The 52,036-nt window shown below is 69.2% G+C and carries 54 protein-coding genes, 2 pseudogenes and 1 riboswitch; of the genes and pseudogenes, 31 read left to right on the plus strand and 25 right to left on the minus strand.

Annotated features, from left to right (window positions below):
• Nucleotides 1-385 precede the first annotated feature (385 nt).
• From AB0I03_RS09350 to AB0I03_RS09385, 8 genes and pseudogenes are all read right to left on the minus strand, one after another.
• Entirely contained in the window at nt 386-790 is a 405-nt protein-coding gene (locus AB0I03_RS09350; protein WP_360409095.1) for an Rv3654c family TadE-like protein, read from the minus strand.
• Entirely contained in the window at nt 787-1,107 is a 321-nt protein-coding gene (locus AB0I03_RS09355; protein ID WP_360409098.1) for a TadE family type IV pilus minor pilin, read from the minus strand. Before AB0I03_RS09355 ends, AB0I03_RS09350 begins: the two co-directional genes overlap by 4 nt.
• Before the next feature lie 191 nt (nt 1,108-1,298).
• The gene (locus AB0I03_RS09360) at nt 1,299-1,493 is read right to left on the minus strand and encodes a DUF4244 domain-containing protein (RefSeq protein WP_360409101.1); all 195 of its coding nucleotides are present in this window, start codon (nt 1,491-1,493) and stop codon (nt 1,299-1,301) included.
• Nucleotides 1,494-2,010: 517 nt separating this feature from the next.
• Complete coding sequence (locus AB0I03_RS09365; protein ID WP_360409104.1) at nt 2,011-2,610, minus strand: type II secretion system F family protein; 600 nt, start codon at nt 2,608-2,610, stop codon at nt 2,011-2,013.
• On the minus strand, nt 2,610-3,290 hold the full coding sequence (locus tag AB0I03_RS09370; RefSeq protein WP_360409107.1) for a type II secretion system F family protein: 681 nt from the start codon (nt 3,288-3,290) through the stop codon (nt 2,610-2,612). Before AB0I03_RS09370 ends, AB0I03_RS09365 begins: the two co-directional genes overlap by 1 nt.
• Before the next feature lie 216 nt (nt 3,291-3,506).
• Nucleotides 3,507-3,890: pseudogene (locus AB0I03_RS09375) on the minus strand (ATPase, T2SS/T4P/T4SS family); the annotation flags it as partial.
• Between the two features lie 176 nt (nt 3,891-4,066).
• A complete protein-coding gene (locus AB0I03_RS09380; RefSeq protein ID WP_360409110.1) occupies nt 4,067-4,249 on the minus strand; it encodes a DUF397 domain-containing protein in 183 nt (60 codons plus the stop codon).
• Complete coding sequence (locus AB0I03_RS09385; protein WP_360409113.1) at nt 4,242-5,042, minus strand: helix-turn-helix transcriptional regulator; 801 nt, start codon at nt 5,040-5,042, stop codon at nt 4,242-4,244. Before AB0I03_RS09385 ends, AB0I03_RS09380 begins: the two co-directional genes overlap by 8 nt.
• 340 nt (nt 5,043-5,382) lie before the next feature.
• Between AB0I03_RS09385 and AB0I03_RS09390 the strand changes: the two genes are divergently transcribed.
• The 8 genes from AB0I03_RS09390 to AB0I03_RS09425 all read left to right on the plus strand — a co-directional run bounded on the left by AB0I03_RS09390 (nt 5,383) and on the right by AB0I03_RS09425 (nt 11,418).
• Entirely contained in the window at nt 5,383-6,243 is an 861-nt protein-coding gene (locus AB0I03_RS09390) for a hypothetical protein (protein ID WP_360409116.1), read from the plus strand.
• 65 nt (nt 6,244-6,308) lie between these two features.
• Nucleotides 6,309-6,554, plus strand: a complete 246-nt coding sequence (locus tag AB0I03_RS09395) for a hypothetical protein (RefSeq protein WP_360409119.1) — start codon at nt 6,309-6,311, stop codon at nt 6,552-6,554.
• On the plus strand, nt 6,547-6,714 hold the full coding sequence (locus AB0I03_RS09400) for a hypothetical protein (RefSeq protein ID WP_360409122.1): 168 nt from the start codon (nt 6,547-6,549) through the stop codon (nt 6,712-6,714). The genes AB0I03_RS09395 and AB0I03_RS09400 overlap by 8 nt, the downstream gene beginning before the upstream one ends.
• Nucleotides 6,707-6,868: a hypothetical protein gene (locus AB0I03_RS09405; protein ID WP_360409125.1), complete on the plus strand. Its 162-nt coding sequence runs from the start codon at nt 6,707-6,709 to the stop codon at nt 6,866-6,868. The genes AB0I03_RS09400 and AB0I03_RS09405 overlap by 8 nt, the downstream gene beginning before the upstream one ends.
• Before the next feature lie 66 nt (nt 6,869-6,934).
• Nucleotides 6,935-7,282 (plus strand): hypothetical protein, encoded by a 348-nt coding sequence (locus AB0I03_RS09410; RefSeq protein ID WP_360409127.1) that lies wholly within the window; start codon nt 6,935-6,937, stop codon nt 7,280-7,282.
• A 488-nt stretch (nt 7,283-7,770) separates the two neighbouring features.
• Nucleotides 7,771-8,076, plus strand: a complete 306-nt coding sequence (locus tag AB0I03_RS09415) for a hypothetical protein (protein ID WP_360409130.1) — start codon at nt 7,771-7,773, stop codon at nt 8,074-8,076.
• A gap of 687 nt (nt 8,077-8,763) precedes the next feature.
• Nucleotides 8,764-8,967 (plus strand): hypothetical protein, encoded by a 204-nt coding sequence (locus AB0I03_RS09420; protein WP_360409133.1) that lies wholly within the window; start codon nt 8,764-8,766, stop codon nt 8,965-8,967.
• A 69-nt stretch (nt 8,968-9,036) separates the two neighbouring features.
• Nucleotides 9,037-11,418 carry a bifunctional DNA primase/polymerase gene (locus AB0I03_RS09425; RefSeq protein WP_360409136.1) on the plus strand — a complete coding sequence of 794 codons (2,382 nt, stop codon included), beginning with the start codon at nt 9,037-9,039 and terminating at the stop codon, nt 11,416-11,418.
• A gap of 1,135 nt (nt 11,419-12,553) precedes the next feature.
• Here AB0I03_RS09425 and AB0I03_RS09430 read toward each other — a convergent pair.
• Nucleotides 12,554-12,913 carry a hypothetical protein gene (locus AB0I03_RS09430; protein WP_360409139.1) on the minus strand — a complete coding sequence of 120 codons (360 nt, stop codon included), beginning with the start codon at nt 12,911-12,913 and terminating at the stop codon, nt 12,554-12,556.
• Nucleotides 12,910-13,320, minus strand: coding sequence for a hypothetical protein (locus AB0I03_RS09435; RefSeq protein WP_360409142.1), 411 nt, complete (start codon nt 13,318-13,320; stop codon nt 12,910-12,912). The genes AB0I03_RS09430 and AB0I03_RS09435 overlap by 4 nt, the downstream gene beginning before the upstream one ends.
• A gap of 530 nt (nt 13,321-13,850) precedes the next feature.
• On the opposite strand from AB0I03_RS09435, the gene AB0I03_RS09440 reads away from it, so the two are divergent.
• The 3 genes from AB0I03_RS09440 to AB0I03_RS09450 are packed head-to-tail and all read left to right on the plus strand — an operon-like array spanning nt 13,851 to nt 14,792.
• On the plus strand, nt 13,851-14,429 hold the full coding sequence (locus tag AB0I03_RS09440; RefSeq protein WP_360409145.1) for a hypothetical protein: 579 nt from the start codon (nt 13,851-13,853) through the stop codon (nt 14,427-14,429).
• A complete protein-coding gene (locus AB0I03_RS09445) occupies nt 14,429-14,632 on the plus strand; it encodes a hypothetical protein (protein WP_360409148.1) in 204 nt (67 codons plus the stop codon). The genes AB0I03_RS09440 and AB0I03_RS09445 overlap by 1 nt, the downstream gene beginning before the upstream one ends.
• Complete coding sequence (locus AB0I03_RS09450; RefSeq protein WP_360409151.1) at nt 14,619-14,792, plus strand: hypothetical protein; 174 nt, start codon at nt 14,619-14,621, stop codon at nt 14,790-14,792. Before AB0I03_RS09445 ends, AB0I03_RS09450 begins: the two co-directional genes overlap by 14 nt.
• A 241-nt stretch (nt 14,793-15,033) precedes the next feature.
• Here AB0I03_RS09450 and AB0I03_RS09455 read toward each other — a convergent pair whose 3' ends face one another.
• The 4 genes from AB0I03_RS09455 to AB0I03_RS09470 all read right to left on the minus strand — a co-directional run bounded on the left by AB0I03_RS09455 (nt 15,034) and on the right by AB0I03_RS09470 (nt 19,694).
• Nucleotides 15,034-16,557, minus strand: coding sequence for a recombinase family protein (locus tag AB0I03_RS09455; RefSeq protein WP_360409154.1), 1,524 nt, complete (start codon nt 16,555-16,557; stop codon nt 15,034-15,036).
• A 16-nt stretch (nt 16,558-16,573) separates the two neighbouring features.
• Nucleotides 16,574-17,392: an ATPase, T2SS/T4P/T4SS family gene (locus AB0I03_RS09460; RefSeq protein ID WP_360409157.1), complete on the minus strand. Its 819-nt coding sequence runs from the start codon at nt 17,390-17,392 to the stop codon at nt 16,574-16,576.
• On the minus strand, nt 17,389-18,543 hold the full coding sequence (gene ssd, locus AB0I03_RS09465; protein ID WP_360409160.1) for a septum site-determining protein Ssd: 1,155 nt from the start codon (nt 18,541-18,543) through the stop codon (nt 17,389-17,391). Before ssd ends, AB0I03_RS09460 begins: the two co-directional genes overlap by 4 nt.
• 254 nt (nt 18,544-18,797) lie before the next feature.
• Nucleotides 18,798-19,694 carry an aldose 1-epimerase family protein gene (locus tag AB0I03_RS09470; RefSeq protein WP_360409163.1) on the minus strand — a complete coding sequence of 299 codons (897 nt, stop codon included), beginning with the start codon at nt 19,692-19,694 and terminating at the stop codon, nt 18,798-18,800.
• A 356-nt stretch (nt 19,695-20,050) separates the two neighbouring features.
• Here AB0I03_RS09470 and AB0I03_RS09475 point away from each other — a divergent pair, with 356 nt between their 5' ends.
• Both AB0I03_RS09475 and AB0I03_RS09480 read left to right on the plus strand, forming a co-directional pair.
• Nucleotides 20,051-21,139, plus strand: a complete 1,089-nt coding sequence (locus tag AB0I03_RS09475; protein WP_270116372.1) for a citrate synthase 2 — start codon at nt 20,051-20,053, stop codon at nt 21,137-21,139.
• A 173-nt stretch (nt 21,140-21,312) separates the two neighbouring features.
• Nucleotides 21,313-23,343 carry a PIG-L family deacetylase gene (locus AB0I03_RS09480; RefSeq protein WP_360409166.1) on the plus strand — a complete coding sequence of 677 codons (2,031 nt, stop codon included), beginning with the start codon at nt 21,313-21,315 and terminating at the stop codon, nt 23,341-23,343.
• Between the two features lie 69 nt (nt 23,344-23,412).
• Here the strand turns inward: AB0I03_RS09480 and AB0I03_RS09485 are convergent, their stop codons facing one another.
• Entirely contained in the window at nt 23,413-23,964 is a 552-nt protein-coding gene (locus AB0I03_RS09485) for a hypothetical protein (protein ID WP_360409169.1), read from the minus strand.
• Nucleotides 23,961-24,119: a hypothetical protein gene (locus AB0I03_RS09490; protein ID WP_360409172.1), complete on the minus strand. Its 159-nt coding sequence runs from the start codon at nt 24,117-24,119 to the stop codon at nt 23,961-23,963. The genes AB0I03_RS09485 and AB0I03_RS09490 overlap by 4 nt, the downstream gene beginning before the upstream one ends.
• Nucleotides 24,120-24,370: 251 nt before the next feature.
• On the opposite strand from AB0I03_RS09490, the gene serC reads away from it, so the two are divergent.
• Nucleotides 24,371-25,498 (plus strand): phosphoserine transaminase, encoded by a 1,128-nt coding sequence (gene serC, locus AB0I03_RS09495; protein ID WP_360409175.1) that lies wholly within the window; start codon nt 24,371-24,373, stop codon nt 25,496-25,498.
• A gap of 193 nt (nt 25,499-25,691) precedes the next feature.
• Here serC and AB0I03_RS09500 read toward each other — a convergent pair whose 3' ends face one another.
• Nucleotides 25,692-26,885, minus strand: coding sequence for a sulfotransferase (locus AB0I03_RS09500; protein ID WP_360409178.1), 1,194 nt, complete (start codon nt 26,883-26,885; stop codon nt 25,692-25,694).
• A gap of 81 nt (nt 26,886-26,966) precedes the next feature.
• Between AB0I03_RS09500 and AB0I03_RS09505 the strand changes: the two genes are divergently transcribed.
• From AB0I03_RS09505 to AB0I03_RS09525, 5 genes and pseudogenes are all read left to right on the plus strand, one after another.
• Entirely contained in the window at nt 26,967-27,878 is a 912-nt protein-coding gene (locus AB0I03_RS09505) for a fructosamine kinase family protein (protein WP_360409181.1), read from the plus strand.
• 17 nt (nt 27,879-27,895) lie between these two features.
• Complete coding sequence (moaA, locus tag AB0I03_RS09510; protein ID WP_360409184.1) at nt 27,896-28,936, plus strand: GTP 3',8-cyclase MoaA; 1,041 nt, start codon at nt 27,896-27,898, stop codon at nt 28,934-28,936.
• Nucleotides 28,933-29,178, plus strand: a complete 246-nt coding sequence (locus tag AB0I03_RS09515) for a MoaD/ThiS family protein (RefSeq protein WP_360409187.1) — start codon at nt 28,933-28,935, stop codon at nt 29,176-29,178. The genes moaA and AB0I03_RS09515 overlap by 4 nt, the downstream gene beginning before the upstream one ends.
• A gap of 317 nt (nt 29,179-29,495) precedes the next feature.
• The gene (locus tag AB0I03_RS09520; RefSeq protein ID WP_360409190.1) at nt 29,496-30,695 is read left to right on the plus strand and encodes a UvrD-helicase domain-containing protein; all 1,200 of its coding nucleotides are present in this window, start codon (nt 29,496-29,498) and stop codon (nt 30,693-30,695) included.
• 549 nt (nt 30,696-31,244) lie between these two features.
• Nucleotides 31,245-32,168, plus strand: a pseudogene (locus tag AB0I03_RS09525) (chromosome partitioning protein); the annotation flags it as partial.
• Here the strand turns inward: AB0I03_RS09525 and AB0I03_RS09530 are convergent.
• A complete protein-coding gene (locus AB0I03_RS09530) occupies nt 32,096-32,731 on the minus strand; it encodes a TetR/AcrR family transcriptional regulator (RefSeq protein WP_360409193.1) in 636 nt (211 codons plus the stop codon). The pseudogene AB0I03_RS09525 and the gene AB0I03_RS09530 sit on opposite strands and share 73 nt — an antisense overlap.
• Nucleotides 32,732-32,885: 154 nt before the next feature.
• A riboswitch (cobalamin riboswitch) is annotated at nt 32,886-33,052 on the plus strand.
• An 81-nt stretch (nt 33,053-33,133) separates the two neighbouring features.
• Between AB0I03_RS09530 and AB0I03_RS09535 the strand changes: the two genes are divergently transcribed.
• From AB0I03_RS09535 to AB0I03_RS09555, 5 genes are all read left to right on the plus strand, one after another.
• Nucleotides 33,134-34,441 carry a hypothetical protein gene (locus tag AB0I03_RS09535; RefSeq protein WP_360409196.1) on the plus strand — a complete coding sequence of 436 codons (1,308 nt, stop codon included), beginning with the start codon at nt 33,134-33,136 and terminating at the stop codon, nt 34,439-34,441.
• A 364-nt stretch (nt 34,442-34,805) separates the two neighbouring features.
• Entirely contained in the window at nt 34,806-35,408 is a 603-nt protein-coding gene (locus tag AB0I03_RS09540) for a hypothetical protein (RefSeq protein WP_360409199.1), read from the plus strand.
• A gap of 118 nt (nt 35,409-35,526) precedes the next feature.
• Nucleotides 35,527-36,636: a CbiQ family ECF transporter T component gene (locus AB0I03_RS09545; RefSeq protein WP_360409202.1), complete on the plus strand. Its 1,110-nt coding sequence runs from the start codon at nt 35,527-35,529 to the stop codon at nt 36,634-36,636.
• Entirely contained in the window at nt 36,633-38,309 is a 1,677-nt protein-coding gene (locus AB0I03_RS09550) for an ATP-binding cassette domain-containing protein (protein WP_360409205.1), read from the plus strand. The genes AB0I03_RS09545 and AB0I03_RS09550 overlap by 4 nt, the downstream gene beginning before the upstream one ends.
• Nucleotides 38,293-39,165 (plus strand): ECF transporter S component, encoded by an 873-nt coding sequence (locus AB0I03_RS09555; protein WP_360409208.1) that lies wholly within the window; start codon nt 38,293-38,295, stop codon nt 39,163-39,165. Before AB0I03_RS09550 ends, AB0I03_RS09555 begins: the two co-directional genes overlap by 17 nt.
• Nucleotides 39,166-39,227: 62 nt before the next feature.
• Here the strand turns inward: AB0I03_RS09555 and AB0I03_RS09560 are convergent, their stop codons facing one another.
• A complete protein-coding gene (locus AB0I03_RS09560; protein WP_360409211.1) occupies nt 39,228-39,593 on the minus strand; it encodes a VOC family protein in 366 nt (121 codons plus the stop codon).
• Between the two features lie 82 nt (nt 39,594-39,675).
• Between AB0I03_RS09560 and AB0I03_RS09565 the strand changes: the two genes are divergently transcribed.
• The gene (locus AB0I03_RS09565) at nt 39,676-40,614 is read left to right on the plus strand and encodes a WYL domain-containing protein (RefSeq protein WP_360409214.1); all 939 of its coding nucleotides are present in this window, start codon (nt 39,676-39,678) and stop codon (nt 40,612-40,614) included.
• Between the two features lie 94 nt (nt 40,615-40,708).
• Here AB0I03_RS09565 and AB0I03_RS09570 read toward each other — a convergent pair whose 3' ends face one another.
• Complete coding sequence (locus AB0I03_RS09570; protein ID WP_360409217.1) at nt 40,709-41,962, minus strand: hypothetical protein; 1,254 nt, start codon at nt 41,960-41,962, stop codon at nt 40,709-40,711.
• A gap of 352 nt (nt 41,963-42,314) precedes the next feature.
• On the opposite strand from AB0I03_RS09570, the gene AB0I03_RS09575 reads away from it, so the two are divergent.
• Nucleotides 42,315-43,802 carry a hypothetical protein gene (locus tag AB0I03_RS09575; protein ID WP_360409221.1) on the plus strand — a complete coding sequence of 496 codons (1,488 nt, stop codon included), beginning with the start codon at nt 42,315-42,317 and terminating at the stop codon, nt 43,800-43,802.
• Nucleotides 43,799-44,182, plus strand: a complete 384-nt coding sequence (locus tag AB0I03_RS09580) for a hypothetical protein (protein WP_360409224.1) — start codon at nt 43,799-43,801, stop codon at nt 44,180-44,182. Before AB0I03_RS09575 ends, AB0I03_RS09580 begins: the two co-directional genes overlap by 4 nt.
• 105 nt (nt 44,183-44,287) lie before the next feature.
• Here the strand turns inward: AB0I03_RS09580 and AB0I03_RS09585 are convergent, their stop codons facing one another.
• Nucleotides 44,288-44,575, minus strand: coding sequence for a metalloregulator ArsR/SmtB family transcription factor (locus AB0I03_RS09585; protein ID WP_360409227.1), 288 nt, complete (start codon nt 44,573-44,575; stop codon nt 44,288-44,290).
• A gap of 56 nt (nt 44,576-44,631) precedes the next feature.
• Here AB0I03_RS09585 and AB0I03_RS09590 point away from each other — a divergent pair, with 56 nt between their 5' ends.
• Nucleotides 44,632-44,946, plus strand: a complete 315-nt coding sequence (locus tag AB0I03_RS09590; protein ID WP_360409230.1) for a cupin domain-containing protein — start codon at nt 44,632-44,634, stop codon at nt 44,944-44,946.
• Nucleotides 44,947-45,091: 145 nt separating this feature from the next.
• Nucleotides 45,092-45,901 (plus strand): hypothetical protein, encoded by an 810-nt coding sequence (locus AB0I03_RS09595; protein ID WP_360409233.1) that lies wholly within the window; start codon nt 45,092-45,094, stop codon nt 45,899-45,901.
• 94 nt (nt 45,902-45,995) lie between these two features.
• Here the strand turns inward: AB0I03_RS09595 and AB0I03_RS09600 are convergent, their stop codons facing one another.
• On the minus strand, nt 45,996-46,592 hold the full coding sequence (locus AB0I03_RS09600) for an XRE family transcriptional regulator (protein WP_360409236.1): 597 nt from the start codon (nt 46,590-46,592) through the stop codon (nt 45,996-45,998).
• Nucleotides 46,593-46,770: 178 nt separating this feature from the next.
• On the opposite strand from AB0I03_RS09600, the gene AB0I03_RS09605 reads away from it, so the two are divergent.
• Nucleotides 46,771-48,294, plus strand: coding sequence for an MFS transporter (locus AB0I03_RS09605; protein WP_360409239.1), 1,524 nt, complete (start codon nt 46,771-46,773; stop codon nt 48,292-48,294).
• 83 nt (nt 48,295-48,377) lie between these two features.
• Here the strand turns inward: AB0I03_RS09605 and AB0I03_RS09610 are convergent, their stop codons facing one another.
• Both AB0I03_RS09610 and AB0I03_RS09615 read right to left on the minus strand, forming a co-directional pair.
• Complete coding sequence (locus AB0I03_RS09610; protein ID WP_360409242.1) at nt 48,378-48,839, minus strand: hypothetical protein; 462 nt, start codon at nt 48,837-48,839, stop codon at nt 48,378-48,380.
• 1 nt (nt 48,840) lies between these two features.
• Nucleotides 48,841-49,413 carry a TetR/AcrR family transcriptional regulator gene (locus tag AB0I03_RS09615; protein ID WP_360409245.1) on the minus strand — a complete coding sequence of 191 codons (573 nt, stop codon included), beginning with the start codon at nt 49,411-49,413 and terminating at the stop codon, nt 48,841-48,843.
• A 156-nt stretch (nt 49,414-49,569) separates the two neighbouring features.
• Between AB0I03_RS09615 and AB0I03_RS09620 the strand changes: the two genes are divergently transcribed.
• Nucleotides 49,570-51,141 (plus strand): carboxylesterase family protein, encoded by a 1,572-nt coding sequence (locus AB0I03_RS09620; protein WP_360409248.1) that lies wholly within the window; start codon nt 49,570-49,572, stop codon nt 51,139-51,141.
• A 122-nt stretch (nt 51,142-51,263) separates the two neighbouring features.
• Here AB0I03_RS09620 and AB0I03_RS09625 read toward each other — a convergent pair whose 3' ends face one another.
• Nucleotides 51,264-51,947 carry a formylglycine-generating enzyme family protein gene (locus AB0I03_RS09625; RefSeq protein WP_360409251.1) on the minus strand — a complete coding sequence of 228 codons (684 nt, stop codon included), beginning with the start codon at nt 51,945-51,947 and terminating at the stop codon, nt 51,264-51,266.
• Nucleotides 51,948-52,036 lie beyond the last annotated feature (89 nt).

Here is a 52,036-nt window from a genome sequence, read left to right on the forward strand (position 1 = left end):
TTCGGGCTTCGGGCTTCGGGCTTCGGGCTTCGGGCTTCGGGCTTCGGGCTTCGGGCTTCGGGCTTCGGGCTTCGGGCTTCGGGCTTCGGGCTTCGGGCTTCGGCGGGTATCGAACCACTTCGCGCCGTTGGATCTCGAGGCCGGTCGATGGCGACTAAGGGAGGTGGCTTTTCGCGCCGCCCGCTTTGGGGGCCCCCTCCCCTCCCCCCACCCACCCCGCCCCCTTGCCCACCCGCCGCCTTCCTGCACGCCAGTCGTCGTTCGGTGCCTTTGGTGTTCTCGGTCCCGGCGGCCTGGCCTTGGCCGCCGGGACCGGTTGTGCGCTATTGCAATCGAGCCGGACAGGACCCGCCGCAGTGCCGAGCCGTCGCTCGCAGCGGTGCTGCTATTCGACGGCGACCGGTCCCGCCCGGGATACTGCTCTGGCCGGGCCGAAGGCCGCTGGGAGGCCCTTCGGGGTCTCGTTCACGTGGACCGTCACCTCCAATCCGCTTACCTCGCATCCTTGGAACTCCGTCTCGGAGCGCTCGACCATCGCCTGTGCCGCCGCGCATGCCTCGCCCTCGCCGTACAGCACCTTCGCGGCACCGGCCAGCGCGGCGGCGTCCGCCGCACCTTGGGCCCGGTGGCGGGCGGCGCTGGCTTGGCCGACTGCTGTGAATGCGACCGCCGAGACCAGGATCGCCGCTGTCACACCGGCCGCCAGGACCGTCGCCGATCCTCGTTCGTTGCCGCGCCCTTCCCCGGCGGCGGGTTGGGCAGTGGCTGGTTTGCTTTTGTCCTTTCTCATTGGGGGAGGCCCGGTTCCATCGGGGCGGCGGCTTCGGCGGTGATGTCCATCGGTGGCGTCAGCGGGCCCAGCGGGCGGACCGGTGCTGTCACTACGGCCCTCGCCACGGTGTCGTCGCTCGACACCGCCACCGATGCGCCCTCGGGGAGATAGGCCTCCGCGACTGCTTGGGCGTCTTCGCCTCGGGCTGCCGCGATCGCCGCGCTGTTGGCCGCGTCGATCGCTCGGACCTTCATCCCGACCGCCGACACCGCCCAGAGGCCGAGCGCCAGCACCGCGACCACTGCCGGCAGGGCCGCCGCGAGTTCGGCGGTCACGAACCCGCTTTCGGATCCGCCTCTGCGTTTGCCGCCTTCTTCGTTCGCCGCCGGTCTGGAGCGGGGCCCTTTGCCTCGCGGACGGCGCTTCGCCGTTCGTTCCGGGTCGGGTCTTCGGGATACGGGGCGATTCGCCGGGGGCGGCGGGTTCGGTCGGAGCCGGCGGCCGGGTGCGGTGCTGCGGCTCGTCTTCACGTCAGGGCCCGTTCGATCAGGTCCGACAGTGCGCTTTGGACCGGGCCCGAGGTGAGCACCTTCAGCAGTACTCCGGCGAAGGCCACGGCGGCGAGTGTGCCGACGGCGTACTCGGCGGTGCTCATGCCGCTCTCGCCTCGCATCCTGGAGGCGAACTGCCCGCCCCAGGTCGGTTTTGCCGTGCGCTGCATGCGGCCTGCGCTCCATTCGTCGTCGCGCCTCGGGTGCGGGCTCGGGCGACGCTTGACGGCAGGCGGCCGCTCCTCGGTGAGGTGCGACGGCCCGGCGGTGATCGGGGTCCGGCTTCGGTTCGAGCCGGGCGACCAGGGCGTGACTGCGTTCGTTGCACTGGCGGTGGTCGTTGAAGCGATGGTGTTCGTTGGCGTTGGTGCCGCTGGTCGGGCGATCGTGTTCGGTTGGCCGTCGGTGGTGTTCGTGTTCGGTCGCCGCGCTGGTTGTTCGGTGGTCACGGCGTCTTCGGGAGGGCTCACCTCGCAGCGTCGGCCGCATGCGGGGCGCGGATGGGTGCCTCCGGGTTCGCAGGCGGCCGGCCTGCGGCTTTCTGGGCGGCAGGAGGCCTGGCAGACGCCGGGTCGGGAGGGTGCGCGGCGGTTCCGGCGGGTCGGGAGGGCCATCGTGGTGTGGGTGTTCGCGTGCATTGCGGTTTCCTTTCTTCGGTGCGGGCGGTGTTGCCCGGGAGCTGTGCGGTCAGAGGCCGGTGGTCAGGGTGTCGGTGACGATGCCGAGCACCACCGGGCCGATTCCGGCGATCACGAATGCGGGCAGGAAGCACAGGCACAGGGGCCCGACGAGGGCCACTGCGGCGCGCCCGGCGCGTTCTTCGGTTCGGGTGCAGAGTTCTGAGCGGATTGACGCCGCGAGTTGTTCGAGCCCGGCGGCGATGGCGGCGCCGGAGTCGCCGGACCTGTCGAGTTGGCGTGCCAGGCGCGCGGCGCCGGGCAGTCGGCCGAGTTCCGGGAGTGCTTCGGCGGCCGTGGCGCCCAGGTGGATCGCTCCGGCGAAGCGGTTGAGGCGATCGCCGATCTCGGGGTCGTCCGCTTCGGCGACGGCGAATGCCGCCTGCGGGAACGGGGCCCCGGCGCGCATGCAGGCGGCGAGGAGGTCGAGGGTCCAGGGCCAGGACGGGGCGAGCCGTTCGGCGGCGGTCCGCTCGGCGCGGTCCGGGTCGGCGCGGAGGAGGCGGGCGGCGAGCCACCAGGCGCCGAATCCCGCGACGATGCCGGTCACGCCGCCGATGGCGATCGCGGTGGCGACGCCCGCTAGGGGGCCGATGAGTTTGCGCAGCATCAGGAGCTCCCGGGATTGACGGAGTTGATGAGTGCGCCGGTCCAGGCGAGTCCCGCTGCTTGGAGGCCCATCGCCGCCCCGGCCGCGCCGATGCCGGCAGGGCTGCCGAAGAGGAAGGCGACGGCTTCGACGCCGAGCGCCACTTCGCCGAGTGCGACTCCGGCGACGGGCAGGGCGATGAGGAGTGCGGCGGTGGCTCGGATCGATGCGGTCTGCGCGCCGGCGCGGGCGGCGGCGCGGTCGTCGTCGTTGAGGTGGTCGGCGAGTCGGCGGCAGAGTTCCGCGGCGGGCGCGCCGAGCTCGGCGGCGATGCGGAGGGAGGCTCGGAGGCGGCGCGCGGTGGCGGAGGCTTCCGCGGGCCAATCGGGTTCGGCGGCAGCGACGGCGCGGGTCGGGTCGGTTCCGGCGGCGAGGTCGGCCGCAAGGTAGGCGACGGTGTCGGCTGCGGCGCGGCGTGCTTCGCGGTGGCGCTTGCGGCGCAAGGCGAGATGCCATGCGATCACCGCGGCTGCGGTGTAGATCGCCGCGACCGCTCCGGCGGTGGTCGCCGCGATCGGGCCGAGGCCGCCGTCATGGCGCCATCCCGCGAGCCAAGCGGCGAGGGCCGCGACGAGCAGCGCGGTGACTCCCGCGGCGGCCTTCGGCCGGTGAGTGATGAGGGTGGTGGCGATGGCGGTCATGCGGTGTCTCCTTCCGGAGTTCGGGTGGTCGTGGTGTCGGACTGGGTGGGAGTGCGCTGGTTCGGGGGGCGGGCGGCGACCGTCGCGTCGGGAGTCGGCCTCGGGCCTGGCCGGGTGCGACGGCGGGGACGAGTGGCACGGCTGCAGTGGCGACGCGCGGGCGGTTCGGCGGACACGGTGGCGATCATGTGCGGGAGTCCCTTTCGAGCGGTCGGTTCATGCGTTTCGCTCCCTCAGGAGGCGTTCGAGGGCTCCTGCGCCCGGACCTGGGCCGTGACGGGTCCAGGCGGTCGCGACCGTCAGGGGCTCGGTCCGCGTGGGGCCGGTTTCGATGAGGGCTATTTCGGCGACTTGGCGGCCGGTGCCGTGGCGTCGCAAGTGGATGATGACCCTGAGGGCGGCCACCAGTTGGGCGTGGAGCCCTTCGCGCGGCAGGCCGTGCGGGAGCGCGAGGGCTTCGAGCCTCGCGGGGGCGTCTGCGGCGGCGTTGCAGTGCAGGGTTCCGGCGCCGCCCTCGTGGCCGGTGTTGAGGGCGCCGAGGAGTTCGATGACCTCGGCGCCGCGGCATTCGCCGACGACGATGCGGTCCGGGCGCATGCGTTGGAGCTATTCGGCCTTACCTATTCGCAAGGCTAACTACCAGCGGAAACAATAGGGTGAAATAGACAGGGCTCGATCGGGAACCTGTGTCACCCTTATGCGTTCCGACTCATGGCCGTACGTAGACAGCAAACCGCCCCAGCTCCTCGGAGCTAGGGCGGTGAAGTCTTGGGGGTCTAGTTCGCTTTGGCGCGGGAGAGAAGCGCGGTGAAGTCCTCGGCCCCAAGGCCGAACACGGGGGACTCGTCTGACAACTTCGAGTCCCGGACCTGGAACCCGCGCGTGGTCACCCGAGCCTCAACGCAGTTGTTCCCCTGGGTGCCGCTGCGGGTGCTCTTGCGCCATCCCTGGTCATTCACGCTGAAACTCCTTCACAGATTTTGCCCAACCTTCAAAGTGCGGGGTGTACGTGGTCAGGTGGGCCTCTACCGCCTCGCTGCGACTCTCGTAGCGCGCGCCGGAGATTGACTCCGAGTACACCACATCAGGGGTCCCGTTCTCAAACAGTATTACAGTGAATGGCCCCATCAGCGAGGGCGGTGAGCCCTCTCTCATCGGAAGGTACCGAACCGACACACCCGGTCGTTGGTCGTGCTCTAGCAGCCGGTCAAGCTGGGCCTGGTCACAGTCGCCCCAAAGCGCGGATTCGGGCATCATGAGCTGGACCTCTGGGAACGGAGCCTCCCAGAAACCGGCCTGTCGCTTCATTCGAAGTTCGACTTTCCGCTTGGCGTCTTCCGCCTTGTCGCGCTGGTGGAGCAGGTTCGCGTACTCCCTGGTTTGGAACAGCCCGTTCACCAACGGGTCAAAGATGAAGATCTTCGAGGCGTGGCGTTCCAGGGTGAAGAGCATCTTGATGTTCTGGAACATCACCTCCCCGTACGGCTCCCACCACTCCGCGTCCTCTTCAGCCTTGATGAACATCTGTTGCGTGACGTACTTGTCCTCAGGGCTGGTCCCGTACAGGTCGCACAGCCGACCGATCGCGTCATAGGTGAGCATCACCCGATGGCCGTTCTCCAACTTCGAAAGTTGGTTGATGTTCCGGATCATCCCAGCGGCCTTGACATCTCGAAGACTCAGGCCTTTGGCCTCGCGAAACTCTCGAAGGCGGATACCGAGCTGAATGCTCACGAATGTCGGTTCGCTCATCTCCTAAGTGTTCCATACCGTAAAGCGCGTCCCGCGAGGAGCGTCACTCCTAGGGCGTCTCTAAGAGTGACAGCCGTTTCCGGCGGTTTGATCTTGTGTCACTTAACACCCGCGCCTTAACGTCAAAGTCGTGGCCTCCTGATCTGGGGTGAAGTCCCATCCACCCCGGCCACAACCGGAGGGGCCTCGTGGGGCGGGGCTCCTCCGACCCTCCTGTTCTCGCAGGTCAAAGCCTATTCAAGATTTTGTGAAACTTTTCACATGAAAGGGTTTCCAACGGCGCATATCTGGAGGAGGATCGGGGATGTGGCAAACGCTTGCCACCACAAAGGAGGATGACATGAACGTCGAGACCACCCACGAGGCCCTGGCCGCCAAGACCATCGCCGAGCTGCGCGCTTACGCCGCTGACCAGGGGATCAGCCTCCCGACCAAGGGGCGCAAGGCCGACCTGATCGCGCTGACGCTGGACCTCCTCTCGATGAAGGCCCAGCCGGAGCCGGAGCCTGTCGAGGAGGAGAAGGCCCCGACGACCACGATCACCCTGGACTGCGGCCACCCGTTCGCGGTCTCTCACCTCGATGTCCTCCCCGGGAATGTCAAGGGCTACCTCGCGAAAGCCAAGAAGTCCGCAGACTGCCCCCGCTGCCCGGCTGCGGTCGCGGAGCCGGAGGGGGAGGTCTCGGAGGCCCCTGAGCCCATCGAGGAGGCTCCGGCCCCTGCCCCGACCAAGGCCCAAAAGTCGTCGGCACCTCGGAAGCCCAAGGCGGCCAAGGCTTCCAAGCCGACCCCGACAGCGCCCAAGGCCAAGAAGTCGGCCAAGCCCAAGAAGGCCCTCAAGAAGGAGCCCACGGGTTGGGGGTTCTCCTCCAAAGAAGGCGGACACGCCGACTCCTCGAAAGCGCTCATCCGCGCCAAGACGCCGGACGCGAAAGCGGCGGTGGCTGCCGAGCTGATCGAGGCCACCGGCTGGACGGCCAAGGTCGTGGAGACCTCGGAGGAGCACGCGGTGCTCCAGGCGACCTACGGTGACGCGCTCATCGTGATCCGCTGGCAGCCGCTCGACGCCAAGAAGCTCGACATCCGCCACTACAAGACCCCGGACCACAAGGGCTGCGGCCTCCTCAACGTCTCTGCGGCCCTCAAGGCCTGCAAGGCGACCACAGACCAGGCGGCACCCGAGCTGGCCCACGCCGCCTGAGGGGAGGAGCGCGATGGGGGTCGCGCTCCTCCCCTTCCCATACCCACCAACGAAAAGGATTTCACATGAAGAATCCGAACCGACTCGTCCGCCCGTTCACCCAAGAGGACCTGCCCTCGGTCAAGGTCCGGCCCGGTGTCGAGGACGCGCCTGCCTCCGAGCCCATCGTTGCTATCGCGGGCCGCGACCTCGTAGGGATGCCGCACACGATCGCGTTGACCCACGCGGAGGCCAAGGAGATGTCCAAGCGGCTCTGGGCCATCTGCGCGGCCTTCGATGTCGCCCGGAGCGGAGGGCCCGCAAGTGTCTGATCTCTGGGCGGGATTCGTCCACTTCCTCGTGACCGTCTGGCACGCCGCCCAGGACTGGTACCTCCTCGTGGTCCTCGGAGCCGCGCTCCTCGGCGTGGTCGTCGTGGTCATCGAGGTCCACCAGTTCACCAAGCGCGCTAAGGAGCGGCGGAATGGCTGACCTCCTGGGGGCCGGAGTCGGTGGGCTCGCGTTCGTCGCGGTCCTGGCCGTCTTCTCCCCGCTCCTCCGCGTGAAGCTCCGCCGGTCCGTTGCCCCGGTCGCGGTCGCGGTGATCGCGCTCGTGCTCCTCGCGGCCTACATCGACACGAAATAGCAGGTAGGCCGGGGGCGACCACCCCCGGCCTACAACGCATCAACCAAACCTAGCGAAGGAATTTCGATGCAGTACCCAACTCTAGATCAGCCCGATGTCCGCGTCACGATCGCGGAGCGCGACATGCACCTCCACTACCCGCTCCCGACCCTCCTCCGGCGGCTGACCGGTATCGGCTCGATGGTCTGCGCCGCGTGCGGTGAGCCCTGGAGGGGCCTCGGATGCCAGACCTTCCGCGACGCCCGGGTCACGCTGATCACCTACGCCGCGAGGAAGGCCCAAGCCCGACCCACCCTCTCCTCGGTCCGACCGGCTGAGGACCACTACAGGTGGCGGGTGCCGGTCTCCCGGGCGGAGTACCGCACCAGCCGTCGCCGAGCTGGTGGCCGGCACCGGGCGGAGGTCACCGTCTGATGGCGGACGCGAGGATCATCATCAAACCGACTTCAACCGGCAAGTTCGTTGCGCTCGTTGAGGTTGGCGGCGTGATCCTCGCGTCTATGGTCCGGCCGACCCGGGAGGAGTGCGAGGCCTGGGTCAGGGCGGACCACCCGGATACGTTCGCCCGGGTGGGCGTCGAGCACTGGGCCCACCCGCAGCGCCCAACCCGCTGGTAAGACTGCACAACAATTCGAGGGCCCTAGCCACAAGCTAGGGCCCTCTTCTTGTGCCCTCGGGTGTTCGGGCCTGGATATGGGGGTCTCGTGTGGCTACGGCCACGCGAGGAGGTCTAGCGCTGTTTCGGCTGGTCTGCTACTGTGCGGGTAGATCGCTAACCGCTCTGCATAGCATGACTAGCCGGGTGCGGTTAACGGGTTCAAGCCGGTTCCCGAGTGACTCACATTCAATGTGGGCTGCTCGGCTTTTTTGTGCGCGCGGCCCGCCAGATCGAAAGGGCCGCAATGGCAGTCAAGACCAAGAGGCCGACCCCGGCAAGGGTCCACTCGTTCATCCGCCTCGATGGCGAAGATGAACTCAACTTGATGATGGGCCGCGACTCTGCGCGCTTCTACCTCATGACCGAGGTGACCTCCGCTGACGGTCTCGCCGAGATCCACAGGCGGCGTGCGGAAGCCAACGACGCCAAGGCGCAGGCCGCCCTGGAAGCCCTCGCGTCCAAGCCGGAGCCCGATCCGGAGCGCGAGCTGACCGGGGCTGACGAGGCCATGGCCTCCTATCTCACCGGCGACGACGCCACCGAGGAGTAGGGCGCAGGGCACCTGATCTCTGCCATCGATCGGGTGCCCTCATGCGGCCTAGCATGACCATAGCCCAACAAACACCGTTCGTTGTTATATGGATGCCTAGAGCGTATCGGGTGCGGCCTATGCGGAGTACGCAAAAGGGGCAGGCGTTCGCTCGCCTGCCCCTGACCGTGTTTTCAAGCTCGACACCGAGGACTTGTCCTGAGTCCCCCTGCCACCCCTCCGTTGGAGAATGAGGCAATTTGTTAATAGTGTCCTCGTAAGCATACCGAGTGCGCAAAAGTGCCGATGTCTTCACTCCAGAGTACTATTCGAAGCGCGCCGAAACGGCCGATCAATTACTCGTTGCAACCATTCCGGGAGTCGCTATGCCTACCCCACTGCTGCCTGAAACCAATGTGCGGACTACTCCGACCACGGTCTCACTGCTGCCGGTTCACCGCGCAGCCCTAGCGGATACCGCCAAGTCGCTGGGTGTCTCGTGGAGTGAGGTCATGCGACGTGCTATCGAGGAATTCGCCCGTAACAACACCTAGGCAAATTGAAAGCGCCACCTGCCGCAAACAGGTGGCGCTGAAATACACGAGAGGTAAGCCATTGACCATGGGAAAAACCAGTACGCGTACGAACGAGTCTAGTCGGTGCTCGACCACTCCGCCACCGCGAAAGCTCCGCTCAGGGGCTGTCGCCGTGCTCAAGTCGGGTGCGACCGAAGAGGGCGAACACGCCTGGTACCGGGCGCAGGACATCGAGGAGCTGCCCGGCGGCGTGGTGAAGCTTCATTACGCGAAGCGCGAGGCTGAAGCCGACTTCACGCTGTACGAGTGGGATGTGCTGATCCTGCACCCGGCTCAGGGCGCTATCGCTATTCAGCGCGACGACTACGAGGACTAGGGCAACAAAAATGGGGCGCGGGAGAGATGACCCGCGCCCCACGAAAAGAAAGCGATAGGAGAATTGTATATGAATGCAGTCGACAATGACGGCAATGGCACCCTGAAGCGCGCGCTTCGGCTCGCTGAGCTTGGGTTCTATGTGTTCCCGGTCGAATGGGAGGGCAAACACCCGATGTGCAAGTGGTCGAAGTCGTCCACGACCGATCCCGATGAGCTGGTGCAGCTCTGGGACCGTGGCGGGCGTGACAACCCGAAGAACATCGGCATTGACTGCGGCAAATCCGGTCTGGTCGTGATCGATGAAGATGAACTCGATGCCTTCGGCGACTTCGCCGAGATGAACGGCCACAAGATCCCGCCGACGCTCACGGTGCGGACCGCGAAGGGGCGCCACTTCTACTTCGCGCAACCGGACGACGTGGAGCTGACCAACCGCGAGGGGCGGCTGCCGAAGTCAATCGACGTTCGCGGGGTCGGCGGCTACGTCCTCGCACCCGGCTCGCGCCACGCTTCGGGCGCGGCCTACGCGATCGAAGTCGAAGGGGAGCCCGCCGAGTGCCCTAGCTGGCTCGTAGACGTGTTGGCGGACCGCGAGGCAACCGGCGAGACCTCCGAGCCGGGCTGGTGGCGTACGGGCCAGATCCCGCCCGGTCGGCGCGATACCGCGCTGTTTAAGGCCGCGTGCTGGGCTCGCGGCGAGGGGATGGCCGCCGAGGACGCCGAGGAGGTCTTGGCCGAGGTCTTGGAACGGTGCGAGCCGGAGGTGACAGAGCACGGCGAGCACCCTCGGTACGGAATGGACCATGCCCGCGCCAAGATCGAATACGTCTGGCGCATCTACAAAGAGGGCCGCGAGGAGGTGACCAGCGAAGGGCTGGAGCCTGTCGACGTGACCAACCCCGCGACGGCTGCGAAGTGGCTCAAGCGAACGATCGGGCGCGGCAAGCTCTCGGGCATGTTCGTGCGCGGCGGTGAGATCGTGTACACGCCGCGCGTCGGGGAGGATGGCTATATCCCCCTGGTCGAGTCGGACGAGGAGGGCGGACCCGAGGAGGAGCGGCCCCACGATGGCCCGGCTCAAGTCCGGACTGCCACGCCTGACTCGCTGGCCGCGCGCATCGACTTCAACCACAAGGTGACCCGGGTCAAGAAAGAGGAGGTCATCCCTGCGCTGTTCCCGACTGAAGCGGCTAAGCGCGTCCTTGCGGTTCCCGATCTGATGGATGAAGTCCGGCCGCTGCGAGGCGTTGTTCACACGCCGATTGTCCGGCCGGATGGAACGATCCTCGCGGAGCCGGGATATGACGCTGCTACCGGGATGCTCTACTTGCCCGACCCCAACCTGATCGGGATGCTCAAGCCCAAGGCCAAGCCGGGGTCGAAAGCCGTTGAGAGCGCCAAACGCGGGATTGAACAGCTGATCCGGGAATTCGAGTTTGAGACGCCCAACTACCGGATCAACTACATTGGCGCGCTGCTGACGCCGATCCTCCGCGCCATCACGCCGCCACCGTACAAGCTGTTCGCCCTCGATGCGCCGGTGAAGGGGACCGGGAAGACCACCGCCGCGAACGTGATCCGCTACATTCATGGCGGCGTGTTCCGAACCGAGATGCCGGAGAACGCGGCGGAGCTGCGAAAGCAGATCACCTCGATTCTCGATGTGACTACCGCCCCGGTGGTCATCATCGACAACGTGACGGGGATGATCCGCTCCTCGGTACTGGCGGGCCTGCTGACGAGTGACCAGTGGGATGACCGGGAACTCGGCAAGAGCCGCTATATCCAGGCCAAGAATGACCGTATCTGGATCGCAACCGGGAACAACGTCCAGTTCGGTGGCGACCTGCCCCGCCGCGTGTTCTGGTGCCGATTGAACGCGAACCACCCGCAGCCGTGGAAGCGGACCTTTGACAGTGACATCCTCTCGATGGTCCAGCAGCGGCGTGCTGATTTCGTCTGGTGCCTGCTCACGCTCGTGAGTCACTGGGTGGCTGAGGGGATGCAGGTAGCGCCGATCAACACCGCCTATAGCGGGTGGACGAACACGGTGAACGCCATCCTCCAGACTGCCGGGTATGAGGGAGAGTTCGACGCTCCGGATTCGATCCGGCAGGAGCGCGACCCGCAGGAAGAGGAGTGGTATGCGTTCATCGCCGCTGTCCGCGAGCGCTTCGGGGGCAACGGGTGGACCGCGAAACACGTCCTTGAGATGGTCGATGACAACGACTTCCCGCGTGAGAGCCTGCCCGGGGATCTGCCGCAGCGTGCCGGGTACCGGGCGACGGATCTGGTTCGGACGCTGGGCAACTGGCTCAAGAACCGCGTGGACGTCTGGGCGGTCGGTGAGGAGTCGGACCCGCCGCTGATCCTGCGCAAGAGTGCCGGCAAGGAATCCGCGACCCGCTTGCAACTCTGGTCTATCGAGGTGGGGAAACTTCCCGAGTAGTCGATCAGTTACGTATGGTTCCGAAGTCTAGAAGTCTACGAAGTCGGTTTGTAGCCGCCTCTACGGAAAACTTTATTCTCCTGAACAATAATTATTGTTTTCGAGAAAAGAGACTTCAAACAGACTTCGCAGACTTCTAGACTTCGGGACTCTAAGAATTTGTTCACTCTACCGAGAGTAACGATCCCCAGCGTAACCATAATATAGGCGGGTTTCGATTTAAAAGAAATAATCGAGTGAAGCCGTTCAATCGATCACGCAATAAGGCTGACTATTTGAAGCTTCAATAACGTTGATCCGGTGAAGGCATTCAAAGCGAACTAGGCCCACGGGTCCGCAGTCGCTTAGCGGCCACGCTAGGGCCGTTAGATGGTGACCTTAATAGCATTAAGGTACCGGCGGATGACCACGATACCGTCGTGGTCATCCATGACCGGACTAGTAATCCGGTCATGGTTCCTATCGGGAGTAGCGATAGGAACCACGGCTGCAACACCGGTCGTTGAAACTTCCTTGGCGATAAGGAAGTTTCCAGGTGTGAGTAATTGAACCGGAGCGCTCAATTACCCCCTCAATCGAGGGGGTTAGCACTTTTCCGGCAGTCACTCGCGTAACACGAGTAACTGAAACGCCTGGTAGCGGGTTTGTTAGCGGAGCCGCTAAGAATTCAACGCCTGGTCAAAGGGGTTGTTACCCCTGCGCGGGTAGAAAACAAAACCCCAGCTCGTTGGCCTTACTCGTTTCGAGAGTAAGGCGCTGTGAGGATATTATTGACCAAGCGTTCCAGGGCAAAACACGGTCGGCCCAATAAGGAAGCTCCGGAAAAGAAGCGTAATACGCTTAATAATCAACCGAAGGATGGCACCCGCGCTCGTGCCCTTCGGAAGCTCCGGAAGGATGCCCCAGAGCTACACGCAGGAGCGCTATAGCGACTGGTACGCGGTCCACTCGGCGCAAGGGCACGGGTACCCCTTCGGGAGCGGTACCGGGCAAGGCCCGTCGCAGTCGGGGGTGTAGTCCTCCGCGCGCTTATCGATCCACTCGGAGCGGGTGCCTTGGGTGACGAGAGCGCGGATGTAGTTCGTGAGGTGCTGCTGCTCGCGGGCATCCCGGCCCCGACCCCTCCGGATAGGCATCAGGCAGCCCCGCCCTGCTTGCGGGCCTTATTCTCGGAGCGCCGCGAGGACCAGGGCTTAGCGCCATGCGCGAATGCGTCCACGATTTCAGTGGAGAGGTTCGCGGACTTGATCAGTCGCGCGAGGACGAGTCGCTGGTTGCGCTCCTCGGTCATCCAATCCTTCATCTTCTGCCCCTCTGAGTTGTACTCAATTGGGGAGATGGCAATCATCTTGGCGCACAAGTCGAGTCGATCAACCGTAAGACAGATCTCAGTCACAAGCGCGCGCTCATGCGGGGTCAATTCGAGGTCTTGGCTGTCGAAGTATTCGCCGAGCTGTTCGGCGAGTCGCTGACCAGCCTTGCCAAAACGCGTCATTGGGTAGCTCGCTTCCTAGCTCGGACTTTCTCAATCGCTCGCTGCGACTTCTTGGGGCGGTGGACCTTGCGCCCCTTCTCGGAGCCGCCAGGGCCGAGCTTGGCAGCGCCTTCTTGCTGCTTCATCAGGTTGATCATTGCTCGGGTGTACGAGTCCAGCCCATTCGGATGGGGCTCCGAGTCCGCCTCAAAGGCGTGGGCCTTGCCGACCATAAAGCAATCGTCACATGAGACCCGTCCGGATTCTGTGATGTAATTCTTCTTGTCTCGCGACAGCTTCATCTGTTCATTCGCAGCGAATCCCAAGGCGCATTCGCGCGTCTTGTGGGTGATCCCGTTGTGGGTCCGGGTCTCGGTACCCGAGGGCCGGGGAGCAGCAGCAGGGCCGCAGACTTCACACAGTTTCAAGGTTGTTCCTCGGGATCTACCAGGGATTGCACAGATTGGCGTGGGCGTTTTATCTGGGGCCGCGCGGATTTCAAGTTGACTTGGTTTTTGCCGTCGTGAACGAGTCAGCGAACACCATGCCGTTTGATCTGTCCTCTACTGGGGACCACCCCCCAGGGTCAAAACCAGCCTTTACCTGGTCAAACACTCAAGCTCTGTCAGCTCGCGTCGCTATGTTCGTCTCTGTCAGACGTTCTCTTTAGGATTCGAGGACTCGCGCTGTCGTCATTACTCGCGCTCCGTTACTAAGAGCGAGTCGTAACGATTCCTGACCAACAATGCGAGCCCTCGAAACCATTGGAGTAAAACAAACAGCTTCAACTCTTCAGTCTCTGCCTATACCGCCGGTATGGGAGCCACCCCATAGATATGTCCCTATCATATCGGCAATTCCTTATTCCGGATACGCTCGGCAGATAAGGCAACCGTGCCGCCCACCCGCTACCCGTATGGGGATGGGGAGGGATACGAGAGATAGGGAGGGCCCTGTTATGGAACGGACCCCCAGTAAGAAGAAGCTGCCCCCGGCTACCAATGCCCGGCCCAAAGAGCGGCGCCATACCGGAGTAGCGGGAGACCCACAATCTATGGCGATTGCCGGGGCCCTCAACGATGCCGAGAGCGGCAAGCCCTCAGTCACCACGGACGAGGAGCGGGCCCAACGGAAGCGGGCTATGGATCACCCGATCTATACCATGCTGCGGCGCGTCGCTCGGGATAACTACATCCCGAAGAAAGACGAGATTGAGGCGCTGAACCTCCCGCCCAAGTACAAGTCGGAGCTGGCCTACGCCATTCGGCATGTCGCCCGTTGGCGTGAGCAGCCGCCGGAAGTCGAGGAGCGGAAGACCAAGACCGGCAAAGTGATCAATGCTGGCTATCGGTCCCCCGCCTCCCTCGCACACGAGAAGGCCGCCGAGCTTGCTACGAGCCTGGTCGGCTCCCTGCCCGCCGACCACGAGACGCGCCTAGAGGTCAAGACCCGGCACGCCGCCGAGGACGCCCAGGCCAAGCGCCAAAGCGACGACTCCGAGGCCGTGGCCGATCGGGTCTGGCGGGGTGAGCACTGATGAAGCACCTCGACAGCCTCGGAGCGTTCCCGCCGGAGACCATCGACGCCATCCTCAAGCGCGCCGATGAGGCCATCGGCGAGCTGATCCGCGAGGAGTTGGCCGCCAATCGCGCGCACGCCCTCGCTGCCCCATCGCGAGCGGCTAGGGCCGAGTGGGTACGGCAGGCCCGGCAATGGCGGCTGAGCGATGCCGCCGCGTAAGCCCAAGGAGCGGCTGCGCCCCGGGGCGATCAGCCCGGACGCGTACGAGGAGACCTTCACCAACCGGCAGGCCGACGAGATCGCGGAGCGGGTGTGGCGCGGCGAGCACGGCTACAGCCCGGCCCGCAAACCGTCCGCTATCGAGTGGTCCGGGCGGTGACATGGACGCTACAGCCGTCATTAAAGCCCTTACGGCCCTTGAGGATCGCTCCGAGGATTTCACCGATAAGGCCGCGCTCCTCGCGGCTATCCGGGTGCTTACCTATCTACGGGGCCGGGCCGCCAAGGAGCAACCCCACGCGGTCCGGGCCCTGGCCCACCTCGTGATCGAGCCCTAGGCACAAAAGGAGCGGCCTAGCGTGGAAGCTAGGCCGCTCGCGGTGTTCGGGGGTGCCTCGGTGCTACCTCTGCGGTAGCGCGCACGAGGGGCCCATGAGGTAGTCCTCTCGGCCTCGGATTCGGATGAGGGCCCGCTCGAAGAAGGGCACCCGGACCCCAAGCCGCTTGCCGCCCTTCTGCTGGACCTTGAACATCTGGATATCGAGGACATCCCGGATGAGGGCCCGGACTTCCGGAGCCGCCATGTTGGTCAGCCGCTCCATAGCGAAGAGACCGTGTTCCTCCATCCGCCGGATTCCCGCTTGATCTTCTTCACTCCCAGAGAAGTCATCCGCCAACATGGCATAGATCGAACCAGGCACGTTCGCCTTGCTCTTCCTGGCATTGAGGTCGCGGATTCGGGCCCGAATACCGGTTGTGATGGCAGCGGCGTCGTCGGGGTGGAGGGTTCCCGCGATGGAGTTGCGCTGGTGCCCCTCCAGCTTTGTTTCGAGGTCTCGGATCTCAAGGTTAAGGGCCTTGGTCTCCTCAGTATCGGCATCCATCGCGGCCTTGATCTCGTGCTGGTAGTCCGGTCGGCTGAGGACTTTGATCAGGAGTTGTTTCACGATTTTTTCGGCCTCCTCCGCTTCGAACCACACGCACCCCTTCCGGCACCCGTACCGAGGTCCCAGGTAGCCGTTCCGGGTCATGCCGTCCCCTTTGACCCAGTCGCCGCATTCACCACAGCGGACCGCGCGGGTAAGAAGCATCCGAACCGAGGCAGGCCGGAAGTCTTTTGCGTTGCCGTCCAACACTTTGTTGGCCCGGTCCCAAAGTTCATCATCAACGATGGCGGGCCAGATGCCGTGCTTCTCCTTGACCTCCCCGTCAACGGTGATCCGCCGGACTCCCTTATAGACAGGGTTCCGGAGCTTCTTGCGGATTGTTGGCGCGGTGACTCCGAGAAGGTTCTCAAGCTGCCGCATTGGGGTCCCTTCGGCCACCCGCTCATACGCTTCTCGGAGCCTGGCAGCGTTCTCCTCGTTCACGGTCCAGTTCACGACTTTGCCGAGTGAGTCTCGTTGCTGCGCATACTCCTTCGGCACATGACCGGTCGGGGGACGGCCACGCCTGAAAGAGGACTTCACCCCGCGCTCAACCCACTTGGAGCGCTTGTCAGAGTCCTCCGCCGCTTCGATCGCGAGGCGCATCAGCTCGTTACGGTGGTCAGCGCGGGTGAGGTCATAGGTCCGGTCCCGGTTGGTGACGCGGATGAGGAGACCTTTCCTGCGGCCCAGGCTGAGCAGTTGATTCCAGGAGTCCTCATCGAGGAATTTCCTTGAGGCCCTGGAGACCTCCCAGATGGTGAGGATCTGGCAGTCTCCAGACTCAATGCGCTCCAAGACCTTTGACCAGTCGGTACGGCCACCATGCTTCGCGTACTCGGAGGCGGACTTGCCGTCCTTGAAGACCTTGAGCACGGTCCAGCCCAGCCCGGTCGTTACGTCCTCCCGGCACTCAATGATCTGGTCCTCGATCGCGTCCTTGTTCCCGAGGGACTGGCGCGCATAGATGTCGGTGTAAACAACGGCTCTTTCTTCCATGACCTGGAACTCTACTCTAGGAGGCCGAACGATCCTTAGGCATCCGCAGCGATTGGCGGACGAGCGCGGCCAGGTCGACCTCGCCCGCGCCCTCGATGTTCGCGGGGCGTGATTCGAGGGTGAGCGTGTGCGGGTGGTCGGGGGCGAGTTCGGCGGCGTCCTCGACGATGACGATGCGTTCCTCCTTGGGCGCGTTCGAGAGCAGGCTCGCGAGGAGCGTGGTCTTGCCAGTTCCTGTCCCGCCGGTGACGACGAACGCGAGCCGGGCTTTGACGATGCGCAGCAGCAGGTCCGCCATGTCGGCGGTGAGCGTGTCCGCCTCCACGAGCTGGGTGAGCGTGAACGCCTTGGACCGGTGCGTGCGGAACGACAGGTACGGACCCGATGTGGCGATCGGCGAGAGGACGGCGTGGAACCGGGTGCCGTCGGGCAGCCGCACATCCGCGTACGGACTGCCCGCATCGAGGCGCCTGCCGGACGCGGCGGCGAGGCGGCAGGCGAGGGCGCGGATCGCGTCGGGCCCGCCGACGCGAATGCTCACTGGACGCAGGCCCTCGCCGCGGTCGGCCCAGACGCCGCCGGTGCCGTTGACGACGACATCGGTGACCTCCGGGTCGTCGAGCAGCGGTTGGAGCGGGCCGGCGCCGGTGAGGTCGTCGCTCAGGGCGGCCGAGAGCTGCAGGAGCGAGGTCTGGTCGGGTGGTGCGGCCCCGGCCGCGCACAGGGCCCGGACGATGTCCGCTCTGGTCGATCCGCGGGCCCGGCCGCGGTCGGCGCCGGGCCGGGTCTGGGCGGCGAGCTGGCGGCGGACTCGGGCGAGGAGTTCGAGGTTCATCGGGTCGCACCGCTCCGCGTGCCGGGGAGGGCCAGTTCGCCGCGTGAGCGCGGCGCGCTGAGTACGGCGGTGAGGTCGCGGATCCCGCGGCCGACCTTGCCGCGGGGGACGCGGCCTTGGCGTAGGAGGACCGGGAGGCGGCGGTCGGTGGGGACGCTGCCCCGCACCGGGGGTGCGAGCCGGTCGGGTTCGCGCAGGCCGTCCCAAGTGGTGCCCGCCGGGCTCGGACTGGCCTCGCCGCGCAGGACGATGCCGAGGTGGGCGCTGTGGAGGCCGTAGGCGGCGGTGACGCTGCGCGCGGCCTCCCAGGAGCGGGTGCCCGGTCCGATGGCGACCGCGATCGAGCGGGCGGCGACGGCGGCCGATGCGGCAGCGGCGGTGCGGGTGCGCGGCAGGTCGACGACGACGAGGTCGGCACCGAGACGGGCCGCCTGCAGGACGCGGTCGAAGGCGGCGGCGCTCACTTCGGCGGGGTTGCGCGGGTCGGGGCCGACCAGGTGGAGGCCGCCGCGTTTGGGGAGCCCGCCGAGGAGGCGTTCGGGGTCGAGCGGGCCGGTGCCGTTCGCGAGCGAGGGCCAGCGCCAGCCGGGTTGGGCGGCGAGTCCGGCGGCGGTGTCGATGCCGCCGCCGGTGTGGTCGAGGTCGATGAGGACGGTTTTGCGGCCGCTGTGGGCGGCGTCGGTGGCTGCGGCGAGGGCGAGGGTGGAGGCGCCTGCGCCGCCGTGGCCGGCGACGGTGGCGATGACGGGCGCGGGTTCGGCGTCGAGGGCGGTGCGGATGAGGAGGTCGGTGAGGAAGTCGTTCGCGTCGGGGAGGGCGACGACGCTGGTGGCCTGCATCTGGATGGCCATGGGCCAGAGGAGTGAGGTGTCGTCGGTGTCGCCGCCGAGCCAGGACATGGTGGTGCAGAGCAGGAGTGGTTCGCGGTGCGGGAAGTCGCAGGCGATGCATTCGGGGGCGAGGTCGGGGCCGACGAGGACGATGGGGGCGCTCTGCCAGTGGCCTTCGGCGTCGCGGGGGTGGCGGATGCGGCGGAGGGGGTGGCCGGCGGTGGCGGCGAGTGGGGCGATGGCTTCGACGAGGCGGTCGTCGGTGGTGACGAGGAGGGATTCTGCGGCGGTGATCGTGGTGCGGTCGAGTGTCGCGGGCATGGTTGCTCCTACGTTCAGTGATGTTCGTGTGCCTTGGAGTAACCATGACCGGCGGTCGGGCGGGTCGGCAAGAGGCAGTTTTTCTCCTGTGGATAACTTCCGGCTTATCGGATGTTTCAGACAGGCTTGGAAGGCAAGGTGGTCGGGGCTCATCTGTCGCCTGTGGATAACTCGGCGTGTCGTCCGCGAGTCCTGCTCATACGCAGCGAGGGACCGTCCCAGCCGGGACGGTCCCTCGTGTCGCTGCGCTTCGCCTATTCGGGGCGGATGCCCCAGACGCCGAACCAGGCCTCGCTCGGGGAGAGCTCGACCAGGTCCTCGCCGGTGGCGAGGGCGTTCGGCGGGCAGGTGGTCGGCTCGATGGCGACGGAGCCGCGCTTGCGGTCCCCGTCGAGGCCGTCGGCCGTGTAGATGTGGACCCACGGGAAGGACTCGTCCATCCACACCGTGACCGCCTGGCCGGAGACGGGGTCGGCCAGCCGCACTTCGGCCTTCCCGTCGGAGCCGCGCTTGAGGTCGCCGTAGCAGTCGTCGATCACGAGGTCCTTGAGGACCGTCGGGTCGCCGAAGTCGGCCTCGCCGGCGCCGACCGGGATGCTCTGCTTGTCCAGCTTGAGCTTCTTGGCGGCCGGGACGTGCAGGGTCGCCTCGTCGATCCGCTCGAGCGAGCCGGGGATGAGGTAGGAGTGGGTGCCGAAACCGAACGGCGCGGTCTTGTGGCCGGGGTTGGAGACGGTGTGCGCGGCGCGCAGACCGCCGGGCCCGATCGACCAGCGGGTGCGCAGGTGCAGGGTCCAGGGGTAGCCGAGGCGCGCGGGCAGGCGGCATTCGAGGGTGACGGAGGTGTCGGTGACGTCGACGGCGTTCCACTCGGCCCAGGCCACGAAGCCGTGGAGCGCGGTGTTCGTCTCGATCTCGTTGACCGGGAGCTGGTAGTCGGTGCCGTCGTAGCGGTACTTGCCGTCGCGCACCCGGTTGGGCCAGGGCGCCAGCATGTGGCCGGACCAGCCGGGCGCGAGCTCCTCATCCCCGTAGGACATCACGATCGGTCGGCCGCGGTAGGAGTACGAGCGCACTCCACCGCCGACAGCGACGATGGTGGCCTCGTGGTCGTTGTAGGCGATCACCCATTGCTCGCCGGACAGCGCCATAGGGGGTACCTCCGTGTCGTTATCGGTGGGCGGGATGTGCTTTGACGTTAGCTCATGTCCGATGACCTGCGGCACGCGTATCGATGTGGGCGAGATCGCAGGTAATCGTTGAAACCCACAAGACACATTATCGGAACCCTCTGAAAGAAACCGTCAGAACGGGGCATACCACTACCCTCACGATGGTTGTCTCATATTTTGCGCACCTTCTGTACCGCCGATGAGGATCACCCTCGGCACCTGGCCACTTCCGTCGGCCCCCGCATTGAGGCACCATTTCCAGATAACTACGAACCGTCGCCTCCCGGAAGCCCCCGGTCGGCAACCACAGGGACAACACACTCAGGAGTACAACGATGTCTGAGTTCAAGCCCGGCCTCGAGGGCGTCATCGCCTTCGAAACCGAGATCGCCGAGCCTGACAAAGAGGGTGGATCGCTCCGCTACCGCGGTGTCGATATCCAGGACCTGGTCGGCCAGAGCACCTACGGCGACGTATGGGGCCTCCTCGTCGACGGCAAGTTCGGCAACGGCCTGCCCGCCGCCGAGCCCGTGCCCGTGCCCGTCTCCTCCGGCGACACCCGCGTCGACGCCCAGGCCGCGGTCGCCATGCTCGCCCCCTACTGGGGCCTCCAGCCGCTGCTCGACATCGATGACGAGACCGCCCGGGACGATCTCGCCCGCGTGTCGGTCACCACGCTGTCGTTCATCGCCCAGTCGGCCCGCGGCTCCGGCCGCCCCGCCGTGCCCCAGTCGGAGATCGACAAGGCCGGCACCATCACCGAGCGCTTCATGCGCCGCTGGCGCGGCGAGCCCGACCCCGCCCACGTCAAGGCCGTCGACACCTACCTGATGTCGGCCGCCGAGCACGGCATGAACGCCTCCACCTTCACCTCCCGCGTCGTCGCCTCCACCGGCGCCGACGCCGCCGCCGCGATCTCCTCCGGCATCGGCGCGCTCTCCGGCCCGCTCCACGGCGGCGCCCCCTCGCGCGTGCTCCACATGATCGAGGGCGTCGAGAAGTCCGGGGACGCGGAGGGGTACGTCAAGAACCTCCTCGACTCCGGCGAGCGCCTCATGGGCTTCGGCCACCGCGTCTACCGCGCCGAGGACCCCCGCTCCCGCGTGCTGCGCGCCGCCGCCAAGGAACTCGGCGCCCCGCGCTACGAGGTCGCCGAGGCGCTCGAGTCGGCCGCGCTGGCCGAGCTGCGGGCCCGCAAGCCCGACCGCGTGCTCGCCACCAACGTCGAGTTCTGGTCGGCGGTGCTCCTCGACTTCGCCGAGGTCCCCGCCGAGCTGTTCACGCCGATCTTCACCTGCGCCCGCGTGGCCGGCTGGAGCGCCCACATCCTCGAGCAGAAGAAGCTCGGCCGGATCGTGCGCCCCTCCGCGACCTACGTCGGCCCCGGCCCCCGCAAGCCCGAAGAGGTCGAGGGCTGGCAGTAGCCGAAGCTCGCAAGCGGCCCGCGCCGCCCCGCAGGGGGTGACGCGGGCCGCTTTTTCGTGCGCCCGAATGAGGGCTCGTCTCATATGGGCGCGTTCGGGATACGATCGGTCGCGGCGAAGCTCCCCCGCCGCCGCACCGATCGAACACCCGCACCATCCGAACGGGACGCGCCATGCCCTCCCCCCGGCCCCTGCCGCTGCGCCGCCGCGACCTCCTGGTCGGCGGCCTCGCCGGGCTGGCCGTGGCCGCCGCGGCCGCCGAGAGCGTCTGGTCCCTGCGCGAAGCCGCGGGCGGCAGCACGTTCCCCGAGCCGGTGCGCAGCGGCCCGATCCACATGCAGATCGTCGCCCACCCCGACGACTGCCTCTACTTCATCAACCCGCGCGTCGCCCGCGTCCTCGACGACGGCGCCGGGCTCTGCACCGTGGTCCTCACCGCCGGCGAGGCCGACGGGCGGAACTCCTGGGAGGCCGCCGCGCCCGCCGACTTCGCCGGGTACGCCGCCGCCCGCGACAACGGTCTGCGCCGCGCCTACGCCCTCCTGGCCCTCGGCGACGCGGACGCGCAATGGGACCGCTACCTCGCCCCGCTCGACTCCGGCCAGGACGTCGAACTCTGCGTCCTGCGCGACAAACCGCAAGTGCACGTCGTGTTCTGCTCACTGTGGACGAATCTCGGGCGCATCACCGGGGAGTTCACGCGGCTCCTGGCCCTGTGGGAGGGCCGCCTCGACGACTCCCTGATCCTGCCCCCGACCGACTCGCCGCTCGCCGCGGAGTCCACCGTGGACCGCCCGACCGTGCAGGCCACACTCCTCGAACTCCTCGACCGGTACCGTCCGGTCGTGGTCAACACCCTCGACCCCGACCCGGACCCGATCTCCGGGGACCGGCTCGGCGCCGAGCAGCCCGGCTACTCCGACCACATCGACCACACCGCCGCCGCGCTCTTCGCCTGGGAGGCCGTGCGCGAGTGGGGCGGCGCCCGCAGCGCCGAGGCCTGGCGGGGCTACTACAACCGCCGCTGGCCCGGCAACCTCGGCGCGGCCGACCTCGAACCCAAGGGCCGGGCGCTCGACGTCTACGCCTGGAACGACGGCGCCGACTGCGAGCTGCCTAGCGGCTGCGGCGACCGCCTCATCGCCGGGCCCGGCGCGGGCGTCACCTACGGCCACGCCACCCACCCCCGCTACACGGCGGCCGTTGCCGCCGCCGAGACCGACGGCCGCATCCGCCCGTTCACCGTGCGGGGCAACACGCTCCAGGTCCTCGGCGAGGACGGCTGGGAGGACCTCGGCGGACCCGACACCATGCTCCCCTCGCTCGACCGGGCCGGCACGAAGCTCTACGCGATCAGTGCCGAGCACACCCACGACCCGGCCACCCACGTGCGCGACGTGCACTGCTACGACCTGGTCTCCGGCCAGTGGCAGCTCCTCGGCAACCCGGCCGGGTCCGGACCGGACGCCCGCATCGTGGGCCAGGTCGCCGCCGCCGACGACGGCCGCACCGCGCTCGCCTGCGTGCGCCACCCGGACGGCGGCCTCGCGGTGCGGGTGCGCCGCGAAGGCGGCGAATGGGCCGCCTGGACCCGGCTCGACGGACCGGCCGTGCACGACGCCCCCGCCGCGCTCGCCGCCGACGGCGCCTTCACGATCATCGCAGCCACCCCTGACAATGTGGCCGTCTGGGAAGGCGACGGGACCACCTGGACCACCCGCATGCTCGACCTGCCCGGCCCCGACGACCTGCCGTTCCTGCCCGCCACCGCCGTGACCGCCGCGCAGGTCCCGGACGGGCGGATCGTGCTCGCCTCGCGCGTCGCCGGATGCAGCGACGTCGCGATCCACTTCGGACTCGGGGAGGCGTGGACGGGCGTGCGCGTGCCGCTCGAAGGCGGCGTGCTCCCTCCGGCGCTCGCGGTCGGACCCGAAGGCGCGCTCGCGGTGGCCTGCGACGACGGCACCGGCGCCCCGGCGGTGCTCATGCTCGAGCTGCCTGATCTGGAGGCCGGTGCCGGACGGTTCGGGCTGCTGTCGCGGCCGTGGACGCGCGGCGACATCACCGTGGTGAAGCGCCCGGCGGCGGCGTTCGGTTCCGACGGCGCGCTGCGCTTGTGGGCCGTCGCGTCCGACGGTGAACTGTGGACGGCCGGGGCCGAGCCGGGCGGCGAGCCGCCCGCGGGATGGACGCACGCGGCCTGAACCGATCGGCGTGTCCGTTGGAGAGGCGGCGGCACCGGTGCGGTGGTCGCACGCGGCCTGAACCGATCGTTACCGCAGACGGCCTTCGGCGAGTGCTTTGAACGTGCGCAGCTGCCGCCGCATCATCGCCAGGTCGCCCCAGGCGAGAACGCCTCGACGGGCCGCGTCGAACGCGCCGTCGGTCGCCTTGTCGCCGACCAGGAGCGTCGCCCGCAGGCGGGTCCGGGCTTCTGGCAGGGGCTCGACGTCGTAGACGACCACGAACGGGCCGAACAGGCGCAGTCCGCGGGGATCGGTCAGCCGCAGCGTGAGCGACGCGTCGGACCGGAAGTCGACGAGCGTGAAGATCGACATGAACTCCTGGCCGACCGCCAGGTCCTCCATTCCCGGGGTGAGGCGGCGGGGGCTTCGACGGCCGCGGTTGTCGAGGAGGTCGTAGCTGTAGGGGGCGACGCGCATCTGGCACAGCCAGCGGTAGACCGTCGCCGCCGAGGCGTCGATCGCGATGGCGCGGTACCACCGGTCGGCCGGTTCCGGCGCGAACGGCGACCCCGGGCTCGGCCGCTGCTCGTCGGCGGGGCCGGTGCCCCAGTGCCGAGGCGGCCCGGTCCGGCCGCTCACGGCTGCCGGTCCGGTGCGGTGACCGCCCGGCAGCGGCACGCGGTCACGTGCGCGTGCGGGTGCGGTTTCGCCGTCCGCGCGGCCTTGCTGCGCTGGCAGCGGCGGCCCGCGGTCGCGTGCGGGTGCGGTGCTTCGGTGCGGATCAATGGCGCCATAGCGGGGTGCTCCTTCGATGTCCGCCGAGTGTCGCATCAGGTGCCGTCGATGTCACGGCCCATCGGCGCTGATCGCACCGGATGGTGCGAGACGGCCGCGACAACCTGCGGGGCAACGCTCGGCGAACCGCTCGCGGCGCGTAGCATGACCGCGACGCCGAGCCTCGGCATTCCATCAGCCGGGATCGCACTTCCCACGAACCGGTCGGGATGCCAGAGTTCGGTGAGGACCGACCAGAACGGAGCCGACAGTGACCGACCCGATCACCATCCCCGCAGAGCTGCTGCCCGCCGACGGGCGCTTCGGCTCCGGCCCTTCCAAGGTGCCGGCCGACGCGATGAGCGCGCTGAACGGTCTGGGCAGGTCCGTCATGGGCACCTCGCACCGCCAGAAGGCGGTCAAGTCCGAGGTCGGGCGCCTGCGCGCCGGCCTGGGCGAGTTCTTCTCGCTGCCGGACGGCTACGAGGTCGTCCTCGGCGTGGGCGGCGCGACCGCGTTCTGGGAGGTCGCCGTATTCGGCCTCGTCGAGGACCGCGCGCAGGCCGCCAGCTTCGGCGAGTTCGGCTCGAAGTTCGCCAAGGCCATCAAGATCGCCCCGCACCTGGGCGAGCCCACGATCGTCACCGCCGACCCGGGCACGGCCGCGTACCTCTCCTACGAGGACGGCGTCGACACCTACGCGACCCCGCACAACGAGACCTCCACGGGCGTGGCCGTCGACGTCAAGCGCGTCGCCCACGAGGGCGCGCTCATGCTCCACGACGCGACCTCCGCGGCGGCCGGCCTCCCGGTGGACCTCGCCGAGACCGACTGCTACTACTTCGCGCCGCAGAAGGGCCTGGCCTCCGACGGCGGCCTGTGGATCGCGATCCTGAGCCCGGCCGCGATCGAGCGCGCCGAGCGCATCGCCGCCTCCGGCCGCTACATCCCGGCGTTCCTCGACCTGAAGACCGCGACCGACAACTCGCGCAAGGACCAGACGTACAACACCCCCGCGGTCGCGACCGTGGTGCTCGCGGCCGAGCAGGTGGACGCGCTCAACGCCGCGGGCGGCCTCGACGCCGCCGCGAAGCGCTGCGCCGAGTCGGCCGGAGCCGTGTACTCGTGGGCCGACGCCCGCTCGTTCGCGAACCCGTTCGTGGCCGACCCGGCCCTGCGCTCGAACGTCGTCGCCACGATCGACTTCGAGGGCGTGGACGCGGCCGAGATCGCGAAGGTGCTGCGCGCCAACGGGATCGTCGACACCGAGCCGTACCGGAAGCTGGGCCGCAACCAGCTGCGGATCGCGACCTACCCGGCCGTGGACCCCTCGGACGCGGTCAAGCTGACCGAGGCGATCGACTTCGTGGTTGAAAAGCTCGGGGAAAAGCTCGGCTAGCACCACCTCCGTATGCAGTTCGGCTGCAAGGTTTCGGCCGGTCGGGTGGAGCACCACCCGCATGGCGCTCCGCCCGACCGATTCCAACGTAGCGGCCGGGTACGACATTTTCTGAGTGAGCGCACCTGAGCAGGCGCGACGAGCAGAGCGAGGCCGGTCCGATTCGGACCGGCCTCGCTTCGTTCACCTCAGGCTAGAAGCCGAGGCGGCCGTAGTCGCCGAAGGCCTCCTCGACGTCGTCGAGTTCGATGCCGTAGCGCGACAGGTGGTACTCGTGGCTGCGGCGCATCCCCGGGCGGGCCAGGACCTGCTCGAGGTTGGACTCCTCCGCGTCCGTCCAGTCCAGGCCGAGCTGCGCGAACAGCTTCGCCATGAGCGTGTGCGGGTCGGCCGTGAAGGAGTGGTACGGCACGTCGACGAAGCGCTCGCGCGAGGCCGCCGCGCGCACCGCGCGCGCCTTGGACACGCCCGTGCCGAAGATGTCGAGCCATTCCGGGCCGATCTTCGCCGGGTCGTAGGAGCGGTGGTGCAGCGCCCGCCCGGTCTCCACAAGGGAGCACCAGGAGCCCATGACGGTGGACGGGTCGCGGTGCATCCACACGATCTGCGCGTCGCCGAAGACCTTGAGAAGTATGTCGAGGTTGAACAGGTGGAACGGCGACTTCAGCACCCAGCGCCGGCGCGGCTGGTTCCACTGCAGCACCTGGAGGACGCGCTTGAGGTGCTCGTAGTCCTCGGTGTAGTCGCGCTCGTCGGCCCAGCGGCGGTACGCGGGCATCGCCGCCCGGGTGATGAACTGGTACCCGTGGGGCAGCGCGAACACGCACTCCTCGGGCTGCATCGCGTTCATGGGGTGGATGAGGTCCCACACCGGGGAGGCCTTGCTCGCGAGGGAGGCCATCTGCTGGGCGTCCTTGATGAGCTTGTCGCGCAGCTTCGGGTCGATGTCGCCGCGGTGGGTGTTCATGAGCTCCCACATGAGCGGGGCCCGGTTCCCCTCGGGCTGGATGAGGATCTTGTGGGTGACGGTGGTGGCCGTGCGCGGGAGGCCGACGACCACGATGGGGCGCTCGATCGGCTCCTGGGCGATCTCGGGGTGCTCGCTGATGAGCCGCTCGACCCGCAGGTGGTTGGTCATGCGGCGGGTGAGGTCGTCGGTGAAGCCCTGCCAGCCGACCATCGAGAGCGTGTCCTGCTTGGCGACCTCGCGCAGCAGGAAGCGGTAGGAGTCGACGAACTCCCGGGCCACGTCGGCATCGGCCTCCGCCCGGCGCTCGGCGCGGTGGACCATCCGGTCGAACACCTGGTCCACTCGGGAGCGCTGGGACGCGACCCGTGGCGCGCTGATGGTGTTGACGGCGGTGAGCCAGCGGGCGGTGCGGCGCATGGGGCCTCCAGAGCAAAGGGGTACCAACACGAAGAGTTTTGCATGCCTGGTCCCCCGATCGCCTTCAGCTACATTGGGTTCGTGGAACCAGCCCTCGACCTCGAACGCCTTCGCCTGCTGCCCGAGCTCATCGAGCACCAGCGCGTGCGCACCACCCCGGTGAAGGCGAGCGACTTCGCGGTACCCCTGGCCGAGCCGCGCCCGTTGCGGGCGACCGCACAGCGCCTCACGTTCGACGACGGCTCGCACTTGTTCGCCAAGCTCGCGGAGCACGCCCCGGCCGACTACCTCGCGGCCGAGGCGAACGGGCTGCGGTGGCTGCGCGAGGCCACGCCCGCCGCGGTCGAGCCGCTGTACGCCGACGAGCGGCTGCTCGTCGAGCCGTGGATCGAACCGGCCGCGCCGACCCGCGAGCACGCCTTGGAGCTGGGCCGCCAGCTCGCGGCGATGCACGACGCGGGCGCGGACCGCTTCGGCGCGCCCTGGCGCGGCTACATCGGCGAGACCTTCATGGACAACGGCGAGGCCGACGCCACCTGGGCCGAGTGGTACGCCGCCAAGCGCATCGAGCCGTACCTCAAGCCCTCCCGGGACAACGGCGCACTGGACGCGGCCGACGTCGCCGCCCTCGAGGCCCTGGCCGCGAAGCTCCCCGGCCTCGCCGGACCCGAGGAGCCGCCCTCGCGCACCCACGGCGACCTGTGGTGGGGCAACGTGCACTGGGGCGCCGAGCGGGCCTGGCTCATCGATCCCGCCGCGCACGGCGGCCACCGCGAGACCGATCTGGCGAACCTGCGGCTGTGGGGCGGCCTGCCGATGTTCGACGCGGTCGTCGCCGGGTACACCGAGGTCCACGCCTTGGACGCCGGATGGGAGGAGCGGACGCCGCTCCACCACCTGTTCCCGCTGCTGGTCCATACAACGCTCTTCGGACGGATGTATCGCGACCAATTGCTGGGAATCGTGTCTCACTTTACGAAACTGTCATATTGACGAACTAGGCTCGACGCATGGCAGCACCGACTCCGACCCAGGGGACCGCGAACACGCCGTCCCCGGCTCTCGGCCTGCGTGACCGGCACGGCCGCACCGCCACCGACCTGCGCGTCTCCCTCACCGACCGGTGCAACCTGCGCTGCACGTACTGCATGCCCGAGGCCGGGCTGCCGTGGCTGCCCAAACCCGAGCTGCTCACTGACGAGGAGGTCTCGCGCCTCGTCGGCATCGCCGTCCGCGACCTCGGCGTCAACGAGGTGCGGTTCACCGGCGGCGAGCCGCTCCTGCGCCCCGGCCTGGTCGGTATCGTCACCGCCGCCGCGGCCCTCGCCCCGCGTCCCGAGATCTCCTTGACCACCAACGCGATCGGCCTCGAACGCCTCGCCGCCCCGCTCGTGGCGGCCGGGCTCGACCGCGTCAACGTCTCCCTCGACACCCTGAACCCGGGCACGTTCAAAGAGCTCGCCAAGCGCGACCGCCTCGAGGCCACCCTGCGCGGCATCGAGGGCGCGGCCGCGTCCGGGCTCGCGCCCGTCAAGCTCAACACCGTGCTCATGCGCGGCGTCAACGACGCCGAGGCCCCGGCCCTGCTGCGGTTCGCCATCGCCCACGGCTACCAGCTGCGGTTCATCGAGCAGATGCCGCTGGACGCCGCGGGCGTGTGGCGCCGGGACGAGATGGTCACCGCCGCCGAGATCCTCGAAGCCCTCAAAGCCGAGTTCGACCTGGTCCCCGACCCGGCCCACCGCGGCTCGGCCCCGGCCGAGACCTGGCTGGTCGACGGCGGCCCCGCGAAGGTGGGCGTCATCGGCTCGGTCACCCGCCCGTTCTGCGGCGACTGCGACCGCACCCGCCTCACCGCCGACGGGCAGGTGCGCAACTGCCTGTTCGCGCGCGGCGAGACCGACCTGCGCGGCCTCCTGCGCGATGGCGCGTCCGACGCGGAGATCGGCGCGCGCTGGCGCGAGGCGATGTGGGGCAAGCTGCCCGGGCACGGGATCGACGACCCGTCGTTCCTGCAGCCGGCCCGCCCGATGTCGGCGATCGGAGGGTGAGCGTGGTGACGGTGCGGTACTTCGCGGGTGCGAAGGCGGCCGCGGGGGTCGGCGAGGAGCAGGTGCCCGCCGCCGATGTCGCGGAGTTGAAGGCGGTGCTCGCGAAGCGGCACGGCCCGGTGCTCGACAAGGTGCTGTCCGCCTCGACGCTGCTGGTGGACGGCCTGGCAGCGAAGGATCCTGCGACCGTGCTCCCGGCGGGAGTGACGGTGGAGGTGCTGCCGCCGTTCGCGGGCGGATGAGGCCGGGGCGGATGGACCGGTATCGACACCGCGCGGGCGCGGTGCGCGGCCCGGCGGGACCGCGGAATGCGAAAGCGGATATTCCGGATTTGTCCGCGCGGCGGCCCCCTATCCATGACCGTATGCCAAGGGTCCGACACGCATCGGTGTCGGCGGCTCGCGGGGTCGGCCGCGAAGCGGTCGAACGCGAGTCACACTCTGGAGTGTGCGTCGCATGCTTCGAGTCGCCGGGCGAGAATGCTTCGCGACCTGGGGTGCGACCCGCCCGGGCGGGAGCCGCTTCGGGGTACGCGCCGTCTGTCTGCGAGGATGCATAGGTGCGCCGTCCTGATGAACGCAAGCAACCGCAGGTGGCGTCCCCGCTGTTCGAGCTCTCCGCGGGCATGCGGACCACCGCCGAGCGGCGCCGCCGCGCGCAGCGGTCCCACCACTCCAGGTACGTCCGCGAAGCCGTGCCGATGCCCGAACCGGCGTTGACGACCCGGACTCCCGATCCCTGGCTGGCGTCCGCGCCCCTGCTCACGGGCATGGACGAGGTCGGCGCGGGCCTGCTCGACTCACTGGACGCGATGCAGCGCGTCGCCGCCTCCGCCGGACGCGGCCCGCTGCTTATCAACGCCTCCCCCGGGACCGGCAAGACGCATCTGCTCATCCGCCGCGTCGCCTACCTCGTGCAGGAGCTGGGCGTGCCCGCCCGCCAGTGCCTGGTCCTCGCCGCGTCCGCGACCGGCGCGGCCCGCATCCGCCGCGACCTGGGCGCGCTCATTGGCCGTGAGGCGGCTTCGATCACCGTCGCCGAGTTCGACGACTTCGCCGCCGCGAGCCCGCCCGAGCTCGGGCACGTCTTCATCGACGACCTGCCGCGCATGCCTATGCGCCTGTTCCGCCAGGTCACCGAGCATCGCGGGAGCGAAGCGGACATCACCGCCACGGGCGATCCCGATTCGGCCCTGGTCACCGGCGAGCCCGCCGCGTTCGCGGCCTTCAGCGAGCAGTTCCCGCAGGCGCACGTCATGCGCCTCTCGCGCAACCACCGCAGCCCGGCCGCCGTGCTCGTCGCCGCGTCGCAGGTGATCGAGCCGATCAGCCGCGTCCCCGGCCGGCTCGTGCAGCCCGAGCGCCCCGCGCTCGAAGGCTCCGGGATCGGCCGGTACTTCGCGATCGACGCCGACGACGAGAAGCGCTTCGTCGAGGACCTCACCGACCGCCTCGCCGAACTCGGCGTCGCGCCCGAGGAGCTCGCGGTGATCGGTCCTGACGGCATGTCCGTCGCCGAAGCGGCCGAAGGCGAGTTCCGGGTGGTGTGCCTCACTGGGGTGACCGCTGAGGACTGGCCGAACACGGCCACCGCCCGTCGCGCGCTGTACGTCGCGCTCGGGCGCACGCGGGACCTCGCCTACGTGAGCCACACGGGCGCGGGCTCGCCGCTTCTGGCCGATGTGGACCAAGGGCTGTTCAGTCCATTCGGGATGGTGCCGCAGGATCGTTCGGGCCCTGAGCAGCCGCGACTGCTGTAAGGGTCGCGGGGGGAGCCGAGCCGAGTTCCCACGCGATGACGCGCGTATGGGCCACAATAGTCGGGTAACCGCACTCTGACGCTGAGCGCATCCGCGCGCTGGGAGGCCCCGATGGAGCACACCGAAGAGGACACTGTGCCTCTGCACCGGCCGGATGCTCCGGGTTGGTCTCCGTTCGCACCCCCTGAGGTGAACGAGCAGTACCAGTCGTCTTCGGAAGTGCAAGAGCAGCACAGCGCCCCTGAGGACGTCATGAACCAGCCGAACCGCGCCGTGGCCGATGCGATCCGCAATCCGCGCAGTGGCGACCATGTGCCGAGCGCACCGCCGCCGCCCGCGACTCCGATGCCGGGCCCGGGGTCCTATGAGGCGCCGCCCTCGCAGTACGAGGCCCCGCAGGCCTCCGCCGGCGGAGACGGCTGGCCCGCCCCGCCCGCGACGTCACCCTCGGATCACCAGGTCGGCGCACCGCCGGCGTCCAACTCGCCAGTGCATGTTCCGATCCCGGTGTTCCCCGACCATGCGGGCGCGCTCGAACGCCTCGGCGTGACCGCCGACGACTTCGCGTCCCGCCGGGTCGTGCCCCCGCGCCCGCCCGTGGCCGAGACCGGCCTGCGCGGCGCGCTCCACCGCTTCAGCCTCGGCATGGTCGCCCTCCCGCCCGGCCCGCGCGAACGCGCCCGCCAGCGCGCGGTCGACACCGTGCGCCGCAATTTCGGGGGCCTGCGGCAGATCACCGTGGTGAACCCGAAGGGCGGCGCGGGCAAGACCGTCGCGGTCCTCATGCTCGCCATGACCTTCGGCCGTCACCGCGGCGGGTACGTGCTCGCGTGGGACAACAACGAGACGCAGGGGACCCTGGGCATGCGCGCCCAGCAGGACTTCCATGTGCGGACCGTGCGCGACCTGCTGCGGGACCTCGATCATTTCCGCGGCCCGACCGGGCGCATCGGCGACCTCTCGCAGTACGTGCGGGCCCAGGGCGGCGCGATGTTCGACGTGCTGGCCTCGGACGAGTCGGCGACGGCCGGGGAGATGCTCACCTCGCGGGCGTTCGGGGACCTGCGTGAGGCGGTGTCGCGCTTCTACAAGCTCATCGTGGTCGACACGGGCAACAATGTGCGGGCGGCGAACTGGCAGGCGGCGATCGACGCGACCGACCAGCTGGTGGTGACGATGTCGGCCCGCAACGATTCGGCGGAGACCGCGGCGCGGATGCTCGACCACTTGGAGCAGACGGGCCGCCGGGACCTGGTGCGCGGGGCGGTGTCGGTGGTGTCGATGCCCGCCCACCGCAAGGACGTGGACCTGCCTGCGGTGCAGCGGCATTTCGCGGCCCGCACGAGGGCGGTCCTGCTGGCGCCGTATGAGAAGCTGCTCGACTCGGGGGAGCCGATCCGCTACGACTCGTTGAGCAAGGCGTCGTCGTCGGCCTGGCTGCGGATCTCCTCGTCGGTCGCCGAGGGCCTGTAGGCGGCCAGGAGCCCGACGAGTCCGATCGCGGCTTCGGCGAGGCGGTGGTCGTCCTCGTCGGCGTGGCCGAGGACGAGCGCGCCCTGGATGAACACGAGGACGGTGCGGGCCAGCCGGTCGGGGTCGGTCTCGGGGTCCATCTCGCCGCGCTCGACCGCCCGTGCCAGGATCGCGGCGAGATCGCGTTCGAGTTCGGTCCAGGCCTCCTGGACGCGGCGCATGGTGGCGGGGTCGTCGGCCAGTTCCACCGCGGCGCGCACCACGAAGCCGCCCTCTTTCGAGTGGCGGGCGACGACGTCGAGCAGGTCGGCCACGACTCGCGGCGCGTCCACCCGCTCGTCGCCCTTGCGGTCGAGGGCGCGGTGGGCGATCGAGCGGAGCTCGGGTTCGGTGTCCTCTCGGTAGCGGCCCAGTGCCGTGATGTAAAGCTGATGCTTGGAGCCGAATGCGGCGTAGAGTCCGGCGCGGTTCATGCCGGTGGCCGCGACGAGGTCCGACATGGAGGTGGCGGAGAACCCGCGCTCCAGGAAGACCCGTGTCGCAGCGCGAAGGACTCTGTCCAAATCGGCGTTCTTATTTCTGCTCACGTTGTGCACCGTATCGACACCCGGTGCTACGGGTCAATAACCGGAAGGCGAGAGTTCACTCGCGTGGCGCGAGTGAACGGCTGCACTGTGCGACCGGTCAGCTTGACACCCAGCGAATCCACCCGCGAGAATGACCCCAAACTGAACAGGCGCCAGGCGGGGGAAGTCCGGTGAAAGGCCGGCGCTGACCCGCAACGGTAGTCGCGGTCCGTGAACTCGGACAACTGCTGAGCACCCTTCTTTACGCTCGGTCCACCCGCGTGAGCCCGAATGCCCGCCGACGCCACCTGAATTTGTCAACGCCTGTCGTGGTCTACAGGCGCTTGCGGCGCCGCCGCCTGCCCGAAGACCCAACTCGCTCTAGGAAAGGTCAGGCAATTGCGCCACCTGCCCGCACGACTGCTGGCCGCCGCCGCGGTCGTGCCCATCTCCATCTTCGCCTCCGCCGCACCGGCGCAGGCCCAGGAAGCCCCGTTCGCGCAGCCCGCCCAGGCTGCCGCGTCCTGGCTCGTCACCCAGTCGGACGGCACCTCCTGGAACACGGACGTCTCGTCCTCGCTTGAGGCCGTCATCGCCCTGGAGGCCGCCGGTGTCGGCGGCGACCAGGTGCAGGCCACCCTCGAGTGGCTCAACAACAACGACATCCTCACCCCGTACGTGATGCCCACGCCCGAAGGTGCCACTGAGCCCGCGCTGAACGCCGGGTCGGCCGGGAAGGTCATGTACACCGTCGCCACCGCCGGCGGCGACCCGACGAACTTCGGCGAGATCCGCCTCGCCGCCGAGGTCGCGGCCTCGCAGGCCGCGAACGGCACCTACGGCGACGGCACCGCCGCGTCGACCGCTTGGGCGGTGCTCGGGCTCTCGCGCACCGACACCCCGGCGGGCGCGGAGGCCGCGGCCGGCCTGGCCGCGATCCAGTGCCCGGACGGCGGGTTCAACTTCATGGACGTCGACGGCGGGGACGACTGCGTCTCCGACCCCGACACGACCGGCCTGGTCGCTTCCGCACTGGCGACGCTCGGCGAGCCCGCTTCGGTCTCACTGGACGCCGCCGTGGCGTGGCTTGAGGGCGCGCAGGCCGAGAGCGGCGGGTTCGACAACGGCTTCGGCGAGAACGCGAACTCGACCGCGATGGCCGCGCAGGCGTTCCTGGCCGCTGGTCGCGACGACGCCGCCGAGCGGGCGGTCACGTTCCTCCTCGAGCTGCAGTTCGACTGCACCGCCGACCAGCCGGGCGCGATCATGTACACCGACCCGGAGGACCCCGAGTTCGGTGAGGCTTCGCGCCTGCTGGCGACCGCGCAGGCGATCGTGCCGATGGCGGGCCAGGACCTCGCGACCCTGGACGCCACGAACATCGAGGCCGCCGTGCCGGGCACCGGCTGCGAGAGCGCCGACGCCGGTGACCAAGGCGCTGGTGAAGTCGACGCCGAAGGTGACGACGAGGGTTCGACCTCGTGGCTGCCGTGGGTGATCGGTGCCGCCGTCGTGGTGCTGGCCGCGCTGATCATCGGCTTCGCGATGAAGTCGCGTCGCGGCGGCAACGCCACTGACGCCGATGCAGCCCCGGCTGCGGAGGTGGCGCCTGCGGACGAGCCGAAGGGCGAGTCGGACAAGGGCGCGGTCGAGCCCAAGGACGACTCCGGCGAAGCGACTGCGAACGACGACACCGACAAGCAATAGTCGGCACGTGTCCCGAAGCGAACGAAACGCAGGCAGCGCCCGCCGGTCCGGCGGGCGCTGCCTGCGCGCTCAACGAGTGTCGACGCGACGCCCGCCTCGCATGGCGGGCCCCGCCGCGATGTTCAGCGCGCTCGTTGCCGCCGCAGCGCGCGGCGATGTCGTACCCGGATGGCACCCTCGGTCTTGGGGGCGTCGCAATCGGACACACCCGACCTCGGGGGCCGTGCGAGCCCGCTCGCGCGGGCCGCTCCGGCCGGGATGTCGTACCCCCGTGGGACTGTTGGTTTCGGGGGCGTCGCGCGCCGACACGCCCGATCCCGGGTGGCGGCGACCCGCTAGCACCGAAACGCGCCGCCCGCGCGCGGTGGCGGCAACCGCCACAAGCCGCCGCCTCGCCGCGCTGGCCGCGACGCTCTTCACCGCGCTCTGCTTCATCGCGGTCCCGGCCTCGCCCGTCTCCGCTCAGTCCGGGTGCACCGATGTCACCGTCGTGGTCGACTTCGGTCCGCTCGCGGCCGATGATTCGACCGCACCCGCGACCGGCTGCGCCGCCGATCCAGCGAACGGGTTGGACGCGCTCGCGCGGGCCGGGTTCTCCGTCACCGAAGTGGCTTCGATCCGCGGCATGGTCTGCCGGATCGACGAACTCCCCGAGAGCACTTGCGCCACAGCGCCTCCCGCGAAGGAGTACTGGTCGTACTGGCACGCCGAGGCCGGTGACACCGAATGGTCGTACTCGCCCGTCGGCGGCGCTGACTCCAGCCCGGACGCGGGCGATGTCGAAGGCTGGTCCTTCGGCGACGGCGCCGCGCCCGCCCTCTCGCCCGCCGACGCCGCAGCCGCGACCGAAGGCGTGGAGGCCGAAGCGCCCCAGGACCGTTCTTACACTTGGCTTTTCGCCGTCGCCGCGCTCGCCGTCATCGCCGGGCTCGTGTTCTGGCGTGTGCGCCGCGACCGGCGCGCGTGAACGGGCGCAACGGAACCAGCATGCCCGCGAACTTCCGACGCCTCGCCCCCAACGCAGCCCGGTGCAATGGAGGCACGACGGCCCAGCGCATCGCCCGCACCGCAATCCGGCGGCCCGCATGAACCGGACGCGCACCGCCGCCATGCCGAAGACCGCCCGCCACACCATCCACCCCGTGGCCTGGTGGGGCTGGGCGCTGCTCCTCGCCACCGCGGCCGGGCGCACCGGGAACCCGTGGCTGCTCCTGCTCATCGTCGCCGTCGCCGGCCTGGTCGTCACCTGGTGCCGCGGCTCGGAGCCCTGGTCGGGCGCGTACCGCGTCTTCCTCCTCATCGGACTCAGCGCGATCGCCCTCCGCATGGCGTTCTACATCGTCTTCGGCGGCTCCGACGGCCCCACCGTCCTCTTCTCCCTCCCCTCCGCGACCCTCCCCGAATGGGCCGCCGGCTTTCGGCTCGGCGGCGATGTGACCGCCGAAGGCGCGCTCGCCGCCGCCTACGACGGCCTGCGGCTCGCCACCCTCCTCGTCTGCATCGGCGCGGCGAACGCGCTCGCGAGCCCCCGCCGCCTCCTCCGCTCGGTCCCGGCCGCACTGTACGAAGTGAGCGTCGCGGTCGTCGTCGCGCTGTCCGTCGCGCCGCAGCTCGTCGAGAGCGTCGGACGTGTCCGGCGCGCTAGAGCGTTGCGCGGCAACACGAGTCGCAGCCCCGCGAACCTCATGCGCACGGTCGTCTCACCGGTGCTGCACGACGCGCTCGACCGGTCGCTCGCGCTCGCCGCCGCGATGGCCTCGCGCGGGTACGGCCGCGCCGCGGGCATTCCCGTCCCGGCCCGCCGCGCCACCAGCGCCGCGCTCCTCATTGGACTCATCGGTCTCTGCGCGGGCGCGTACGCACTCCTCAGCGCCGCGACGCCCGCGCCGCTCGCCTGGACCACCGTGGCCTTTAGCGCGGCCGTGTCGGTCTTCGGCATCGCGTTCGCCTCCAGGCGGGTCCCGCACACCCGCTACCGTCCCGACCGCTTCGGCGGGCGCGACTGGGCGATCGTCGCCTCTGGCGCCGCGGCCGTCATCGGGACCGTCCTCAGTGGCATCCACGAGCCGGCGGCGCTGTGGCCCGCCACGAATCCGCTCACGGTGCCCGACCTGCCGATGTGGGCCGCGGGCGGCATCCTCCTCGCCACCGCGCCCGCCCTGCTCGCGCCGTCCTCAAGAGGAGGAACACCATGAACCCCGGCGGGATCGCCTTCGACCACGTCACCTTCGCGTACGCGGGCACGCCCGTGCTCGACGACGTCTCCTTCGACCTCCCCGAAGGCGAGTTCTGCCTGCTCGTAGGCCCCACCGGCGCGGGCAAGTCGACGCTTCTCAAGGCCGTGAACGGCCTCGTCCCGCACTTCACCGGCGGTACGATCACCGGTCGGATCACCGTGGCGGGCAGGGAGATCCGCGACTCGACTCCCGCCGATCTGGCCGACCTCGTCGGCTATGTGGGGCAGGATCCGTTGGCGGGCTTCGTGACCGACGAGGTCGAACGGGAGCTGGCGTACACCGCCGAGCAGCTCGGCGTCGACCCCGCGGCGATGCGCAAGCGCGTCACCGAGATCGTCGACCTCCTCGGCCTCGCCGACGTGCGCGACCGCGACCTCGCCGCCCTCTCCTCCGGCCAGCGCCAGCGGGTCGCGATCGGCGCGGCTCTCGTCGCCGGACCGGCCGCGCTCGTCCTGGACGAGCCGACCTCCGCGCTCGATCCGACCGCCGCCGACGAGGTGCTCTCGGCGCTGCACCGGCTCGTGCACGACCTCGGCGTCACGGTGCTCCTCGCCGAGCACCGGCTCGAACGCGTCGCGCAGTACGCCGACTCGGCGCTGCTCCTCAACGGCGGCAAGGTGACCGCGGGTCCGGTCGGCGAGATTCTGGGCGCGTCGCCGATCGCCCCGCCCGTGGTGGAGCTCGGCCGCCTCGCCGGGTGGCCCGGCCCGCCGGTGACGATCCGCGAGGCCAGGCGCCACGCCGCCGGGCTGCGTGGAGCCCTGGCCGGGCACCAGCCGATCGCGAGCGCCGCGCCCGGCCGCAAGAGCGCCTCGTCCGAGGCCGGCCCGCCGCTGCTCGAGGCCCGCGGCGTCCGCGTCGACTACCCCGGCGGGGTCCGGGCCGTCAACGGCGTCGACCTCATCGCGGGTCGCTGCGAGCGCATCGCGCTCATGGGCCGCAACGGTTCCGGCAAGTCCAGCCTTCTGTGGGCGTTGCAGGGCACCGGGAAGCGCTCGGGCGGCACGGTCGCGATCGGCGGCACCGACCCCGCGGCCCGCAAGCCTGCCGAGCGTCGGACCCTCGCCGGACTCGTCCCGGCCGAGCCCGCCGACCTCCTGTACGCCGAGACCGTCGCGGCCGAATGCGAAGGCGCCGACCGGGACGGCCGCGTTCCGCCCGGCACCTGCGCGAAGATCCTCGACGATCTTGTGGAGGGCATCGACGCGGACGCCCACCCGCGCGACCTCTCCGAGGGCCAGCGCCTCGCGCTCGCCCTGGCTGTGACCCTCACAGCCGCACCGCCGTTGCTGCTGCTCGACGAGCCGACTCGCGGCCTGGACTACCCGGCGAAGGAGGCGCTTGCGGCGCGCCTGGGCAAGCTCGGCGATGCCGGGCATTGCGTGGTCGTCTCGACCCATGATGTGGAGTTCTGCGCCGAGTTCGCGAGCCGCGTCGTGATCCTCTCGGATGGCGAGGTGGTCGCGGACGGTCCGGCCCGCCAGATCGTCGCCGCTTCGCCGATGTTCGCCCCGCAGGTCGAGAAGGTCCTGCCGGGTTGGCTGACGGTGTCGGAGGTGGCGGAAGCCCTGGGACGAAGCGAGACCAGCGGCACCGCTGCGAGCGGGACGGGCGATGACGATCGAGCCTGAGCCGCAGCCGTCGGCCCGGCCCTCGGCCAACGGAGACGCGGCACCAACGAGCACGCCCCTATCGAAACCGCAGGTCGCAGCTCCGCGCCCGGTCGTTCGCTGGAAGGCCGCGCTCGCGCTCACCCTGGCGGCGGGGTTCGGGCTGGTCGCGATGTCGTGGCCGCTGCTCGCGGCCCCGGGCGGGGCGTTGACCGAGACCACTTCGGGCCCTTGGCTGTTCGCGCTGCTGCTGCCACTGGTCACCGCCGTCGTGCTCCTCCAGCTGACCGACGGCGGGCTCGACGCCCGCGCGGTCGCCATGCTCGGCGTGCTCTCGGCCGTCGTCGCGGCGGTGCGTCCGTTCGGGGCGGGCGCGGCCGGGGTGGAGACGGTGTTCTTCCTGCTCATCTTGGCGGGCAGAGTGTTCGGTCCCGGCTTCGGGTTCATCTTGGGCTGCACGGGCCTGTTCGCGTCGGCGCTGCTCACGGGCGGTGTGGGACCGTGGCTGCCGTACCAGATGTTCGCGGCGGCGTTCGTCGCGCTCGGCGCGGGGCTCCTGCCGCGAACGCCAGACACGCGCCCAGGCCGGACGACCGAACTGGCGATCCTGGCGGTCTACGCCGCGCTCTCCTCCATCCTCTATGGACTGCTGCTCAACCTCTCCTTCTGGCCCTTTGCGATCACGCACGGAAACCTCGCGTACGTGCCCGGCGGCGGCTTCAGCGAGAACATCTCCCGACTTCTCGCCTATTCGCTCGCGACCTCGCTGGGCTGGGACATCGGACGTGCGATCACCACGGTCGCACTCGTGCTCCTGACCGGCCCGCTCCTGCTGCGCGTCATGCGCAGGGCCGCCAGGAAGGCCAACTGGGTCTGAGACCGGCCGCCCGACAGAAGGGACGACCGGCCCCAGGCCGCTAGGGCGAACTCAGGCGCCGATCAGTCGACGGGCGCGACCCGGATGAGGTTGCCGTCAGGGTCGGCGACCACGAACGTCCTGCCGAACACCTCGTCCTGCGGCTCCGAGACGACCCGGACGCCTTTCCCCTTCCAGTCGGCGAACAGCTCGTCGACCGACTCGGGCGCGCCCTTCACCGCGAGGCACACCTCGCCGGTGCGCACGCCGACCTCGGCAAGGGCGACCTCCGAACGGCTCCACAGTGCGAACTGGACGCCGCCGCCGATGTCGAACGCGACGAAGCCCGGCGTCTCGAAACTCGGCGCCATGTCGAAGAGGTCGCCGTAGAAGCGGGCCGCGGCCGGCGCGTCGCTCACATAGACGATGAACATGTTCGGTGCGGGCATGATGCCCCCCTTTCTCGTGGAAGGCGCCACCGTAGCGGGGAAAGGTGCCAGGATCCGTCATGTTCGATGCGAGTATCGGGCTGTGACTCCCGACAGGTTCTTCTCTCTCCTGGTCTCGTTGCAGTCGCGGCCGGAGACGACCGTGGCCGCGCTGGCCGAGGAGACCGGCGTCTCGCCCCGGACCGCCATCCGGGACCTGCACTGGCTCCAGGACGCCGGCTTTCCGATCCTCATGCGCCGCGGCCGATACGGGGGCGTGTCGATGCTCCCGGGCGGGTCCCTGGACACCGCGCGCCTGACCCCGGGCGAACGCGAGCACCTGGCGCTCACCGGCCTCGACTCCGACCAGCGCCGGCGGCTGGGGGTCGAGGAGGTCAGCGGTCGCGCGCTGCGCAAGATCGCGAGCGCGCGGCCGGCTGAGGGCCTGCTGCCCGTCGGCGACCTCGTCGTCAGCGACAACCGGCCGTGGTACGGGCGCGAGCCCGAGGGTGTCTCACCCGCTGAGCTCATCGGCGACCTGCGCCGCGGCGTGCGCTTCCGGGTCGCCTACCGGAGGCAGGGCGGGGAGGAGCGCCTGCGGACCGTCGACCCGTACGGGCTCTTCGCCAAAGGCGGTCGCTGGTACCTCGTCGCGGACGAGCTCGGCGAGCCGCGCCTGCTGAACCTGCACCGGATCGCGGGCTGGAAAGCGCTGGACGTCCCGCGGCGGCTCCGGTCCGGCGTGCGCCTGGCGGAGGTCGCCGCCGAACTGGCGTCGTCGTGGGAGACCTCCGGTGACCTGGAAGTCCACCTGCTCATCCAGAAGCACCAGGTCGAACGGGCCGAGCGCTTCCTGGGCAGCCGCCTTGCGCTCGGGGAGTCTATTGGGGACGGCCGGACCGCGGCGGTGTTCCGCTGCCGCGTGCTTGAGGATGTACGCCAGCTGTTGGCGTTCGCCGACTCGATCACGGTCACCGGCCCGCCCGAGGCCCGCACGAAGCTCACCGAGCTCGCGACGCAGATCCTCCGCCACTACGAATGAGTGCGCGTCCAGGTCCGCCGACGCTTCCGGATCCGGCCTACGAGAGGTCGAACAGGGTGACGAGGGCGGCCCTTGCCGTCACGGACAGTCCGAATCAGCCAGTGAGTTCGGTGGCGAGCTTTTCGAACTCGGCGGCGATGTCGGCGTCGGCCTGGCTGTAGGTCTCGGCGCATTGGCGCAGGCCGTCGGCGTGGTGGGCGATGGACGCGCTGAGCAGGCCGGTGAGGTTCGACAGTTCCGCGCAGCCTTCCGTGAAGGCCTCCGCGAAGAAGAGGCCGGGCAGGCCCCAGGTCATCTCGGCCGCGCCCGCTTCGCCTGCGACCGTGGCGATCGCCTCCGCGTTCGGCGCCAGATCGTCCAGGGCCCCGGCCGCCGCTTCGAGCTCACCGGGGTCGACCGCCCATTGGGCGGCGTCGCCGACCAGGGCGGTGATGGTCCCCGTTTCACCGCCGAGCGCATCGGAGACGTGGCCGTAAATGTCGGCCGCCGCGCCCTTCGCGGAGTCGACCACGGCGGTGCCCGCGACCGTCAGGAGCTCCTTCCACAGGCGGTACTCCCCGGCCGCGCGGTTCACGACCGGGTTGGCGCGCAGGAACTTGAGCAGCTTCATGAAGATCTGCGAGGCGAACTGGAACTTCCTGGTTGCCTTGAGAAGCATCCGCGACGCGGAGACCACGGCGTCCATCACGAACGCCACGACCGAAGCGCCCGCAGTGGCGACGCTCGTCGCCAGCGCCACGACCCCGCGCGTGACCGCCCACGAGACGAGCTCGGTCAGGATCGCCTTGATGACCTCGTAGATCGTCTCGGCGAGTATGCGGGCCCAGGCGAGGATCGCGGCGACGTCCTTGGCGCGCTGGCCCATCGAGCCCGCGGTCGCGGCGAGGCCGCCGATGGCGTTCCCGGCCGCGGCGGCGGCTTCACCGTCCCATGTGGTCACATTGGCATCCGCTGCGACTGCGATCTCCTCATCGAGCGCGCCGAGGGCGGCTTCGACCTGGCCGAGGACGTCGATCTGGCGCTGCATTTCGGTGGCGTCGCCGGAGACCATCATGAGCAGTTCGTCGAGGGGCTGTACGAGGTCGAGGATGATGGTGATTCCGGCGCTGACGAGGGTGCCGATGGGGTCGGTGAGGACGCCCATGACGTCGGCGCCGAGCCCTTTGATCTCGCCTCCGATGGCGAGGCCGGTGCTGAGGGCGCTCTCGCTGCCGGCGTTCTTGACTGCTTCAGCGGTGGCGGTGTAGCGGCTGACGAACGGCACGGAGGTCCATTGTGTACCGGACTCCTGCGCTTCGACCTCGTCATAGGCGGTGATGTCGGAACCGTGAAGGTCGGTGTCACTCAAGGCAAGTCCCATCGGCGAGTGGCGTGGTCACTCGAACCGTATGGGCCGCTGGGCGATTTGCGCGGGAACGACACCTTTAGCGAGGCGTGTCTTCGAACCGTCTAGACGTTTTCGTACATGACGGCGTGTCGCGCTTGACCGGATCTGCGCCGTGTGTCAATCTCGGAAAACGTGCAGTGCACGTGACTCCAGAGAGAACTGAATATGGCCGGTGGGCCGCCCCAAGACCGCGAAATCACGTGGCGGCCCACCTTTCAACCAGGAAGGCGAGCCTCCCATGGCACGGTCCACCCTACGCGAAAACAGGCGTAGCGCAACACATCAAAACGCCACCACCGTGAACCAAGCAGGCATGCGCGTGCTCGTTCAGCAGGCGTTCTACCAGCACGATTACCTCGGCCCGGGTGCCGAGCTTGTCGAGATCACCGGACAGGGTGAAGGCGACGGCTACTACGACTGGGCGGGCCGCCGCCTCTTCCTCGCCGACGGCGAACCCGACCCGATGTGCCCCGGCGCGTACCGTTACCAGCACAACCCGGCGTGCTGCGACCTCCAGGCGCCCGAGTCCGACCCGCGTTCCCCGCGCTACGAACCGATGCACTTGCGCCACAAGCCGGGCGACACCTGGATCATCGACACGAACCGCCCTCACGACCCGTTCGACCCCGGCCCGTTCGGCACGCCCGGCTGGCGCGAGGACCGACGCACCGGCCGCCACCGCCGCGACGAAACGCCCGATCCGCTCCCCGCCGAAGGCTGGACGCCGCCCGCCGACGCCTGGTTCCCGGGTACGGCCGACTGGCCCGAACCCGAACCGCCCCAGCCAGAGCCGGGCCGGGCGCCCGACCGCCGCAACGGTTCCGACCACCGGGGTGATTCGGACCGGACCTCTGGCCACCGAAGCCGCTCGGACCAGCCACGGCCCACCCGCGCCGGCGAGCCCTTCGGCGACCCGCAACCCGCTTCGAACGACTGGGGCGGCTCCGACCGGCCGCCGCCGTGGGGCTCACGCGGCCGCCCCGTCCCGTCCGAGCCCGACGAACCGCCGCGCCGCGACCGTTTCTGGGCCGCAGCCGACCGAAGCGCGGGGCCCGATAGCCACGGCTGCAACGCAAGCAGCACTGACCAACCCGCCGACCGCGCCGACCGCGCCGACCGCGCCGACCGCGCCGACCATCGATACCCGAGCGACGACTCCGCGCACGGCGAACATCAATTCTCCAAACTCCGCGAGGACGCCTTCGACCGCTTCATGGCCAACTCCGCGCAGCTGCGAGCCGCCCACTTCCAGCCCGAACGTCCCTACCTGCGCGAACGCGCCGCCTGGGTCCTCCGCTGGCTCCTCTGGGTCCTCGCCTGCGGCCTCGCGCCCATGCCCGCACCACTCAGCACCCGACAACCGCAATCCGATCCCGCTGCACTGCAACCGATCCCGGCTCAGCTCAGCGCCACGACAAGGTCGCAGCCGGACCCGACCCCGGTCACGGCTCCGGATCCGGCCCCGGTCGCGGCTCCGGCCACAGCGCCAACCGACAACCCGAACCGTCCCGACGCCAAACCGGCCGCCATGCCCGGCGCGGCGATCGCCGCCGCCGTCAACGGTGCCCGCGCCGCCCGCAAGGTGATCGCCGCCAGGGAGGCCCGCACCAACTCTGACCTCGCCGTAGCGGTCCGCAACAGTGCCAACCGCGCAAGCACCACCCGACCGCCCGCCGAGCACCTGCGCACCCGACCGAGCGAGACCAGGCGCCGTCCCTCACCGCACCCCGGCCACTACATGGCCGCGTGGGAACAGGCCTTCGACACCGGCGGCACCCTGGTCTTCGGCGGTGCCGCATGATCCCCGACCGCTACACCACCCGCCGCATCCGCGCCCGCTACCTCCAGGCGCTCAACGCCATCCCGCTGCCCGTCCGCCGCACCGACCCTCCCGACCAGATCCTCCCGATCGACCTCGCCGGCCTCCCCGTCCTCGCCACATGCACCATCGACGACCGCGACGTCCGCTACTCGCTCGTCATCGGCCAGACCCGCTTCCGCCTGACTTTCAAGGAGATCCGCCCAGCTCTCATCGGGCACATCATCAACCTCGAGACACCGAGCCCCCGCCTGGTGATCTCCGAACCCCTTCACACCGAGTGGGCTCTGGCCAACGAACCGGTGATCATCGAGCACGGCATGCAGACCTGGCAAGCCAACACGCGAACCTGCAACCGCTGACCAGCCCAACAAAATAGGACTGCCGCCGGGCTCAGCGCCCGGCGGCAGCCCCGCCATCTCATCGCGTTGCGCGAACGCCACTCCGCGGTCGGACCGGAATGCCGGTCAGCGGCTCTCGGCGGCCGCGCTGAGCGCGTTGACCAGGTCGCCGACCTGCGGGGAGGCGAGCCGGTAGCGCATGACGCGTCCGTCCCGTTCGGCCACGACCAATCCCGCGTCACGCAGGATCGCCAGGTGGTTGGAGACGTTCGACTGCGTGGCACCGCTGCGTTCGACCAGTTCGCTCACAGACGCTTCCGCTTCTTCGAGCGTGCGCAGCAGCGCCAGGCGGACTCGGCAGCCGAGCGCGCGGCCGATGTCGAACAAGCGGTCGTCCACGTCGTGATAATCCATCAGGATTCCATGATACATTCGCTTCATATCATTGATTGCTGATATGTGGAGGTCGTATGTCCGACATGGTCTGGTCCCACGTCGATGCCGTACCCGCCCGCAAGCTCACCGAGGGCATCGCCCTGCGTCAGATGTGGGAAGGCGAAGGCGGCCGCTCATGCCACGTCGTCGACATCGCCCCCGGTGCCGTCTGGCCGAACCTCGACGTGCACGAGCCCGGCCCCGAGGAGGTGTTCGTCGTCTCCGGCGTCTTCAACGACGGCGTCCGCGACTACCCGGCCGGATCGTTCATCCACTGCCCGGCCGGATCCAGCCACGTCCCGCAGTCGACCACCGGCTGTCGGCTGTTCGTGTTCTACCCCGAAGGCTGACATCCCGTCGGCACTTGAGCGCCCGTTCCGGTGTACCTCGCACACGGCCTGCGACTTCGCACCAGAGGGGTACAGTCGCTGTCGATCACGGTCGACCACTGTCACGTCCCGGGCAAGGAGTATTCATGAGCGTCCGGTGCGACAGATGACCCCGTATAGGGACGCCGCGCGACGGCTCATGCTGACCTCGGCGCTCGTGCTGGGCCTGGCCCTCTCGGCCGGGTGCGCGATCAACAAGGGCTCGGCACTCGCCGAGCACTTCGAGCAGGAGTGGGCCGACACCGCCGATGTCGCGGAGATCGACACGCATGGCCGCAACACCCTGCCCTTCGCCGGAACGGCCACCGCCACGCTGATCCTCGAGGACGGCACCTCGGCCGAGCGCGTGACGGAACTGGCGCACGAACTCGGGGCGTACGTCGCCGACCATCGCGGGGTCACCGGCGAGATCTCGGCGGGCGGCATCACCTTCGCCGTCGCCCCGAACCGCGAGCGCACCGGTGACGTCGTGGCACTCTGGGAGTCGCTCACGGCCGACGAGCGGGTGGCGAGCGGCCTCATCGACATCGGATACCAGAACGACGACGAGTGGACCATCGAGATCGTCGCGGTCGATGCCGCAGGTGCTCTGGCACTGTTCAAGGAAATGGTCGGCGAGACCGACCAGTACCGGCCGTTCTCCTCAGCCGTGACGTCCCTGCAGATCGACACCGAGCGGGAGGCGGAGCTCTCGGTCCGAGTCAGCACCGATCCTGAAGGGAACGTCCCCGCTGAGGCGATCGCCGCCTATGAGGCGGTGGCCGCTCAGTACCCGGTCGTCAGCGGGGGCCTAGCCCCGGACCGCGCGGGCATCGTCGTGGCAGCGGGCACCGACCTGGTCGAAGCCGGCGAACTCGCCCGGAGTTCGGCCCCCGGCCTCACCGACATCGAGGTCACCGCCGACAGCGGCAACTGAAACTCGACGCCGTGAAAGCCGGCACCCGACTCACTTAGCGCCTGCGGCATCCGAGCCGGCGCCTGGTCTTCGGGATGCCTCCGCACCCGGTGACCTACTCGCTCTGCGACCGTTTCGGCGCCACCCGCACATGCGCCCGCTCGCCCTGCCTGCCGATCAGGCTGAGGAACTCGACCGGCCCGGCGCTCGTCGCCCCGAACCAGTGCGGCGTCCGCGTGTCGAACTCCGCGGCCTCGCCGGGCTTGAGCCGCAGGTCGTGCTCCCCTAGGACCAGGCGCAGCGTTCCATTGAGGACATACGCCCAGTCGAAACCCTCGTGGCTGCGCAGCTCCGGCTCCCGGTCATCGGACCCGGTCGGCAGGATGAACTTGTACGCCTGGATGCCGCCGGGCCTGCGCGTCAGCGGCAGCACGGTCGCCCCGTCCTTGGTGGCGACGGGCCGCATGTTGACCCGCGGATCCCCGGTCGGCGGTGCGTCGACAAGCTCGTCGAGCGTGACCCCGTGCGCGCGGGCCAGCGGCAGCAGCTGCTCGAGCGTGGGCCGCCGCAGCCCCGCTTCGAGCCGCGAGAGCGTGCTCGCCGAAATGCCGGTCTCGGCGGCGAGGTCGGTGAGCGTGACCTCGCGGGCCTGCCGGAGGCGCTTCAGGCGCGGCCCGACCGCGTCGAGCGTGCGTTCAAGTCCGTCGTTCATCGGTCCATCATCCCCGGGATTTTGCTGATCGGCAAGATTACTTGCCCATATGTCAAAGCCGGTCCATTCTTGCCCTGGCCACCGCACATGAAGGAAAGGCAGGCCACCGCGATGACGCACGGCAACACCGAGCACCCCGAACCACACCGCCCGACCGCAGCCTGAAGGGAATCCACCCATGGTCCTCTCCACCGCAGTCCCACCAGCCGAATCCACCATCGACGACCCGCGGCGCCGCCGCGCCATCCTCATCACCGTATGCATCGCGCTCATGGCCGTGATCGCCTCGGTCACCGGGTTGAACGTCGCCCAGCGGGACCTCGCCGTCCAGTTCGGCGCCTCCCAATCCACCGTCCTGTGGATCATCAACACCTACACGATCGCGCTGGCCGCCCTGCTCCTGCCGCTCGGCGCGCTCGGCGACCGCCTCGGGCGCCGCCCGGTCCTGCTCGCGGGCCTGCTCGTCTTCGGCGCGGCCAACGTCGCCGCCGGGCTCGCGACCTCCTCGGAGGCGATGATCGCCGCCCGGCTCGCCAGTGGCGTCGGCGCGGCGATGATCATGCCGGTCACACTCGCCGTCATCACCTCAACGTTCCCGCAGCAGGAACGCTCGCGCGCGATCGGCGTCTGGACGGCCGTCGCCGGAGGCGGCGGCATCCTCGGCATGTACCTCTCGGCGCTGCTCGTCGACGTGGCGGATTGGCGGTGGCTGTTCGCGCTCCCGGTCGCACTCGTCGCGTTCGCCTTCGTCCTGGCGTTGCGGTTCGTGCCGAACTCGCGGGAGCACTCGCCGCACCGGTTCGACGTGGTCGGTTCGCTCGCGTCGGTGGTCGCCGCGGTCGGGCTCATCCTCATGCTGCATGAAGGGCCGGCGAGCGGTTGGACCGCGACGCCGACGCTGCTGAGCTTCGCAGTGGGTGCCGCGGGCGCGATCGCGTTCGTCGTCTGGGAGCGCCGGCACCGCGCGCCGCTGCTGGACGTGCGGCAGTTCCGCGATCGCGGCCTCGCGAGCGGTTCGGTCACGCTCTTGGCGGTGTTCGGGGTGCAGGCGGGGATCTTCGTGGTCATGTTCCCGTTCTTCCAGTCGGTTCTCGGCTGGTCCGGGCTTCGTTCCACCTTGGCGCTCTTGCCGATGATGGTGCTGATGATGGCGGCCTCGGCGCTCGCGCCGCGCGTGGCGGCCCGTGCCGGCGCGCGGTCGACGATGGCCGCCGGTGTCGCGCTCTGCGCCGCGGGCCTGGCGACGATGGCGGTGCTCGTGTCGGTCGACGGCGGCTACTTGTCGGTGCTGCCTGGCATGCTGGTGATGGGACTGGGCATGGGACTTTCGATGACACCGTCCACCGAAGCGATCACGCTCGCCTTGCCTGCGGAGCGGCAGGGCGTCGCCTCCGCTTTGAACGACGTGACACGGGAGTTCGGCACCGCGCTCGGCATCGCTCTCCTCGGCGCGGTCCTGTCCGCCGGGTACCGAAACGCCATCGACGACCGCATCGGGGACCTCGGCGGGCCCGCCGGCGACGCTGCCCGCGCAGGTGTCGCCACCGCCCTCACCGTCCAAGGCCCCCAGGCCGACGCACTGGTCCGGGCCGCCCAGGAGGCCTTCGTGGCCGGATGGCGGCACGCCATGTGGGCAGGCGTCGCCGTCATGGCCGTCCTGTTGATCCACGTCCTCGCCAGAGGCCCGAAGCCACGGGCCTGACCGAGAGCATCCCAGTCACCGGCGCTTCACCGGATTGCCGGGGCCGGGCTCCGGGCCGAGCTCCACCTGCCCGTGCAGACCGGTTACGACGGACCGTCCGCAGGAATGCCTTGGATGCTGCCGCGATAGGGGTGCCGCCTCTTCCAGGTGTCCTCCCATTGCAGAAGGTAGGCGTGGTGCTCGGGCAGGTCGGGACGGAGGAGTCGGATCACGCCGGGTGGCGACGTCAAGGTGAGGAGGAATCGCCAGTACCGCTCGAGTTCCGTTCGGACCTCGTGCATCTCGTAGGCCGCGGCGGTCCCGTCGTAGTCGGTGAGCGTCAGCTCCTCTCGCGTGAAGCGCGCGTCGATGCTCCTGCCCTCCCACTCGACGGGGCCGCCCGCGCCCTCCAGCACCTCGGCGACGGCGTCGAGCGCATCGAGCGCCGCGGCGTAGCTGCCGCCAATCTCCATGGTCATCCAGACGCCGAGCTTCCAGTACCGCTCGTCGTCCGCTTCATAGCGCGGAAGCCCGTGCTCATTCAGGAAGTACCGCTTGATGCCCACCTCAATCGAGGTGGGCCACAAGGCCGCGGAGGCCGGCGGCGATGGCCTTGGGATCGGGGGCGGCGTCCGGGTAGGACATCCATTGCATGACAACGCCGCTGACCAGGGCGAGCTGGACGGCGCCGACGGTGCGGATGGTCTCGGCGTCGATCGTCTCCTCGATTTCACCGGTCGCAAGCGCGGCCATCGCGGCAGTCGCGCCGGGCTGACCCTGGGCGTAGACCTCGGCGAGTTCGGGGGTGCGCTGGGCCTGCATGAACAGCTCGAAGCTCGCCATCCACATGGTCTTGTTGGCCCGCACGTGGTCGATGAGGAGATTCCAGACCGCCTCGAAGCGCTTGGGGCCCTTGGGTTCGTCCAGCTTGGCGAGCTGGGCTTGGAGCCCGGCGTCCCAGTCCTCGAGTGAGGAGAAGAGCGCCTGCTGGAGCAGGGCCTCGCGGGAGCCGTAGTGGTAGCCGATCGCGGCCATGCTCACGCCGGCGGCCGTGGCGATGTCGCGCACCGTGGTGCGGTCGTAGCCCTTCTCGAGCAGGCACTGCTTGGCTCCGTCGAGGAGCGCATCCCGGTTTCCCATGCGGCTGATCCTAACAGCGACCTGCGCATTCGCCTAGCGCGAACGCCTTGCGCAGAATTCTTAGGCGATCGCCTTGCACGTTTGCGCAAATCCTTGGTACGGTTCTGCCAGGCGCGAACGAACCCCGTTCCGCACCAGTCGAAAGCGAGCCCCCCAATGACTTTCCTCAAGACCGCCAAGACCATCGCCGTGAGCCTCGCCGCCGCCGGCATCACCGCCGCCTCCATCGCGTTCGGCGCCGTCACCGCGAACGCGACCAACACCGCCCCGACCCTCGTCGACACCGAACTCGGCGCACTCCAAGGCGCTGCCGCCGACGGCGTCCGCACCTGGCTCGGCGTCCCCTACGCCGCCCCACCCGTGGACGAGTTGCGTTGGGCCTCACCGGAACCGGCAGACTCGTGGGAGGGGGTGCGCGAAGCCACCGATTTCGGCAACGCGTGCGCCCAGGGCGCGGCCCCCATGCCGGGCGTCCCCAGCGACCACGAGGACTGCCTTTACCTCAACGTCTACTCACCCGACTCGAACCGCGACGACCTGCCCGTCATGGTCTGGTTCCACGGCGGCGGCAACACCTACGGCGCCGCCGAGCAGTACGACCCCTCGCGCCTCGTGACCGACGGCCGGACCGTGGTCGTCACCGTCAACTACCGGCAGGGCGTCTTCGGCTCCTTCGCGCACCCCGCCCTCGACGAAGGCGGCGAGACCACCTCCGGCAACTACGGGCTCGAAGACCAGCAGGCCGCGATGCGCTGGGTCCAGGAGAACGCCGAAGCGTTCGGCGGGAACGGCGACAACGTCACCATCTTCGGCGAATCCGGCGGGGGCTTCGATGTCTGCGCCCACCTCACTTCGGCCACCTCCGCGGGCCTCTTCGACAAGGCGATCATGCAGAGCGCCCCGTGCGGATCCACTTGGGCCCCTTCGCGAGAGGCAGGCCAGGACCGTGACATTGCAGTCGCCGAGCAGCTCGGATGCACCGACCCGTCCGAGGCCGAAGCCTGCCTTCGAGCGCTCGATCCCGAGGACCTGAACGCTGCCACGGTGAACCTCCAGGAGTTCCAGCCGGTCGACGGCGGTCCGGTCATGCCCGTCGCCACCGCCGACGCGATCGCCGCCGGCAGCGTGAACGACGTGCCCGTCCTCACCGGCATCAACCGCGACGAGAACCAGCTCATGACGGGCGGCATGGAAGTCCTCACCGGGCATGTGATGACCGCCGAGGAGTACCACCCCACGCTGGTGGACCAGTTCGGCGAGGACGCCGACGCGATCGCCGCCCAGTACCCGCTGAGCGACTACGAGAACCCGGCGAAGGCGCTTGCTGCGGTGCAGACCGACGCCGACTGGGCCGCGAACCTTTCTACCACTGTGGACATACTTTCGAAGCAGGTCCCGACCTACGCCTACGAGCTGTCGGCGAGCGGAACCCCGTACTTCAACGACTTCCAGGCCCCTTCGTGGGAGATGGACGCGTTCCACATGGTCGACGTCGCCTTCCTCTTCGACACCACGATCTTCGCCGAGCGCAGCGCCGAGGTCGAGCCCTTGGCCGACCGGATGGTCAAGGCCTGGAGCACCTTCGCCCGCACCGGCGACCCTGACGGCCGCGGCCGCTGGACCGAGGCCGACGGCGACTGCGTCCGCCAGCTCACCCCCGAGGGCGCCCGGACCATCGACTTCGCCGACGAGCACCACCTGGAGTTCTGGGAGAGCCTGAACGCGTAGAGGGTGGTGATGTCTAGGGGGCGCAGGGCCATTGGCCTTGCGCCCCTTGTATTTTGCAGTGCCTGCCGACGCTGCTGGGCGAGACGCCGCGCGGACGGCTGCGCTGCGTGGCATACCGCGATTCAACGCGGCATGTTGCGGGCCACTCGGAATCCGAGGTCGTCGATGCTGAGCGTGGGCATGGTGCGGCGGCGTACACCGGCCCGGCAGGACCAGTGCTCGTCGAACCAGCCGCCGCCCTTGATCACGCGGTAGTCCCGGTAAACCGCGGCGTCGTAGATGTCCCAGCACCACTCCCAGGCGTTGCCGATCATGTCGTACAGGCCCCAGGCGTTGGCCGCCAGCTCGCCGCCGCGGTGCAGGCGCTCGCCGGAATTGCCGCGGTACCAGGCGATCTCGCCGAGTTCGCCGTAGCGGGGGCCGGTGGTCCCGGCCCGGCAGGCGTGCTCCCATTCGGCTTCGGTGGGCAGCCGGTAGCCGTCGGCAGCGCGGTCCCACACCACCGCTTCGCGCTCGCCCGGCCCGCTCTCGCCCGCTTCAGCGCTGCTCGCCTCGCCGGTGATCGCGTAGGCGGGCTGGAGGCCCTCCAGCTCGGAGATCCGGTTGCAGAAGCGGACGGCGTCGAACCAGGACGTGCTCGTCGCGGGCAGCAGGTCATCGCCGTCGACTTCGAAGCCGTACGCCTCGCCGATCGCGCGGCACGTGACCTGCAAGGGCGACAACAGGAACGGCGCCACCTCCACCGTCCAGCTCCGCTCGGTGCGTCGGTCGGCGATGGTCACGGAACCGGCCTGGATCGTCTGCATCGCCGAATCCTAAGCCGCATCGCGCCCGCGCCGCCGGTCGCGAGGACGCGCGCCCAGCAGTGCCGCACAGCCGCATGGCAGGGCGAAAG

It is taken from the genome of Glycomyces sp. NPDC021274 (assembly GCF_040641195.1).
Lineage (GTDB): Bacteria > Actinomycetota > Actinomycetes > Mycobacteriales > Micromonosporaceae > Glycomyces.

Coding starts and splice junctions, on each gene's coding strand:
- AB0I03_RS09555 (WP_360409208.1), top strand. CDS start 38,293: ATGACGATCGAGCCTGAGCCGCAGCCGTCGGCCCGGCCCTCGGCCAAC.
- AB0I03_RS09490 (WP_360409172.1), bottom strand. CDS start 24,119: ATGGCGCCATTGATCCGCACCGAAGCACCGCACCCGCACGCGACCGCG.
- AB0I03_RS09370 (WP_360409107.1), bottom strand. CDS start 3,290: ATGACCGCCATCGCCACCACCCTCATCACTCACCGGCCGAAGGCCGCC.
- AB0I03_RS09550 (WP_360409205.1), top strand. CDS start 36,633: ATGAACCCCGGCGGGATCGCCTTCGACCACGTCACCTTCGCGTACGCG.
- AB0I03_RS09415 (WP_360409130.1), top strand. CDS start 7,771: ATGGCAGTCAAGACCAAGAGGCCGACCCCGGCAAGGGTCCACTCGTTC.
- AB0I03_RS09405 (WP_360409125.1), top strand. CDS start 6,707: ATGGCTGACCTCCTGGGGGCCGGAGTCGGTGGGCTCGCGTTCGTCGCG.
- AB0I03_RS09575 (WP_360409221.1), top strand. CDS start 42,315: ATGCGCGTGCTCGTTCAGCAGGCGTTCTACCAGCACGATTACCTCGGC.
- AB0I03_RS09385 (WP_360409113.1), bottom strand. CDS start 5,042: ATGAGCGAACCGACATTCGTGAGCATTCAGCTCGGTATCCGCCTTCGA.
- AB0I03_RS09350 (WP_360409095.1), bottom strand. CDS start 790: ATGAGAAAGGACAAAAGCAAACCAGCCACTGCCCAACCCGCCGCCGGG.
- AB0I03_RS09620 (WP_360409248.1), top strand. CDS start 49,570: ATGACTTTCCTCAAGACCGCCAAGACCATCGCCGTGAGCCTCGCCGCC.
- AB0I03_RS09460 (WP_360409157.1), bottom strand. CDS start 17,392: ATGAACCTCGAACTCCTCGCCCGAGTCCGCCGCCAGCTCGCCGCCCAG.
- AB0I03_RS09585 (WP_360409227.1), bottom strand. CDS start 44,575: ATGGATTATCACGACGTGGACGACCGCTTGTTCGACATCGGCCGCGCG.
- AB0I03_RS09580 (WP_360409224.1), top strand. CDS start 43,799: ATGATCCCCGACCGCTACACCACCCGCCGCATCCGCGCCCGCTACCTC.
- AB0I03_RS09395 (WP_360409119.1), top strand. CDS start 6,309: ATGAAGAATCCGAACCGACTCGTCCGCCCGTTCACCCAAGAGGACCTG.
- AB0I03_RS09390 (WP_360409116.1), top strand. CDS start 5,383: ATGAACGTCGAGACCACCCACGAGGCCCTGGCCGCCAAGACCATCGCC.
- AB0I03_RS09365 (WP_360409104.1), bottom strand. CDS start 2,610: ATGCTGCGCAAACTCATCGGCCCCCTAGCGGGCGTCGCCACCGCGATC.
- AB0I03_RS09545 (WP_360409202.1), top strand. CDS start 35,527: ATGAACCGGACGCGCACCGCCGCCATGCCGAAGACCGCCCGCCACACC.
- AB0I03_RS09470 (WP_360409163.1), bottom strand. CDS start 19,694: ATGGCGCTGTCCGGCGAGCAATGGGTGATCGCCTACAACGACCACGAG.
- AB0I03_RS09590 (WP_360409230.1), top strand. CDS start 44,632: ATGTCCGACATGGTCTGGTCCCACGTCGATGCCGTACCCGCCCGCAAG.
- AB0I03_RS09430 (WP_360409139.1), bottom strand. CDS start 12,913: ATGACGCGTTTTGGCAAGGCTGGTCAGCGACTCGCCGAACAGCTCGGC.
- AB0I03_RS09475 (WP_270116372.1), top strand. CDS start 20,051: ATGTCTGAGTTCAAGCCCGGCCTCGAGGGCGTCATCGCCTTCGAAACC.
- AB0I03_RS09605 (WP_360409239.1), top strand. CDS start 46,771: ATGGTCCTCTCCACCGCAGTCCCACCAGCCGAATCCACCATCGACGAC.
- AB0I03_RS09455 (WP_360409154.1), bottom strand. CDS start 16,557: ATGGAAGAAAGAGCCGTTGTTTACACCGACATCTATGCGCGCCAGTCC.
- AB0I03_RS09500 (WP_360409178.1), bottom strand. CDS start 26,885: ATGCGCCGCACCGCCCGCTGGCTCACCGCCGTCAACACCATCAGCGCG.
- AB0I03_RS09450 (WP_360409151.1), top strand. CDS start 14,619: ATGCCGCCGCGTAAGCCCAAGGAGCGGCTGCGCCCCGGGGCGATCAGC.
- moaA (WP_360409184.1), top strand. CDS start 27,896: ATGGCAGCACCGACTCCGACCCAGGGGACCGCGAACACGCCGTCCCCG.
- ssd (WP_360409160.1), bottom strand. CDS start 18,543: ATGCCCGCGACACTCGACCGCACCACGATCACCGCCGCAGAATCCCTC.
- AB0I03_RS09410 (WP_360409127.1), top strand. CDS start 6,935: ATGCAGTACCCAACTCTAGATCAGCCCGATGTCCGCGTCACGATCGCG.
- AB0I03_RS09425 (WP_360409136.1), top strand. CDS start 9,037: ATGAATGCAGTCGACAATGACGGCAATGGCACCCTGAAGCGCGCGCTT.
- AB0I03_RS09600 (WP_360409236.1), bottom strand. CDS start 46,592: ATGAACGACGGACTTGAACGCACGCTCGACGCGGTCGGGCCGCGCCTG.
- AB0I03_RS09560 (WP_360409211.1), bottom strand. CDS start 39,593: ATGCCCGCACCGAACATGTTCATCGTCTATGTGAGCGACGCGCCGGCC.
- AB0I03_RS09595 (WP_360409233.1), top strand. CDS start 45,092: ATGACCCCGTATAGGGACGCCGCGCGACGGCTCATGCTGACCTCGGCG.
- AB0I03_RS09615 (WP_360409245.1), bottom strand. CDS start 49,413: ATGGGAAACCGGGATGCGCTCCTCGACGGAGCCAAGCAGTGCCTGCTC.
- AB0I03_RS09480 (WP_360409166.1), top strand. CDS start 21,313: ATGCCCTCCCCCCGGCCCCTGCCGCTGCGCCGCCGCGACCTCCTGGTC.
- AB0I03_RS09625 (WP_360409251.1), bottom strand. CDS start 51,947: ATGCAGACGATCCAGGCCGGTTCCGTGACCATCGCCGACCGACGCACC.
- AB0I03_RS09440 (WP_360409145.1), top strand. CDS start 13,851: ATGGAACGGACCCCCAGTAAGAAGAAGCTGCCCCCGGCTACCAATGCC.
- AB0I03_RS09360 (WP_360409101.1), bottom strand. CDS start 1,493: ATGCAGCGCACGGCAAAACCGACCTGGGGCGGGCAGTTCGCCTCCAGG.
- AB0I03_RS09445 (WP_360409148.1), top strand. CDS start 14,429: ATGAAGCACCTCGACAGCCTCGGAGCGTTCCCGCCGGAGACCATCGAC.